General features: G+C 69.5%; 53 protein-coding genes and 2 pseudogenes (1 of these 55 cut by a window edge). 21 read left to right on the forward strand and 34 right to left on the reverse strand.

The features are described from left to right. Positions 1-314 precede the first annotated feature (314 nt). Positions 315-1,085 (forward strand): zinc ribbon domain-containing protein, encoded by a 771-nt coding sequence (locus KCH48_RS32455; protein ID WP_246886246.1) that lies wholly within the window; start codon positions 315-317, stop codon positions 1,083-1,085. Positions 1,086-1,087: 2 nt separating this feature from the next. On the opposite strand, the gene KCH48_RS32460 is transcribed toward KCH48_RS32455, so the two are convergent. Together KCH48_RS32460 and KCH48_RS32465 are read right to left on the reverse strand one after the other, a co-directional pair. Further along, the gene (locus KCH48_RS32460) at positions 1,088-1,789 is read right to left on the reverse strand and encodes a DUF2637 domain-containing protein (protein ID WP_210579600.1); all 702 of its coding nucleotides are present in this window, start codon (positions 1,787-1,789) and stop codon (positions 1,088-1,090) included. 361 nt (positions 1,790-2,150) lie between these two features. Then, positions 2,151-3,794 (reverse strand): serine/threonine-protein kinase, encoded by a 1,644-nt coding sequence (locus tag KCH48_RS32465; protein ID WP_210579603.1) that lies wholly within the window; start codon positions 3,792-3,794, stop codon positions 2,151-2,153. A 213-nt stretch (positions 3,795-4,007) separates the two neighbouring features. Between KCH48_RS32465 and KCH48_RS32470 the strand changes: the two genes are divergently transcribed. After that, entirely contained in the window at positions 4,008-4,949 is a 942-nt protein-coding gene (locus KCH48_RS32470; RefSeq protein ID WP_307841008.1) for an ATP-binding cassette domain-containing protein, read from the forward strand. After that, a complete protein-coding gene (locus KCH48_RS32475) occupies positions 4,946-5,704 on the forward strand; it encodes an ABC transporter permease (protein ID WP_210579606.1) in 759 nt (252 codons plus the stop codon). Before KCH48_RS32470 ends, KCH48_RS32475 begins: the two co-directional genes overlap by 4 nt. 11 nt (positions 5,705-5,715) lie before the next feature. Here the strand turns inward: KCH48_RS32475 and KCH48_RS32480 are convergent, their stop codons facing one another. Both KCH48_RS32480 and KCH48_RS32485 read right to left on the reverse strand, forming a co-directional pair. Further along, a complete protein-coding gene (locus KCH48_RS32480; RefSeq protein WP_210579930.1) occupies positions 5,716-7,368 on the reverse strand; it encodes a transglycosylase domain-containing protein in 1,653 nt (550 codons plus the stop codon). 160 nt (positions 7,369-7,528) lie between these two features. Continuing rightward, positions 7,529-8,632, reverse strand: a complete 1,104-nt coding sequence (locus KCH48_RS32485) for a sigma factor-like helix-turn-helix DNA-binding protein (protein ID WP_210579608.1) — start codon at positions 8,630-8,632, stop codon at positions 7,529-7,531. Positions 8,633-8,733: 101 nt separating this feature from the next. On the opposite strand from KCH48_RS32485, the gene KCH48_RS32490 reads away from it, so the two are divergent. The 4 genes from KCH48_RS32490 to KCH48_RS32505 are packed head-to-tail and all read left to right on the forward strand — an operon-like array spanning position 8,734 to position 12,806. Continuing rightward, on the forward strand, positions 8,734-9,249 hold the full coding sequence (locus KCH48_RS32490) for a SigE family RNA polymerase sigma factor (RefSeq protein ID WP_210579609.1): 516 nt from the start codon (positions 8,734-8,736) through the stop codon (positions 9,247-9,249). Beyond that, a complete protein-coding gene (locus KCH48_RS32495) occupies positions 9,239-9,997 on the forward strand; it encodes a L,D-transpeptidase (protein WP_210579611.1) in 759 nt (252 codons plus the stop codon). Before KCH48_RS32490 ends, KCH48_RS32495 begins: the two co-directional genes overlap by 11 nt. A 2-nt stretch (positions 9,998-9,999) precedes the next feature. Beyond that, the gene (locus KCH48_RS32500) at positions 10,000-11,190 is read left to right on the forward strand and encodes an AAA family ATPase (RefSeq protein ID WP_210579621.1); all 1,191 of its coding nucleotides are present in this window, start codon (positions 10,000-10,002) and stop codon (positions 11,188-11,190) included. Between the two features lie 20 nt (positions 11,191-11,210). After that, positions 11,211-12,806: a VWA domain-containing protein gene (locus KCH48_RS32505; protein WP_210579623.1), complete on the forward strand. Its 1,596-nt coding sequence runs from the start codon at positions 11,211-11,213 to the stop codon at positions 12,804-12,806. A gap of 16 nt (positions 12,807-12,822) precedes the next feature. Here KCH48_RS32505 and KCH48_RS32510 read toward each other — a convergent pair whose 3' ends face one another. The 14 genes from KCH48_RS32510 to KCH48_RS32575 all read right to left on the reverse strand — a co-directional run bounded on the left by KCH48_RS32510 (position 12,823) and on the right by KCH48_RS32575 (position 28,188). Then, entirely contained in the window at positions 12,823-13,164 is a 342-nt protein-coding gene (locus KCH48_RS32510) for a MerR family transcriptional regulator (protein WP_210579625.1), read from the reverse strand. A gap of 508 nt (positions 13,165-13,672) precedes the next feature. Beyond that, positions 13,673-13,984 carry an SCO5918 family protein gene (locus KCH48_RS32515; RefSeq protein ID WP_210579627.1) on the reverse strand — a complete coding sequence of 104 codons (312 nt, stop codon included), beginning with the start codon at positions 13,982-13,984 and terminating at the stop codon, positions 13,673-13,675. A 47-nt stretch (positions 13,985-14,031) separates the two neighbouring features. Then, positions 14,032-14,310 (reverse strand): hypothetical protein, encoded by a 279-nt coding sequence (locus KCH48_RS32520; protein ID WP_210579634.1) that lies wholly within the window; start codon positions 14,308-14,310, stop codon positions 14,032-14,034. Positions 14,311-14,355: 45 nt separating this feature from the next. Beyond that, on the reverse strand, positions 14,356-15,855 hold the full coding sequence (locus KCH48_RS32525) for a DEAD/DEAH box helicase (RefSeq protein WP_210579637.1): 1,500 nt from the start codon (positions 15,853-15,855) through the stop codon (positions 14,356-14,358). 242 nt (positions 15,856-16,097) lie between these two features. Continuing rightward, positions 16,098-16,301 (reverse strand): cold-shock protein, encoded by a 204-nt coding sequence (locus tag KCH48_RS32530; RefSeq protein WP_030224351.1) that lies wholly within the window; start codon positions 16,299-16,301, stop codon positions 16,098-16,100. A gap of 372 nt (positions 16,302-16,673) precedes the next feature. Beyond that, positions 16,674-17,144: a DUF5990 family protein gene (locus KCH48_RS32535; RefSeq protein ID WP_246886218.1), complete on the reverse strand. Its 471-nt coding sequence runs from the start codon at positions 17,142-17,144 to the stop codon at positions 16,674-16,676. 67 nt (positions 17,145-17,211) lie between these two features. Further along, entirely contained in the window at positions 17,212-17,385 is a 174-nt protein-coding gene (locus tag KCH48_RS32540; RefSeq protein ID WP_210579942.1) for a hypothetical protein, read from the reverse strand. A 31-nt stretch (positions 17,386-17,416) separates the two neighbouring features. Continuing rightward, positions 17,417-17,773, reverse strand: coding sequence for a PRC-barrel domain-containing protein (locus KCH48_RS32545; protein WP_210579640.1), 357 nt, complete (start codon positions 17,771-17,773; stop codon positions 17,417-17,419). A gap of 131 nt (positions 17,774-17,904) precedes the next feature. Next, positions 17,905-20,565 (reverse strand): RICIN domain-containing protein, encoded by a 2,661-nt coding sequence (locus tag KCH48_RS32550; RefSeq protein WP_210579650.1) that lies wholly within the window; start codon positions 20,563-20,565, stop codon positions 17,905-17,907. Between the two features lie 126 nt (positions 20,566-20,691). Continuing rightward, entirely contained in the window at positions 20,692-21,729 is a 1,038-nt protein-coding gene (locus tag KCH48_RS32555) for an ABC transporter substrate-binding protein (protein WP_210579653.1), read from the reverse strand. A 92-nt stretch (positions 21,730-21,821) separates the two neighbouring features. Continuing rightward, positions 21,822-22,652, reverse strand: a complete 831-nt coding sequence (locus KCH48_RS32560) for an ABC transporter ATP-binding protein (protein WP_210579654.1) — start codon at positions 22,650-22,652, stop codon at positions 21,822-21,824. Next, positions 22,649-23,794: an iron chelate uptake ABC transporter family permease subunit gene (locus tag KCH48_RS32565; RefSeq protein ID WP_210579656.1), complete on the reverse strand. Its 1,146-nt coding sequence runs from the start codon at positions 23,792-23,794 to the stop codon at positions 22,649-22,651. The genes KCH48_RS32560 and KCH48_RS32565 overlap by 4 nt, the downstream gene beginning before the upstream one ends. Beyond that, positions 23,791-24,795, reverse strand: a complete 1,005-nt coding sequence (locus tag KCH48_RS32570) for an iron ABC transporter permease (RefSeq protein WP_210579658.1) — start codon at positions 24,793-24,795, stop codon at positions 23,791-23,793. The genes KCH48_RS32565 and KCH48_RS32570 overlap by 4 nt, the downstream gene beginning before the upstream one ends. 78 nt (positions 24,796-24,873) lie before the next feature. Beyond that, positions 24,874-28,188: a family 78 glycoside hydrolase catalytic domain gene (locus tag KCH48_RS32575; protein WP_210579660.1), complete on the reverse strand. Its 3,315-nt coding sequence runs from the start codon at positions 28,186-28,188 to the stop codon at positions 24,874-24,876. 308 nt (positions 28,189-28,496) lie between these two features. Here KCH48_RS32575 and KCH48_RS32580 point away from each other — a divergent pair, with 308 nt between their 5' ends. The 6 genes from KCH48_RS32580 to KCH48_RS42540 all read left to right on the forward strand — a co-directional run bounded on the left by KCH48_RS32580 (position 28,497) and on the right by KCH48_RS42540 (position 32,498). After that, positions 28,497-29,048 carry a DUF3455 domain-containing protein gene (locus KCH48_RS32580; protein WP_210579662.1) on the forward strand — a complete coding sequence of 184 codons (552 nt, stop codon included), beginning with the start codon at positions 28,497-28,499 and terminating at the stop codon, positions 29,046-29,048. 654 nt (positions 29,049-29,702) lie between these two features. Beyond that, complete coding sequence (locus KCH48_RS32585; protein ID WP_210579665.1) at positions 29,703-29,924, forward strand: type II toxin-antitoxin system VapB family antitoxin; 222 nt, start codon at positions 29,703-29,705, stop codon at positions 29,922-29,924. Next, positions 29,921-30,331, forward strand: coding sequence for a PIN domain-containing protein (locus tag KCH48_RS32590; protein ID WP_210579683.1), 411 nt, complete (start codon positions 29,921-29,923; stop codon positions 30,329-30,331). The genes KCH48_RS32585 and KCH48_RS32590 overlap by 4 nt, the downstream gene beginning before the upstream one ends. Before the next feature lie 308 nt (positions 30,332-30,639). Further along, positions 30,640-31,011: a hypothetical protein gene (locus tag KCH48_RS32595; protein WP_210579685.1), complete on the forward strand. Its 372-nt coding sequence runs from the start codon at positions 30,640-30,642 to the stop codon at positions 31,009-31,011. Positions 31,012-31,252: 241 nt separating this feature from the next. Continuing rightward, positions 31,253-32,122 (forward strand): transposase, encoded by an 870-nt coding sequence (locus tag KCH48_RS32600; RefSeq protein WP_246886219.1) that lies wholly within the window; start codon positions 31,253-31,255, stop codon positions 32,120-32,122. A gap of 58 nt (positions 32,123-32,180) precedes the next feature. Continuing rightward, complete coding sequence (locus KCH48_RS42540) at positions 32,181-32,498, forward strand: transposase (protein ID WP_307841017.1); 318 nt, start codon at positions 32,181-32,183, stop codon at positions 32,496-32,498. A 173-nt stretch (positions 32,499-32,671) separates the two neighbouring features. Here the strand turns inward: KCH48_RS42540 and KCH48_RS43015 are convergent, their stop codons facing one another. Next, positions 32,672-32,962: a CPCC family cysteine-rich protein gene (locus KCH48_RS43015; protein WP_210579687.1), complete on the reverse strand. Its 291-nt coding sequence runs from the start codon at positions 32,960-32,962 to the stop codon at positions 32,672-32,674. A gap of 239 nt (positions 32,963-33,201) precedes the next feature. Further along, the gene (locus KCH48_RS32610; RefSeq protein ID WP_307841010.1) at positions 33,202-33,630 is read right to left on the reverse strand and encodes a hypothetical protein; all 429 of its coding nucleotides are present in this window, start codon (positions 33,628-33,630) and stop codon (positions 33,202-33,204) included. A gap of 77 nt (positions 33,631-33,707) precedes the next feature. Between KCH48_RS32610 and KCH48_RS32615 the strand changes: the two genes are divergently transcribed. Further along, positions 33,708-34,061, forward strand: a complete 354-nt coding sequence (locus KCH48_RS32615; protein WP_210579689.1) for a hypothetical protein — start codon at positions 33,708-33,710, stop codon at positions 34,059-34,061. Beyond that, positions 34,058-34,609, forward strand: coding sequence for a hypothetical protein (locus KCH48_RS32620; RefSeq protein WP_210579690.1), 552 nt, complete (start codon positions 34,058-34,060; stop codon positions 34,607-34,609). Before KCH48_RS32615 ends, KCH48_RS32620 begins: the two co-directional genes overlap by 4 nt. A gap of 1,925 nt (positions 34,610-36,534) precedes the next feature. Here KCH48_RS32620 and KCH48_RS32625 read toward each other — a convergent pair. The 4 genes and pseudogenes from KCH48_RS32625 to KCH48_RS32640 all read right to left on the reverse strand — a co-directional run. Then, positions 36,535-36,684, reverse strand: a pseudogene (locus KCH48_RS32625) (IS5/IS1182 family transposase); the annotation flags it as partial. Between the two features lie 95 nt (positions 36,685-36,779). Next, positions 36,780-37,172: a hypothetical protein gene (locus KCH48_RS32630; protein ID WP_210579691.1), complete on the reverse strand. Its 393-nt coding sequence runs from the start codon at positions 37,170-37,172 to the stop codon at positions 36,780-36,782. A 16-nt stretch (positions 37,173-37,188) separates the two neighbouring features. After that, a pseudogene (locus tag KCH48_RS32635) lies at positions 37,189-37,278 on the reverse strand (IS5/IS1182 family transposase); the annotation flags it as partial. Positions 37,279-37,294: 16 nt separating this feature from the next. Continuing rightward, a complete protein-coding gene (locus tag KCH48_RS32640) occupies positions 37,295-37,693 on the reverse strand; it encodes a nuclear transport factor 2 family protein (RefSeq protein WP_210579693.1) in 399 nt (132 codons plus the stop codon). A 93-nt stretch (positions 37,694-37,786) separates the two neighbouring features. Between KCH48_RS32640 and KCH48_RS32645 the strand changes: the two genes are divergently transcribed. Continuing rightward, entirely contained in the window at positions 37,787-38,155 is a 369-nt protein-coding gene (locus KCH48_RS32645; RefSeq protein ID WP_210579703.1) for a helix-turn-helix domain-containing protein, read from the forward strand. A gap of 182 nt (positions 38,156-38,337) precedes the next feature. Here KCH48_RS32645 and KCH48_RS32650 read toward each other — a convergent pair whose 3' ends face one another. The 5 genes from KCH48_RS32650 to KCH48_RS32670 form a co-directional block, all read right to left on the reverse strand. Continuing rightward, positions 38,338-39,153, reverse strand: coding sequence for an oxidoreductase (locus tag KCH48_RS32650; protein WP_210579934.1), 816 nt, complete (start codon positions 39,151-39,153; stop codon positions 38,338-38,340). Positions 39,154-39,310: 157 nt separating this feature from the next. Further along, on the reverse strand, positions 39,311-39,880 hold the full coding sequence (locus KCH48_RS32655) for a TetR/AcrR family transcriptional regulator (protein ID WP_210579705.1): 570 nt from the start codon (positions 39,878-39,880) through the stop codon (positions 39,311-39,313). A 74-nt stretch (positions 39,881-39,954) separates the two neighbouring features. Next, on the reverse strand, positions 39,955-41,079 hold the full coding sequence (locus KCH48_RS32660) for a 4Fe-4S binding protein (protein ID WP_210579707.1): 1,125 nt from the start codon (positions 41,077-41,079) through the stop codon (positions 39,955-39,957). Between the two features lie 227 nt (positions 41,080-41,306). Then, positions 41,307-41,876, reverse strand: coding sequence for a TetR/AcrR family transcriptional regulator (locus tag KCH48_RS32665; RefSeq protein ID WP_210579709.1), 570 nt, complete (start codon positions 41,874-41,876; stop codon positions 41,307-41,309). Positions 41,877-41,976: 100 nt separating this feature from the next. After that, positions 41,977-43,476, reverse strand: a complete 1,500-nt coding sequence (locus KCH48_RS32670) for an MFS transporter (protein WP_210579711.1) — start codon at positions 43,474-43,476, stop codon at positions 41,977-41,979. 312 nt (positions 43,477-43,788) lie between these two features. Here KCH48_RS32670 and KCH48_RS32675 point away from each other — a divergent pair, with 312 nt between their 5' ends. The 3 genes from KCH48_RS32675 to KCH48_RS32685 all read left to right on the forward strand — a co-directional run bounded on the left by KCH48_RS32675 (position 43,789) and on the right by KCH48_RS32685 (position 46,761). Continuing rightward, entirely contained in the window at positions 43,789-44,667 is an 879-nt protein-coding gene (locus KCH48_RS32675; RefSeq protein ID WP_210579713.1) for an alpha/beta fold hydrolase, read from the forward strand. Positions 44,668-44,911: 244 nt separating this feature from the next. Then, a complete protein-coding gene (locus KCH48_RS32680; protein ID WP_210579715.1) occupies positions 44,912-46,168 on the forward strand; it encodes a hypothetical protein in 1,257 nt (418 codons plus the stop codon). Next, positions 46,165-46,761 (forward strand): hypothetical protein, encoded by a 597-nt coding sequence (locus KCH48_RS32685; protein WP_210579717.1) that lies wholly within the window; start codon positions 46,165-46,167, stop codon positions 46,759-46,761. Before KCH48_RS32680 ends, KCH48_RS32685 begins: the two co-directional genes overlap by 4 nt. 28 nt (positions 46,762-46,789) lie before the next feature. Here the strand turns inward: KCH48_RS32685 and KCH48_RS32690 are convergent, their stop codons facing one another. Next, positions 46,790-49,240: a tetratricopeptide repeat protein gene (locus tag KCH48_RS32690; protein WP_210579719.1), complete on the reverse strand. Its 2,451-nt coding sequence runs from the start codon at positions 49,238-49,240 to the stop codon at positions 46,790-46,792. 477 nt (positions 49,241-49,717) lie between these two features. On the opposite strand from KCH48_RS32690, the gene KCH48_RS32695 reads away from it, so the two are divergent. Beyond that, complete coding sequence (locus tag KCH48_RS32695) at positions 49,718-52,483, forward strand: tetratricopeptide repeat protein (protein WP_307841011.1); 2,766 nt, start codon at positions 49,718-49,720, stop codon at positions 52,481-52,483. A gap of 433 nt (positions 52,484-52,916) precedes the next feature. Continuing rightward, on the forward strand, positions 52,917-53,321 hold the full coding sequence (locus KCH48_RS32700; RefSeq protein WP_210579731.1) for a hypothetical protein: 405 nt from the start codon (positions 52,917-52,919) through the stop codon (positions 53,319-53,321). A gap of 287 nt (positions 53,322-53,608) precedes the next feature. Here KCH48_RS32700 and KCH48_RS32705 read toward each other — a convergent pair whose 3' ends face one another. The 4 genes in view from KCH48_RS32705 to KCH48_RS32720 are tightly spaced (each overlapping or abutting the next) and all read right to left on the reverse strand, a layout consistent with a single transcriptional unit that may run on beyond the window. Continuing rightward, positions 53,609-54,184, reverse strand: a complete 576-nt coding sequence (locus KCH48_RS32705) for a hypothetical protein (RefSeq protein WP_210579732.1) — start codon at positions 54,182-54,184, stop codon at positions 53,609-53,611. Then, complete coding sequence (locus KCH48_RS32710; RefSeq protein WP_210579734.1) at positions 54,181-55,569, reverse strand: hypothetical protein; 1,389 nt, start codon at positions 55,567-55,569, stop codon at positions 54,181-54,183. Before KCH48_RS32710 ends, KCH48_RS32705 begins: the two co-directional genes overlap by 4 nt. Then, on the reverse strand, positions 55,566-56,399 hold the full coding sequence (locus tag KCH48_RS32715) for an ABC transporter ATP-binding protein (protein WP_210579737.1): 834 nt from the start codon (positions 56,397-56,399) through the stop codon (positions 55,566-55,568). The genes KCH48_RS32710 and KCH48_RS32715 overlap by 4 nt, the downstream gene beginning before the upstream one ends. Beyond that, on the reverse strand, positions 56,396-56,794 hold the end of the coding sequence (locus KCH48_RS32720) for a zf-HC2 domain-containing protein (protein ID WP_210579739.1). The gene runs 498 nt beyond the window's last position; only the last 399 of its 897 coding nucleotides appear in the window; its start codon lies off the right edge, out of view; it ends in the stop codon at positions 56,396-56,398. Before KCH48_RS32720 ends, KCH48_RS32715 begins: the two co-directional genes overlap by 4 nt.

The following is a 56,794-nucleotide window of genomic DNA, read 5'->3' on the forward strand; positions in this document are numbered from 1 at the left end:
CCCCCCCCCCCCCCCCCCCCCCCCCCCCCCCCCCCCCCCCCCCCCCCCCCCCCCCCCCCCCCCCCCCCCCCCCCCCCCCCCCCCCCCCCCCCCCCCCCCCCCCCCCCCCCCCCCCCCCCCCCCCCCCCCCCCCCCCCCCCCCCCCGCCCCCCCCCCCCCCGAGGCCAACGGCGCCCCGCGCCCCCTCACCCCCCACCACCCCACCCGTTCCTCCAACAGCACCCGTTCCCCCAACAGCCCCGGCTCCCCCCGCCCAGAGCATCCCCCGCCCCCGTACCCCCGCCGCCTCCGAGTCATCGGACCCGGACGCCATCGTGCCCGTGCGCCCCGCGAAGCCGGTGGCCGCGCGTCCTGTCGTACGGCCCGTGGCCGTGCCGGACGAAGGGGCGGGTGTGCCCTGTCCGGCGTGTGGGACGCCGAATCTGCCGGAGCGCCGGTTCTGCCGGCGTTGTGCGGCCGAGTTGAGGCCCACGGCGAAGCCCGCGCCGCTGCCGTGGTGGCGGACGGTGTGGCCGTTCCGGCGCCGGGTGCGGGCGAGTTCGGGCGGGCTGACGCGGTTCCTGGTGATCCTGCTCGTCGTGCTGGCGCTGTGCGCCGGCGGCTTCCTGCTGATGCCGGCCGGCCGTGCCCTGATCGAGGACACCCGGGACAAGCTGGGCAAGGCCAAGCCCGTGACGCCGGCGAGCACCGAGGCGAGCGCGTCGGTGCCGGGGCACCCGGCGAAGAACACCACGGACGGGCTGAGCAACCGCTACTGGGGCGCGCCCGCGACGGGCGCCTCGGTGACGTACACCTTCCGCAAGCCGTTCCGGCTGGTCGACGTGATCATCACCAACGGCGCGTCCAAGGAGCCGCAGAAGTACGCCCTCCAGGCACGCGCGCTCCAGGTGGACCTGGAGGTGACGGCGGAGGACGGCACCACGCACAAGAAGGAACTCACCCTCAGCGACAAGCCGGGTGACCAGACGATCGCGACCGGGTACAGCGATGTGCGGAAGGTACGGCTGGTGCTGCGGTCCGCCGTCGGACTCGCCCAGGGTCGTCATCTGGCCCTGGCGGAGGTGGAGTTCTTCCAGCGAGGCTGACGCTACGGCCGTGTCTGCTTGGGCCCCTTCAGCGTGTCCGCGGCGTGCTTGGGTCCCCGGGACGAGAACTGGCCGACGAGTTCACGGAAACAGACCAGCGCGGTGATCGGCGGAATCCCGACGATGACCATCGCGAGCAGAGAATGCGGGGACTGGCCGATGCACAGGGCGACCGCCGTGCCGGAGGAGATCAGCATCACCACCCATGACCGCCGGGCGGTGCGATGCTGAACGGATGCCCGCAAGATCGATAAACCGGCCACCAGCCACGGCCCGTACACGGTGAGCGGCCACCATTGCGCCAAATTCTCGGACACCACCAGCAGGGCGATGGTGCGCAGTTGGTCATATGAATAGGAGATCGACCAGTACAGCATCGTCACCGCGCACATGGTGATTATGGCCACCAAGATCGCAACGGTGATCACCCGCGGATTTCCGGTGAAGAGCTGAATCCCCGGACGCGGCCGGCGTCGATTCACCGGGCGGCGTGGGCGCCGGTGGCTGTCCAGCGGGGGAGGGACGGGATCCACGCTGGGCGTCGTACTGAGCATCTGCGCCAGCTCCTGGTCCAGATCCCAGCCGTCCGACGGGATCCCGGGGTCGGAGAGCTGCCACAGGTGCTGGGCCTCGAGCGGCTGAGTGTCCTCAGGCTTCTGGGTCGTCACCGCATAGAGCAGGTTCTCGTCCTGAATCCTGTCCATTGATCCACTCCTTCCTCCGGCTCAGGACGTTTCGTTCAGATCATCCGGAGTGTGAGCCTCGGGCTGGAGCGGGGACCGTGGTGGCGGTGTCAAGCCCGTCCAGCGTAGCCCGCAGATATTCACTTTTGATGCTGCTGATCGCTTCAAGGAAGTCCTCGAACAGGTCCGAGCAGTGCGGGTGAGCCTCTTCTGCATGCCTTTCCTCCCAAGTCACGTCCACCTAACGAGCGCCCCAGGGCGCTAGGCATCGGGCATTCGGGGGAATATTGGCCAGCGGCGATTATTTATGGATCGGACTAAGAATCAGAGTTACTGAAATTCTGAAGATCCGTGCGTGGCAGTTCGAGACCGCAGTTCGAGATCATTCCCGGAACCCGTCCCGCACGGCGTTGAAGACGGGGCGGTACGTGTCCCATCGGGCGTCCGGGGCCGAGAGGTAGATGTCGTACTCCCGGCCGCCCGCCGCGCCGTAGCCGAGGTCGATGGCGCGGAAGGCGCGGGCGCGGCCCTGGAAGGTGAACTCCCATACCGCGGCCGGCTGGTCGCGGAACGTCGTCTTCTGCATGCGCAGCCTGCGGTACGACGTCGGGTAGTTGACCTTGGTGTTCGCCTCGATGTCCTTGAAGTGCTCCACGGGGTGCGAGCCCGCGGGGTCCACCACACCGACGGTGACGCCGGCCAGACCGGTCGGGTCGGCGTAGGTGACCTCGCCGCCCGCCGCCTTCTTCCGCTTCCAGTCGTCCGGCACGGGGAAGGAGACGCCGAGTTGCCTGTCGTGGACGAGGCGGTAGCCGTCGGGGACGGGCGAGGGCGCGGCAGACGGCGCGCCGGCCGTGGCGCCGGTCTGCCGGGCGTCCGGCGTGCCTCCGTCGTCCGACGTGACGTAGAGGGCGCCGCCCACCGCGGCCACGGCCAGGACGGCCGCCACCGGCACGAGGACGCGCGAGACCCGTTTGCGGCCCCGAGCGCTGTCTTCCGGCGGTGAGGGCGGCGCGGGCGGAGGCGGCGCGGTCGCGGACGTAGAGGGAGCCGGGGATGTCGCGGACGTACGGGGACCCGGGGATGTCGGAGACGTCCGTGCCGTGTCCGGGGCGCCGACCCGGACCTCCTGGGCGACGGCGGTGGACACCGTGGCCGTCGGCCCGCCGGACCAGGTGGCCCGCAGGGCTCGTTCCGTCTGCTCCGCCGTGGGCCGGTCCTCGGGGTTCCGGGACAGCAGGATCTCGATGAGCGGTTCCAGCGGACCGGCCTGCCGCATCGGCGTGAAGGGCTCGACGGCGATGGCGTACGCGGTCTCCATGGGGGTGTCGCGGCGGTACGGCGGACGTCCCTCGACCGCCTGGTACAGCGTCGCGCCCAGCGACCACAGGTCGGAGGAAGGGCCGGGTTTCTGGCCGCGGATCCGCTCCGGGGCCATGAAGTCGATGGAGCCGACCATCTCCCCGGTCTGCGTGAGCGTCGACGTCCCGGCGGTCTGCGCGATGCCGAAGTCGGTCAGGACGATCCGGCCTCCGGCGCCGAGCAGGACGTTGCCGGGCTTGATGTCGCGGTGCAGGACACCGGCGGCGTGCGCGGCCCGTACGGCGGCGATCATGCCGAGGCCGATCCGCGCCGCCTCCTCGGGCGGCAGGGTCCGGCCACCCTTGAGGAAATCGCCGAGGGTGGGCGCGGGGACGTACTCCATGACGATGCAGGGCCGGCCGTCGTCCTCGACGACGTCGTGCACGACGACCACGTTGGGGTGGACGACCCGGGCGGCGCTGCGCGCCTCGCGGCGGGTGCGCTCGTACAGCGTGGCGACCTCGGCGTCGGACAGATGCGGCTGCGTGTGGAGCTGCTTGAGCGCGATCTGCCGGGCGAGCACCTCGTCCTCGGCCCGCCACACCGTGCCCATGCCGCCGCGGCCGACGCGCTCGACGAGCCGGTACCGCCCGGCGACGAGCCGCCCCTCGTCCGACACAGCCTTCTCCTCCGCCTTGCTCAGCCCCCCTCGCCACTTCGCCATGCACACTAACCGACTATGTCAACATCTCTGCCGCTGTGATCACCGAGGCGGCGAGCGCCTCCCCGCCCCGCGGCGCGCGAGGTCAGCGGTAAGCGCGCAGGAACGCGTCGACCCCGTCGGCGACAACACGGCCCACCCTTACGCCACATTGAAACCGCACTCAGTAGTTTACTTTTTGGAAGGCGCACACGTGACTGCTGAAAGGGGGCGCACGTGCCTGCTGAAGAGGAACGGTCGGCGTCCAGGTCGATCCGGGCGGACGGCCTGACCAAGCGATACGGCAGCAAGATCGCGGTGAGCGAGCTGTCCTTCACCGCGGAGCCCGGCGTGGTCACCGGATTCGTCGGGCCGAACGGAGCCGGCAAGAGCACGACCCTGCGGATGCTGCTGGGGCTGACCCGGCCCACGCAGGGCACCATCACGATCGGCGGCCGCCACATCACCGACCTCACCGACCCGGCCCGCACGGTCGGCGCGCTCCTGGACGCCCGCGCGGTCCATCCGCGGCGCACCGCGTCCGACCACCTCCTCGCCCTCGCCCGGACGGCGGGCCTGGGCGGGAAACGGGTCGACGAGGTGCTGGACCTCGTAGGACTGACGGACGCGGCCACGCGCCGCGCGGGCGAGTTCTCCCTGGGGATGCAGCAGCGCCTGGGCATCGCGGCGGCCCTGCTCGGCGATCCCGGGGTGCTGGTGTTCGACGAGCCGCTCAACGGCCTGGACCCCGAGGGCATCCGGTGGCTGCGCACCCTGATGCGCGATCTGGCCGCCGAGGGGCGCACCGTCCTGTTCTCCAGCCATCTGATGTCCGAGATGGAGCTGACCGCGGACAGCCTCATCGTCGTAGGACAAGGCAGGCTCATCGCCGAGTCGACGCTCGAGGACTTCGTGGCGGCGCGTACGACGCGGACGGTCGTGGTCCGGGCGGCGGCACTCCACGAACTGGCGCGGGCCCTGAGCCGGGCGGGCATCGCATACGACCACGCAGCAGGCCCTCGTCTCCTCGTCACCGGCGTCGACTCGTCCACGGTCGGCAAGATCGCCGCCGTCGAGGGGATCGCCCTCAACGAGCTGACGCAGGTCCGCGAATCCCTGGAGGACGTCTTCCTCCGGCTCACCCATGACGTCACCGAGTACGAAAGCCACGCGGCATGAACATCCTCCGCTCCGAATGGACCAAGCTCCGCAGCGTCCGCGGCACCTGGATCGCGGCCCTGAGCACCGTCGCCGCCGGTACGGCCCTGAGCATGCTCGGAGCGTCCGACATCCTCGGTACGTCTCCCGCCGACCTGCCCGCCGACTGGGATCCGACCGCGACCGCCTTCAAGGGCTTCCTCTTCGCACAGCTCGTCATCGGGATGCTCGGCGCGCTGGGCGTCACGTCCGAGTACGCCACCGGAACGATCGGCACCAGCCTCACCGTCGTACCGTCGCGGTCCCGGCTGCTCGCCGCGAAGACCGCCGTCGTGGCGGCCGTCGCGCTCGCCACCGGTCTCGTCACGACGCTCGTCAGCTTCACGGCCGTACAGGTGATGGTGAGCGGCGCCGGTCTCCCCGCCGCGGGCGTCGGCGATCCCGGTGTCCTGGGCGCGATGGTCGGCGGCACGGTCTATCTGGCGCTCATCGCCCTCATCGGGGTGGCCGTCGGCGTGCTGACGCGGTCCACCGCCGGGAGTCTCGGCGTGCTCGTCGGCGCGACTCTCCTCGTCCCCGCCATCGCTCCGGGCCTGCCGGGCGCGATCGGCGACTGGTTCGCCCGGTACTGGCCCGTCACCGCAGGCCAGGCCGCCTACACCGTGATCCCGGCCGACGGGACGGTCGCCCCCGGGCTAGGGCTGGGCGTCCTGGCCATGGCCGCGGCGGGTGTCGTCATCGCGGGCCACACCGCCCTTTGCGTCCGCGACATCTGATGAACGTGGCCCTAGCGCACCCCCGTTGTGGCCAGCCGCCAGATCTGCGTCGCGGTCTGCTCCGCGGACTCGGTCGGCGGCGGATCGTTCGGGAGCTGGGCGGGGACGGTCGTGTTCTTCTTCTCACCGGGTCGGTCGGCGAAGAGGGCGAGCGTCAGGGTGAGCCGGGAGTCCAGCGCGGTGGACCACACGGTCCGGCGGGTGATCCCGCCGCCCGCTCCGGCCGTGAAGAAGACCGGCGACGTCTTCCGGGCGGCGGGATCGAAGGGGGGCACCATCCCGTGGGACACCGCTGCCTCTCGGGGAATCTTCGTGCTCCCGTACATCTGGGCCTTCACCATGAACGCGTCCCCTTCGTCCAGCGCTCGCTGTGGGTCGGGCCGTGCGGTGTAGACGTCCCGCCCGTCCCGGGTGATCTTCGAGACCGTGTACGGAGCCGCGTACACCCCGTCCGCCGCCACGGTCGCGTACGCCGAGGCCAGCTTCAGCGGGGTGGGCGCCGGGGTCTTCGGCAGCGTGACCAGCGGTGTGCCGAACAGGACCTTGCCGAAGGGCTCCAGCGCCGCCCCCGCCTCCACCGCGCCGCCCACCGCGTCGTTGAACGGCTGCCGGGCGTAGTCCGACCCCCCGTACAGCAGCCGCACCGCCCCGTCGCCGGGTTCGATCGCCACGACGGCGGTGTGCAGCCGGGTGCCCTTTCGGCCCTTGAGGTCCTTCACCAACTCGGTGGTGGCGTCCTGGAGAGCCAGGTCGAAGGTGGTGTGCACGGTGTATCCGCCGCGCGCCAGCTGGTCCTCGGTGATGCCGAGCCGGTCGGCGGCCTCCTCCGCGGCCACGTCGATCATGTACTGCCGCTGCCCCTCGGTCGTCCCCGGCGGATAGAAGCGGAACGCCGGAAAGGCGGCCTCGGCGCGCTGCTTCGCCGTGATGTCGCCGCTCGCCGCCATCGCGTCGAGCACCCACTCCCAGCGGTCCCTGAGCTTCGCGGTCACCTTGGGATCCGAGCCCGCCTTCTCGTAGTACGAGGGGATGTTGACGATCGATGCCAGGGCGGCGGCCTGCGAGACCGTCAGGTCCCGGGTGTCGACATCGAAGTAGTTGCGTGCGGCGGCCTGGATGCCGGCGGCGCCCCGGCCGAAGTACACGGTGTTGAGATAGCCCTCCAGGATCTCGTCCTTGGTGCGGGTGCGGTCGAGCTTGATCGCGATCAGCGCCTCGCGTGCCTTGCGTGACAGCGTCTGCTCCGGGCTCAGCAGCGCGTTCTTCACGTACTGCTGGGTGATGGTGGAGCCGCCCTGCGGCGCCCCGCCGGTCAGCGAGGCCACCACCGCGCGGGCGACGGCGCGCGGCGAGACGCCGTTGTCCGTACGGAACGAGCGGTTCTCGGCCGCGATCACCGCGTCCTGGACGTACCGCGGGACCTGTGACAGAGGCACCTCCTGGCGGTCGACGGGACCGCGCCGGCCCAGATAGGAGCCCTTGTCGTCGATGAACACCGTGCTCTGAGTGACGGTCTCCGGATGCGGCTCGGGAATCTCCGTCAGCTGGTACGCGACCACCGCGGCCGTGCACAGCGCCGCGGTCAGCGCCACGAAGACGACGCTCAGCCGGCGCAGCAGCCGGCCTCGCGTGCGGCGGAGGCGGAGGCGGAGCGGGATGCGCAGGTTGAGGCGGTGCGAGCCGGCCGGGCGTTTCCCCCACCGCCGAGTCCGGCCACTCGCACCGGTCCGGTCCTCCGGTGGGGCGGGCGTTTCCTGAGCGGCAGGTGGTTCGTGCACGGGTGGCCTTTCAGAAGTGAGGGGCGATTCCTGGACATCGGGCGCTTCACTCGTCGCCGCCGGACCGCGCGACGACCTGGCCGGCCGCGTCGTACACCGTGACCATCGGACCTCCCTCGACATAGCTCGCCTTCAGCTCGGCCGTCGGCAGCGGTGTGCGCGCGTACCAGACGCCCCAGCCGGGGTTGCCCGCCAACGTGAGGACGCTGCCGGTGACTTCACGGCCGTCGACGGTCACCGCGACACGAGCCGGGTCGGCGGACAAGCCGTAGTAGAGGCCCGACAGGAAGTACGCCCCCTTCACCGGCTCCGGCCGCACCGACACACCCGGCTGCCGGCTCTCGGAGCCGGCCTCGGGAAGACGCCGGAACTGGTTGGGCCCCTGCGCCGTCGACCAGTGCCGCCCGTCGGCGGTCAGCCAGACCTGCACGCCCGGCACGGCCTCCACCCGCTCGCCGGGCGCGACGATCCTTATGGGACTCGACGCCATGCCGACAGCCTGGGCGCCCGACCCGGATGCGCTGCCGGCGCCCCCGATCCGGTCGGTCGCGAACAGGGCGGCCGGGACGAGCAGCAGCACGCAGACGGCCGCGATCACGCCGACACGGCGGCGGCGCAGGACCCGGCCACGCTGCTCGATGGCACCGAGCTGCACGGCGAACGGGGCGAGACCGTCGGCGACTTCGGCGGCTTCCGCGAAGAGACCCCGCAGCCGCTCGGCATCTCCCCCAAGGGCCGCCAGCCCGCGCCGGGCATGGCTCCTGACCGCCCCGGCCGAACACCCCAGCGTCTGGGCGACCTCCGTCTCGCCCAGGCCCTCCCAGTGCAGCATCACCAGCACGGCCCGCTGCCGCGCGGTCAGCGCCCCCAACCCCTCCAGGCCCGGGGCCTTGCGGCGGCGTCGCACCCGGCGCAGATACTCCCGGACGAGGGAGCGCCGTACATAGAAGTCCACGTCGTCCCGCGGTATCCGGCGCCACCGCGCACACACCCCCACCAGCGTGTTCCGCACCAGCTCCGCCGCTTCGCGGGGATCGCCGCAGAGCAGCAGCGCGGTGCCGACCAGCCGGGACCGGCCCGCACGCGCGTACGCGGCGAAGCCGATGCGGGGGCCGTGAGCGGGCCAGTGGATCCGGAGACTCGAGTTCATCGTCTTTCCTGTGGGGCGTGTTCCGATGTACGCGACCTATGGGACCTGTACGCACCACTGGGGCGGCCAGGTTGCATGGAATCCAAAACTCCGGTGGGGGTATGACGGACGAAGAGTTCGACGCTTTCTACGCGGCCACGTTTCCCCGGCTGACCGGCCAGCTCGCCGCGTTCACCGGGGATCGCGAGGAGGCGCAGGAAGTGGTCCAGGAGGCGTTCGTACGGGCCTGGAGCCGGCGCAACAGCTTCCTCGCGGACGAGGCACCCGAGGCGTGGATACGCACGGTGGCCATGCGGCTGGCGGTCAGCCGTTGGCGCCGGGCCAAGCGCTGGCTGGAACTGGTGCGCCGTACGCCGCCGCCCGAGTTCACGCCGGGACCCGGCCCCGACCGCACGGCGCTCGTGGCGGCGTTGCGCCAATTGCCCAAGGTGCAGCGGATGGCGATCGTCCTGCACCATCTGTGTGACCTGAGTGTCGAGCAGGTAGCCTCCGAGACGGGTGCGCCCGTGGGGACGGTCAAGGCCAGACTGGCCAGGGGGAGGGCGGCGCTGGCGAAGCATTTGGCCGTGGACGAGGCTGCCGAACCGGTTCGGAAGGAGAGCGGCCGTGTCGGATGAACGCTTTACCCAGTCGTCCGCCGAACTCTCCACCGCGCTCCACGAGTTCGCCGAGGAACGCGAGACCCCTCCGGCTCTCTCCGGCGCCGAGGTCCGCGGTCGTGCCGTCCGCCGGGTGCGCCGCCGCAGGGCAGGCACGCTGGCCGCGGGTACGGCCGCCCTCGCCCTGGTGGCCTTCGCACTGACCCTGGACCGCGCGGGGGAGGAGAACCACCGCCAGGTCCCGGCCGCCACGCCGGCCGTCCCGTCACCGCCCCCTGCCACCTCCCGTGAGGCGACCTCTGTCATGCCCACCGTCGGCAAGGTCGACCTCGACCGGAGCACCCTGGCCGTCGGGGACCGGGTCATGACGATTACGTCGAGCGTCGCCGGCAGCCCGAAGCCGGTGGGACCGCTGACCGTGTACAGGAAGCTCGACAACACGGTTCTGCCCGTCACCAACCCGACCGACGGAACCCGCTACAACACGGACGTCTCGCTCGCCGTCGAACTCCGCGATGCCGACGACCAGCCGTTCTACGTAGGCGCGATCCTCGCCTACGAGACGAAGGGCATCGGCAAGTACGACACCACCAGCGGCTGGATCAGTCTGGACGCGGCCGACGCCAAGTGGTTCTTCACCAGCGTGAAGACCGGCAGCTCCTTCTCGGTCACCGGCTCGGCGTCCGCAGGCAGGCCGGCCGCCACACCGAAACTCCCGCGCACCGTTCCCGCCCGGCCCAACAGGGCAGAACAGGAAGGGAGTTGAACATGGACGCGCAGCACACGGCCAAGCTCCTGCGGGCGATCAGCGACGAGCTGTCCGACCGTTTCTACGAGCGGGCCGACGTGGTGCGGACCCTGGTGGTGACCCTGCTGGCCGGACAGCACTCCCTGGTGCTGGGCCCGCCCGGAACGGCGAAGTCGGAGATGGCCCGGGAGCTGACCGGCCGGGTCGAGGGGGCGTCGTACTGGGAGATCCTGCTGTCGAAGTTCACCGCGCCGACAAGGATGTTCGGCCCCATCGACGTCGCCGCGCTGGCCCGGGGTGAGTACCGCCAGGTCTACGACGGCCGCGCCACCACCGCGCACATCGCGTTCATCGACGAGATCTTCAAGTGCTCCACGGCGGCGCTGAACGAGACGCTGGGTTACCTCAACGAGCGGATCTACCACCCCGAGAGCGGCGGCGAGCCGATCCGCTGCCCGCTGATCGGAGCCATCACGGCCAGCAACGAACTGCCCAGCGCGGAGGATTCCGCCGCGATCTACGACCGTCTGCTGGTCCGCATCGAGGTCGGCTACCTGGAGGACCCCTCCAACTTCGCCGCGCTGGTCCGCTCCGCCGTCAGCCGCCCCGCTCCACCGACCCGGACCACCGTCGAACTGGCCGCGTTGCAGCACGCCGTGACCGAGGCCGTCCCCGCCGTGGACGTCTCCGACGCGATCGTGGACACCGTATGCACGCTGCGGGCTTCCCTGCGCCGCAAGGAACTCGTCGTCTCCGACCGCCGCTGGCGGCAGGCGGTGGGCCTGCTCCAGGCGTCCGCGTACCTCGACGGGCGCCCGGCGGTCGCCGAGAACGACCTGTCGGTGCTGACCCATGTGCTGTGGGACTCCCCCGCGCAGCGCCCCACCGTCGAGCGCGAGGTGCTGCACCTGGTCAACCCGGACGCCAAGGAGGCGCTCGACCTGGCCGATGTCGTCGACGAGTTGGAGGCCCAGCTCGACGCCATGGCCGGGCAGTCCCGCGAGGCGCTGAGCGAGTGGGTCATCAAGAAGGCCCACAACCAACTCGCCACCGCGGGCAAGCGACTGGAGAAACTGCGCGAGGAGGCGGTGACCGCCGGCCGCTCCACCACCGCCATCGACCGGGTCACCGCCCGCCAACGCGCCGTCCGCGCCCGCGTCCTCACCGAGGCCCTAGGCGTGGACGCGAGCATGGTGCAGGCCCAGATCTGAGCGCCGGGGGAATCAGGACCATGGCCAACACACCCCGCACACTCGACGAGTTGGCGAGCCGAGCCGGGAACTGGCTGGACGGCCTGCCCACCACCTCTCCCGAGCGGCACACCGCGGCCGTGGTCGCGGACCGCTTCGACCGCTTCACCTGGCGCGACACCTACGACCAGTCGGCCGGACTGCGCGACCTGGCCGACGAACTGATCCAGCGCTACGACGACACCGCCACAGACCTCCTGACCGACGTGTTCCTGGCCGCGTACAAGGTTGGGCCGCGCGTGCGCGAACGCACGGAGATGGACCCCTCCCGGCTGGTCAACCACCAGGTCGTCACCGCACTGATGGAGTCACCGGAGTTCGCGGAACTGCACCGGGAGACGGCCGGCGACCCCTACGCCGCCGCCATGGCCGTACTCGCCCAGGCCGCCGCGCTGCGCGGGATGCTGGACCGCTCCCGCGACGCCCGGGAACGGGCCGAGCAGGCGAAGAAGGCCCAGCGGGCCGCCATGGACGAGGCGCTCCAGCAGGCCGCGGACGGGGCCGACGAGGACGGCACGGTGTCACGCTCGGACGCCGACGCCGTACAACGGGCGACAGAGGCCGCGGAAGCCGCCGCGCGGGAGGCGGCGCCGGCGCAGGCCCTCGGGGCGGCGGCGGTCCCCGGCATCCGTGCCGTCGCGCGGAACGCCGCGGCGCAGGCCGTCGAGGCGGTGCGGGGAGAGGCGACGCTGATGCGGGCGTGGGGTGTCGGTGCCGGTGAGCTGGAGCGGATGCCGTTCGAGCAGCGCGCCCGGCTCGCCGAGCGGCTGCGCACCGGCCGTCTCGCCCAGTGGGCCGAACTGATCGGCCGTTTCCGGCAGATGGCGAGCGGCGAGCGCGCCCGCAAGGTGGAGAACACCGCCGGTGAACTGATCGGCGTCACGCTCGGCGACGACCTCTCCCGCGTCATCCCCTCCGAGCTGGCGAGCCTCGGCCTGCCCGAACTGCGTGCGGTGTTCGCCGCGCGCTACGCCGCCGGGGAGCTGATGCTCTACGACAGCCAGGGCGAGCAGACCACCGGCCAGGGCGCCGTCATCGCGTGCGTGGACACCTCCCACTCCATGTACGAGGCGGGGCCCGGCGGAATCACCCGGGAGGCGTGGGCCAAGGCCTGCGCCCTGGCCCTGCTGGACCAGGCCCGCCAGGCGGGGCGCGACTTCGTCGGCATCCTGTTCTCCGCCGCCGACAAGCTCCAGATCTTCCGCTTCCCGGCCGACCAACCCGCCGACATCACCCGGACCCTCGACTTCGCGGAGACCTTCCTGGGCGGCGGCACCAGCTACCAGCGCCCCCTGACAGCCGCCTCGGAACTCCTGCGGGACGAGTTCAACGACGCCACCCGCACACGCGGCGACATCGTGATCCTCACCGACGACGACTGCGGCGTCACCGAGCAGTGGACGCGCGACTGGAACGACGCCAAGCACCTCCTGGACTTCCGCCTCTTCGGCATCGCCGTCGGCACCCCACGCGTCGCCGCCTCCGACTCCGTCCTCCACGCCCTCTGCGACAACCTCCGCTCCATCAACGACCTCACCGACGTCCACGCCGCCGCGGATCTCTTCCGCGTGATCTGACCCGGCTGCGACACGTTCAGCCGGTACTGCCGTGCGCCTCGTGCCCGGCGCGGCGGCGGTACTCGGCGTTGATGCGTTGGGCTTCCTCGAGTTGGTCCTCAAGGATGACGATGCGGCAGGCGGCCTCGATCGGGGTGCCTTTGTCGACGAGTTCGCGGGCGCGCGCGGCGACCCGCAGCTGGTAGCGGGAGTACCGGCGGTGTCCGCCCTCCGAGCGCAGCGGAGTGATCAGACGAGCCTCGCCGATGGCTCGTAGGAAGGCCGGGGTGGTGCCGAGCATCTCGGCGGCCCGGCCCATCGTGTAGGCGGGGTAGTCGTCGTCGTCCAGACGACCACTGAGAGGGGTATCTGCTGTCATGTCACCTCGTAGTACAACGCGTCGAGGGGCCCTGGTGCCGTACGGCACCAGGGCCCCGAAGGAAATTGAACACCATCTGTCGGCCCTCATGCTCTGCCGACCTTCTGTTTCCGCTACCAGCCCTGCAGAAGGGAGTGCGGGGATCGCGGCTGCGTGACCGGGGACCACCTTCCAATCCGGAGTCTTGCGGTACCCGGACCGGTGCTGCTCGGCCGGGCGATCCTGATGGCGTCTGCTCCTCCGTCCTTCCTCTGATCACTCTGAACCAACTACCACTTGCTTCCCGGCAGTTCGTGTCTGCCGGGACTCACTTGACCGTGTCTACGAGAAGAAGGCTAACCGCGACGGAGCCCAATGTCTACTCTGACAAGAGTAGATTTCAGCTGTCCGGGGGATCAGATCTCCAGGGGAACGGACGGCAGGACGACGGCAGGACAACGATGAGGGCCCTGCCGACGCGCGTCGGCAGGGCCCTCATCGGGATCTGATGGCGGTTTCCCGCCCGTTCTCATACGTCCAGGGATGCGGAGCCGAGCAGTGCCGACGCGGTCTGGACCGCGGTGGGGACCGGCACGGGCTCGGCCTCCAGACGGGCGTGGCAGGTGAAGCCGAGGCCGGTCATGGCCCGGACGACTTCGCCGCCGGTGAAGTCGCGGGGGTCCTGTCGGGTGAGCACCTGGCCCACCTGCTTGACGGGGTAGCGACGGCGGCCGATGGTCACGGACTCACCCGTGATGAGCTCGGGCGTGACGCCCTTCATGGAGGCCAGCACTCCGCTCTTGGTCAGGTCGAACGGGTACCGGGCGATGACACAGCGCATGATGCCCCTCAGGGGAGAAGGAGAACGGACTGACCGAGGCGGGTCGATCAGCGGGAGAGGGTGAGGACGTCCTGTAGACGGATCCGGTCCGTGTACGTGGAACTGCCGCGGTGAGCGACGAGTTCGGCCCGGGTGACCGAGCCCGTGTACTGGTCGTCCCCGTCGCACAGGACGAGGAACTCCACACGAGCACCGGCCATGAGGGACAGGGCGACCTCGACGGTCATGTCGTCCCCGACCCGGGGTCCGGACGCGTCCATGCCTTCGACCGCGGAGGCGATGGGGGAGCGGTCCGTCCGCAGTTGCTGTGCCTGAACCGGTGTCAAATGCTGCCTCCGTCGGAGAAGGGTGAATGTTCGAGGTCGCGGCGACTACGCCGCCGGGCCGAAGGCGGACGGCTGCTGCGTCCTGCGCCGCCCCGCTTCACCAGCGGAGCGCCCCCGGGCGGGACGGCCGCGGCGGCTGCGGGACGAGGGAGCGCCGGAAGAGCCGGCGCGGGCGGGACGTGCCGCGGGCGGTGCTGTGATGACGACCGGGACACCGGAAGGGGCCTGGGCGCCGGTGATGCGGCTCAGTTCCGCTTCACCCGAACGTACCGAGGTGATCTGCGGGGTGATGGCGGCCGAAGCCATCAGCCGGCTCATGCCGCGACGCTGGCTGGGTGTCACGAGGGTGACGACGCTGCCGGACTCGCCGGCGCGGGCGGTACGGCCGCCGCGGTGCAGGTAGTCCTTGTGGTCGCTCGGCGGATCCACGTTGACGACCAGGTCGAGGTTGTCGACATGGATGCCCCGGGCCGCGACGTTGGTCGCCACCAGGACCGTCACATGTCCGGTCTTGAACTGGGCGAGGGTCCGGGTGCGCTGGGGCTGGGACTTGCCCCCGTGCAGAGCCGCGGCGCGGACGCCGCTGCTGAGCAGGTGCTTCGTCAGCCGGTCCACGGCGTGCTTGGTGTCCAGGAACATGATCACCCGGCCGTCCCGCGCCGCGATCTCGGTGGTCGTCTGGTACTTGTCCGCTTCGTTCACGTGGAGCAGGTGGTGCTCCATCGTGGTGACCGCGCCCGCCGACGGGTCGACGGAGTGGACCACCGGGTCGGACAGGTAGCGGCGGACCAGCCGGTCGACGTTGCGGTCCAGGGTGGCGGAGAAGAGCATCCGCTGCCCTTCGGGGCGCACCTGGTCGAGCAGGGCGGTGACCTGGGGCATGAAGCCCATGTCGGCCATCTGGTCGGCCTCGTCGAGGACGGTGATGGTGACGGCGTCCAGTCGGCAGTCGCCCCGGTCGATGAGGTCCTTGAGCCGCCCCGGCGTCGCGACGACGACCTCGGCTCCGGCCCGCAGCGCACCGGCCTGCCTGCCGATGGACATCCCGCCGACCACCGTCGCCAGCCGCAGCTGCACGGAGCGGGCGTACGGGGTGAGCGCGTCGGTCACCTGCTGGGCCAGCTCGCGGGTGGGGACGAGGACCAGGGCGAGCGGCTGTCGCGGCTGCGCACGCCGGCCCGCGGTACGGGCCAGCAGAGCGAGGCCGAAGGCCAGGGTCTTGCCCGAGCCGGTACGGCCGCGGCCGAGCACGTCACGTCCGGCGAGGGAGTTCGGCAGGGTCGCGCCCTGGATCGGGAACGGTATGGTCACGCCCTCCTGACCGAGCGCGGCCAGCAGCGGCGCCGGCATGGCGAGGTCGGCGAACGACTCGACGGCGGGCAGCGCGGGCGTGATCGTCACCGGCAGGGCGAACTCGCCCTGGAGTGCGGGCTGTCGGCGGTCGTAGCCGGTGGAACGCCGCGACGACGTTCCCGAGCGCGTGGGGGCGGAACCCCTGGAGCGGTCGTAGGTACGGGTCGTGCGGGTGGTGCGTGCGCGGTTCAAGCGGAACCTTCCTCGATGTGAGCACGTAGGCACGTAGCAAGGAAATTCCGCAGCAAAATGAACGGCGCAGAGAATCACGAGAACGGGCCGGTGATGATGGGCGCCGAATCGGATCGACGGGGGATGCATCACCGTTCGGTGATGTGGTGGAGCCTTCCCGTCGTGCGCCCTGAAAAGCAGCGAGCCGAGGCCCGCACCCCTAGGTGCGGGCCCCAGCTGCGAAGTATGCGTTGCTGCGGGTGTCAGGCGGGAACGATGTTCTCGGCCGTCGGGCCCTTCTGGCCCTGCGCGATGTCGAAGGACACCTTCTGGCCTTCCTGCAGCTCGCGGAAGCCCTGGGCGGCGATGTTCGAGTAGTGGGCGAAGACGTCAGCGCCGCCGCCGTCCTGCTCGATGAAGCCGAAGCCCTTTTCCGCGTTGAACCACTTCACGGTGCCAGTAGCCATGTCAATTCTCCTTCGGAGACGAAGTCCGGAATCCGCACTGTGCGAATTCCGCGTCGCCGTGCTGATTACCCCGTCGGAAAATGAACCCTCTGGCAACCACACCTGCAACTGAGATCGACATTAGCATGGTGCGACCGGCCCTGTGGGGTCGACAATTTCCACTGTGGTCGGCGCCCGAGGAATAATCGCGGTGCACCGCACCTATTTCTTACTTCGCGGCTACAGATATTGCTCCGCGCGGATGCAGTGTTCCTGCCGGGGACGGTCGGCCGCACCGCTGTGACCTCGGACGATGAGCCTTGGGGCGCTGCCGTCGGCATCGACGCGGGGGGCCGCGGTGAACACGCCGCGACCCCACTATCGCAATAAAGGTCACATCGGCCGGTTGCCGGCGGTCCAGGTGATGTTCGGGGGCTCCACGCGTGCGCACAGGGGACCGCCCTGCGCGTCGGTGAGGCCGAGGCGTCCGACCAGCAGCCCGTCGCGTGCGGCGGCGGTGAGGACGTCGGCGGGGATGACGTCGAGCATGAGCTTGGCGCGGCGGAACATCGTAAAAGTGCCCGACTCGTCGACCGTGCCCCAGGAGAGGTAGATGAACCGCCTGCCCAGACGGTCCTGCACGTAGGGGCCCTTGACCACGGTGCCGGTCGGCGAGGCGCTCGTGGTGCACTCCAGAGTCCATGTCGCGGACGGCGCGTCGCCCGGCTGCGGCTCCAGCAGCTCGGCGGGACGGTCGCGGCGTTGCACGGCGACGTGGATGTTGCCGTACGCGGGGACTGTGCCGTCGACGGACGCGGGGCGGGTGAGGCCGGGCAGGTCGACGGCGTCGATGCGGACGTGCATGGCGGCCATCATCCCGCCATCGTCCCCGCAGAGCTCAGCCGGCCTCGAGCCGGGGTGGGTCGGGGCATCAGCGGATGGGGCGCCGCCTGGCACGCCGGAACGCTCGTACCGAGAAGAAGGCCACATCGGCCACGAAGAGCACGATGCCGATGGCCAGCAGATAGCCCAGGCCGTCCGCTGCCGCGCCGATGATGCCCAGGGCGACGGCCACGAGGACGAGCAGCAGGAACAGCACCATCACCCGAACGCCTCCTTCTGCCGCGTGTGGGTGGTCAACGGCGCGCGAGTCGGCGTTCGCCGGTGGCGCCCGGTCGGTACGTCATGTCGTAGTGCCGGAAGATCTCTTCCTCCTGTTCGGCGGGGAGTACGTCGTCCGTCCCGATCGCGGGAGCCTGGCGTACCTGCGTCTTGGCGTACGGAACCTGGACGTAGCCCGGCCCGAGGACGGCCTCGTCGACGGGGACGAAGACCAGGCGCTGGCGGCCGAGCAGCCCGGTCCGGACCGTGGCCATGGCCGGTTCGTCCGTGGCGGTGTCCACATAGATCGCTTCGAGCATGCCGATCTTGCGCCGCTTCAGGTCGACCACGTCCTGGTTGCGCCACTCGCGGATGTCGGCTGAACGGATCATGCTGCTCCCTGTCTGCGCGCGCCGCCCTTGTCATCGTAGGACCGCAGCACTTTTCCGACAGTGGGGATTCTTCGGGCAGTCACAGCGGGGCCGCAGGCTGGTGTGCCTGCGGCCCCGCTCGGGCGTGTGGGTCAGGACGGGTCGCCGTACTGGAGGCCGCGGCCGTTGGTGCCGACGTAGACGCGGCCGTAGGTGTCGGGGTCGCCGGTGATGACGCCGGTGCCGCCGATGCTGCCCCACTGGTGGGCGTCGTCGTTGACGCGGAGCCAGGTGGCGCCCTTGTCGGTGGAGCGGAAGACTCCGGTGACGTCCTTGACGGTGCCGATCAGGTAGAGGGCCTGATAGGAGGCGCCGGGCGCGGCCTTGCCGAAGCCGAGGGCGGAGGCGGACTTCACCGTGCCGAGCGCGGTGAAGGTGCGGCCGCCGTCGGTGGAGTGCAGCAGCCCCTTGCCACCGTCGGCGATCCACAGGTCCCCTGCGATGCCGGGGACGGCCGTGAGCTTGCCGCTGGGCAGGTTGCCGGCGCGGGCGGTGAAGGTCGCGCCGCCGTCGGTGCTGGCGTGGAGCGTGCCGCCGGACAGTGAGTAGAAGGTCTTGGCCGAGGAGCGGTCGGCGACGACCACGGCGCCGTTGCCCAGGCCGCCGACCTTCGACCAGCTCGCCCCCTTGTCGGTCGAGCGGTACGGGGCCTGGCCCTCCTCGGTCCAGACGATGGCGGAGCCGTCCGCCGCGAGCGCGACCTGGCCGCTGTCGGCGCTGCCCACCGGCTCCGACTTGAAGCCGGTCCAGCTGCTGCCGCCGTCGGTGGAGTAGGCGCCGTCCTGATCGCCGCCACGGCCGACGCGGACCATCAATGACGGGTTGGACTGGGCGAAGTCGATGTCCGTGCTGGTGATCATCATCGGGTTCTTCAGCCGCCCGGCGGGCGTCTTGGTCAGGGCGCCGGTGGAGCCGTAGTGGAAACCGCCGAGGTCACCCATGGAGGAGATGACCGTGGCACCGCCGGGCGGGGCGACCGCGTCCAGCACCGCGGTCTCCTCAAGACCTCGGGCCCCCACGGTCCAGTGACTGGTGCCGCCGCTGTCGGTGGCGTTCGCGTCCTTGCTGCGCCAGATGCCGCTGCCGGTGCCGTACAGCACATGCCCGGAGTCGAAGGGGTCGATGGCGAGGGCGGTCATCCAGTGCCCGGTGCCGGTACCGACGTAGGGAGCGGCGGAGGCGTCCCGCTCCGACTTGTCGGCCAGCGCCTTCCAGGTCGTACCGCCGTCGGTGGTCCGGTAGATCTCGTCCTCGGGCCACCAGCGGTCGAGGGTGGTCACCATCACCGTGGAGGGCTTGCGCGGGTCGACGGCCAGACCGGAGAACCCGTAACTGCCCTGGGACGGCGAGATGTTCTTCCACGCGCCGCCGGCCGGCGTGTACTTCCACACCGAGCCCGCGGTCACGCCGTTGGGCCCGACGACGTTGGTGTACGTCAGATACAGCGAACCGTCACCGGAGAGCACACCGTGCTGCGGCATCTGGCCGGTGGGCTGCCCGGAGACGGCCTGCCAGGTGCTGCCGCCGTCGGTGGAGCGGTACAGGGAGGTGGACTTGTCGGCGACGCCGACGTAGACCGTCTTGCTGTCCTTCGGGTCGTACGTCACGAAGGAGATGCCCGCGCCGCTGCTCGCCCCGTCCTTGACGGGGAACGAGGAGACCTGGCTCCATGTCGCGCCGTGATCCGTGCTGCGCCACAGGCCGTTCTTACGGGTTCCCAGCAACAGGGTGCCGTTGTCCGCGGGGTTGACCACCAGCCGCTCGCCCGCCCCACGGCCGTCCTCGTTGGCGCCCAACTTGAAGGGCAGAGCGGTGCGTTTGAAGGTGCGGCCCCGGTCCGTGGAGCGCAGGATCTCGCCGTTGCCCGCCCAGCTGTTGGTGTAGGTGCCCGCCCCGAGGTAGAGCCGGTCGGGGTCGACGGGGTCGGTGGCCACCGAGTCGATGCCGAGCAGGTTCCAGTCCTTCTCGCCGGCCCAGTCGGTCAGCGGGATCCACTGCTCGGCCGCGGTGTCCCAGCGGTAGGCGCCGCCCATGTCGGTACGCGCGTACAGCAGGCCTTTCTCGCGCTGGTTGAACACCAGCCCGGTGACGTAACCACCGCCCACCACCTGGGCGTTCTTCCAGGCATACGGTCCGGGCGCGGCCGTGGTCTGCGCGGTACCCGTCCCGGCCGCCGGGGTCTCGGCCGTCTTCACCAGCTTCCACTGCTGGTTGGTGCTGCCCTTGCCGGGATACTGGATGACCGCCCCGCCCTCGGCCTTGGAGCCTCCGGAGACGTCCAGGACCTGTCCGCTCCTGCGGGACGTGAAGGTGACGGCGTCGGCATCGCTCACCTCGTCGATCCGCCACTCTTGCGAAGTGGCGGAGCTGTCGGTCTGCTGCTCGGCGGCGGCCGCCCGGTCGGTCGAATTGCCCGCTATGCCCAGCACTTTGCCGCTGTTGCGGTTCACCAGCTCGTAGTAGCCGTCCCCGGTGGGTCTCAGCTTCCACTGCTGGTTGGCGGTGCTCTGGTCGGTCCACTGCTGGATGCGGGTGCCGTCGGCGGTGGAGAAGGCGTTGACGTCCAGCACCTTGCCGCTGCGTACGGAAACCAGCCGGTAGTAGGCATTGCTGTCGACCGTGGTGGCCTGCGAGTCCTCCTGCGCGAACAGCAGATACGGCACGACGATGGCCGGCACGCCGAGCAGCAGTCCGGTCGCGGTCCAGCGACGGCGGTGCCGCCCGCGGCGCCCGTCGTTCGTGGGGTTCTTCATGGGGAAGTGCTCTCCTTGCATGCCGTTCACCGGAGGAAGGCGCATCCGGCCACCGATCGGCCGGATCCGCCTCCTTGTGGTCACAGGCCATGCAAAGGGTTGCCTCGAGCTGGGACTTTCTTCGGCCTACTTGGTGAGGTGCTTCTCCAGGTCGGCGAGGACCTCGTCGGCGGCCATCACGCCGAGGCCGAGGTACCAGGTCTCGTCCGGAACGTCGTAGGCGTGCCCGGCCTTGACGGCGTCGAGGTTCTTCCACAGCGGGTTGCCCTGTGCTGTGGACTTGTCCGTGGCGTTCGGTTCGCCGTAGACGCCGGTGAAGATGTAGTCGGCGTCGGCCTGGTCGATGTTCTCGGCGCTGATCTCGGCGGCGAGGTCCTCGATGTCCTGGTTCTTCGGGCGGGGGATCTCGAGGTCCTTGAGGATCGTGCCGATGAACGAGGCGTTCGCGTAGAGGCGGATCACGCCGTCGGGGAGGTAACGGACCATCGAGACGGTCGGCTTGTCGGCGCCGAGCTTCGTCTTCAGCGCCGCCACCTTCTTGTCGTACTCCGCGAGGTGGGTCTTCGCTTCGGCGGTCTTGTCCAGGGCGGCCGCGTTGAGGAGGTAGTTCTCCTTCCACGTGAAGCCGGGGCGCAGGGAGAAGACGGTCGGGGCGATCTGCGCCAGCTCGTCGTACTTGTCGGCGGCGCGCAGCTGGCTGCCGAGGATCAGGTCGGGCTTGAGCGCGGCGATGGCCTCGAGGTTGAGGTTGTTGATCGTGCCGATGTCCGCCGGGCTGCCCGCGTCCTTCTTCAGGTACGACGGCAGCTCGGGGGAGCCCTCGGTGGGGGCGAGACCGACCGGCTTGATGCCGAGCGACACCACGTTGTCGAGCTCGCCGACGTCCAGGACGACGACACGCTTGGGCTGCGCCTTGATCTCGGTCTCGCCCATGGCGTGCTCGACGGTCCGCGGCCACTCACCCGCCTTGGCGTCGGTGCCCATCGCCGCGGTCTGCTCCGCCGCCTTCGAGAAGTCCTCGCCGCCCTGGGCGACCGCCTTCTTGTCGCCGGATCCCGTGGACGACTTCTCGCCGCTTCCGGAGGAGCCGCCGCAGGCCGTCAGCGAGAGCGCGGCGGCGAGGGCGAGGGCTGCGGCGGCGGTACCGCGGCGGCTGGCAGACATGGGGAAGGCTCCCGTCGTACGAATGAAACTTAGGCGAGCCTTACTTTATGAGAAGCCTGTGCATCCGGAGCATCCGGAGCATGTGGCTCCAATCACGTTTTCGGTACGGCCTGCTCAGGCACGGTCGGACGCGCCGAACGCGGCGGCCCCGGCACCACCAGCGGATCGCCCGTCACCGGATCCGGTACGACGACCGACGCGAGTCCGAAGACCTCCTGCACCAGCTCCGCGGTGACGACATCGGCCGGCACGCCCTGCGCCACGATCCGGCCCGCCTTCATGGCGACGATGTGGTCGGCGTAGCGGGCCGCCTGGTTCAGGTCGTGCAGCACGGCGACCACGGTCCGGCCCCGCTCCTGGTTCAACTGCCGTACCAAGTCCAGGACTTCCACCTGGTGGGCGATGTCGAGATAGGTCGTCGGCTCGTCGAGCAGCAGGACGTCGGTTTCCTGGGCGAGGGCCATCGCGATCCACACGCGCTGGCGCTGACCACCCGACAGCTCGTCGACCGGCCGTTCGGCGAGCTCGGCGGTCCCGGTGCGCTCCATCGCCCGGGCGACGGCCGTCTCGTCCGCCTCCGACCACTGCTGCCACCACTTCTGGTGCGGCTGCCGGCCGCGCGAGACCAGGTCGGCGACGGTGATGCCCTCCGGTGGCACGGGCGTCTGCGGCAGCAGGCCGACCGCCTGGGCGATCCGCCGGGTCGGGATGCGGGACAGCTCGGTGCCGTCGAGCAGCACCGCGCCCCGCTTCGGCTTCAGCAGCCGGCCCAGGGCGCGCAACAGGGTGGACTTTCCACAGGCGTTGGGCCCGACGATGACGGTGACCTTCCCGTCCGGGACCTGAAGGTCCAGGCCGTCGACGACCGTGCGGTCCTCGTAGGCGAGGGTGAGCCCCTGGGCGGTGAGACGGTTGCCGGTCACGCGGTTCCTCCGGAACGGCCGCTACGGGAGCTGACGATCAGCCACATCAGATACGGGGCACCCACCACGGCGGTGAACACGCCGACCGGCAGCTCGGTCGGCGAGAAGACCCGGCGGGCCAGCAGATCGGCGACGGTCACGATCAGCGCGCCCATCAGCGCCGAGCACAGCAGGGGGCTGTGCGGGGTGCGGGTGAGTCTGCGGGCGATCTGCGGGGCGAGCAGCGCCACGAAGTCCACCGGTCCGGCGGCGCCGGTCGCCACGGACGCCAGCACCACACCGAGCGCGCCGAGTCCGAGCCGGTCCCGGTCGAGCCGGGTGCCGAGGGCGGTCGCGGTGTCGTCGTCGAGGCCCGCGCCACGCTGGGCGCGGGCCGCCCACAGCAGGAACGGCACCAGCAGCAGGAGTACGGTCGCGAGCGGTGCGGCCTGGTCGTAGCCACGGCCGTTGAGGGAGCCGGTGAGCCAGACCTTGGCCTGCTGGGCGACCAGGTAGTCGCCCTTGGTCACGAACAGCCGGGTCAGGGAGCCGAGAGCCACCGAGATGCCGATGCCGATGAGGACGAACCGGGTGGCGTGCAGCCCGCGCCGCCACGCGAGCAGATAGACGAGCAGCGCCGCCGCGAGACCGCCGGCGACGGAGACGTAGGGGAGTACGGCGTACGAAGTGACGCCGTACGTCATCGCCGCGACCGTCGCCGCGCCCGCTCCGTGCGTCACGCCGATGACATCGGGGCTGGCCAGCGCATTGCGGGCGACGGTCTGGATCAGCGCGCCGGAGATCCCGAACGCGGCACCCACCAGCAGCCCGGTCACCAGGCGCGGCAACCTCAGCGTGCCGACGACCAACTGGTCGGGGCTGGGCAGACCCAGCAGCACGCGGACGACCTCGCCCGGCGCGACGAACGACTCCCCGACGCACAGGGACGCGACGACGGTCGCAGCGAGCAGCGCGGTGAGGACGGCGGCGACGAGGAGGCTTCTGCGGTGGAGCAGGAAGCTGCTCTTCCTGGCGCGCAGGACGGCATGTCCCGGAGGACGGAGGGTGTCCGGGGTCTTCCGGGGACTGTCCTGGGTTTTGCGGAGACTGTCCTCGGTCTTCCGGAGACTGTCCTGGATCTTCCCGGGAGTGTCCTGGGTCATGCCGCCACCAGCTTCCGCCGCCGTACCAGCACCACCAGGAACGGCACCCCGGCCAACGCGGTCATCACAGCCACCGGCACCTCCGAGGGCCGTACGACGACCCGCCCGAGGACATCCGCGAGGAGCAGCATCACCGGCCCCAGCACGGCGGCCATGGGCAGCAGCCAGCGGTGCCCGGGCCCGACGAGCGCCCGGGCGATGTGCGGGACGGCGAGCCCGGTGAAGGCGATCGGTCCGGCCGCGGCGACCGCGACCCCGGTCAGCACGGTCGCGCCGAGGGCCCCGGTCGCGCGCAGCAGCGCCACGTTGCGGCCCAGCCCCCGTGCGATGTCCTCGCCGAGCGCGAGCGCGTCCAGCCCGCGGGCCATGGCCAGCACCAGCAGCAGCCCCGCGACCAGGAAGGGCCAGGTCTGCCCGACGATCGAGGCGTCCCGGCCGGCGATCGAGCCGACGTCCCAGAACCGGAACTCGTCCAGGGCACGGGCGTCGGTGGTGAGGATGCCGGTGACGACGGAGGCGAGAAAGGCGTTCATGGCGGCGCCGGCGAGCGCGAGCTTGACCGGCGAGGCGCCCCCGCGTCCGCTGCCGGCGACGACGTAGATGCACACCGCCGCGACGGCCGCGCCCGCGAAGGCGTACCAGACGTATCCGTTCAGCGTGTGCACCCCGAAGAAGGTGATGGCGCAGACGACGCCGAGCGAGGCGCCCTGGCTGATGCCGAGGATGCCGGGCTCGGCGATGGGGTTGCGGGTGATGCCCTGCAGAACCGTTCCGGCAACGCCGAGGGCGACCCCGACCAGCACACCGACGACCGTCCGCGGCACCCGCAGCGCCCGTACGACCTGAGCGTCGTCGCTCGTGCCGCCGTACAGCAGCGCGTCCCAGACCGCTGAGGGGGCGATCGTGCGGCTGCCGACCGCGAGGCTCAGTACCACGGCCAGGAGCAAGAGAAGGAGGGCGACGGCCATCCAGCCGACACGTCGGCTCGCGACTCCTGACATGCGCCCTTCCCGTATCCACTGTCCGCTGGCTAAGGATTGCCTAAGCGTACGGGGTGAGAAGAGCGCGTCCGCCAGGCGTCACGCTGGGCCGGTGAAGGCCCACTCCCCGTGTCCGACACGGAAGACGACGAACGCGGGGTCGCTGCGCAGGAACTCCGCGCCCTTGGGTGCGGCCACCCGGTCGCGCGACGCTCCCGGCACATGCACCTCGGCCGTCGAGCCCACCGGTACCCGCACCGACAGCCGCAGCTCCCGGTCGAGCCGCGACCAGGCCACAGCGGCCTCACCGCGCACCGTACGGATCGACGTACGCGCCCAGTTCACTCCCGTACGGGCGTCGGGCCGCACTGAGAAGGTGCGGTAGCCGGCGTCACCGGGGCGCAGCCCGGCCACGTTCTCGTACAGCCATTGCGCGACCGTGCCCAGGAAGTAGTGGTCGCGGGAGCGGGAGTCCAGCGGCCACATCTCCCACATGGTGTCGGCGCCGTTTTCGTGCCAGTACCCCCAGCTCGGATACGTGCGCTGGGTGGCGACGGCGTGTGCCACGTCCGGGCGGCCGTGGGCGCACAGCACGTTCAGCAGCACACTCGTGCCCAGGCAGCCGGTGTTCAGATGGTTGCCGCGCGCCTCGATGTCGGCCACCAGGCTGTCCATCACGGAGGTGCGCGCGCCGGGCGGCACCAGGCCGAAGGCCAGCGGAATCGCGTTGGACGTCTGCCGGTAGCCGGGGTCCTTCGCCGTGCGGTAGTGGCCCTCCGGGCTCAGGAACGCCTCGTTGAACGCGGTCTTCAGCTTCTCGGCCGCCTCCCGGTACCGCTTCACGACCTCGCCGTCACCCAGCAGTTCGCCCAGTTCGGCGGTGTGCAGCAGCGCCCGGTGGAGGTACGCGGTCGCGGTCAGCCGGGTGTCCTCCGGGGGAATCTCGTAGCCGGGCGCCACCCAGTCGCCGAGCGCCGTGACCGCCAGCCCGTCCCGCAGCCGGGACAGCTCCCAGTCCAGATACCGGGTCAGCGTCGCCCAGTGCTCGCGGGCGGCGCGCTCGTCCCCGTACACCCGGTACAACTCCCGGACGACGAACGGGTAGACGGTCGTCCACTCGGGAGAGGGGGCCAGCTCCTGGTAGCCCCAGCCGCCGCTCGGCACGATCACCGGCAGCTGCCCCTCGCCGTTCTGGCTGTCCGCCAGATCGCCCAGCCACTTGGACAGGAAGCGCTGCACCCCGAAGGCGTACGTCATCACCGGGGTGCCGACGTGGGCGTCGCCGGTCCAGCCGTTCTTCTCGTACATGGGGGTGTCGGTCGGAATGCCGTGCAGGTTGTTGAGAACCGTGCGGCGCATGGCACCGTCCAGCCACTCGTAGAACGGCTCCGAGCACGCGAACGAGCTGACCTTCTCGACCCGGGTGTGCACCAGCCTCCCCAGCACCTGCTCGGGGGACGGTCGTGCGGGCAGCCCGTGGACCTCCACGTAACGGAAGCCCTTGTACGAGAACTTCGGCTCCCAGACCTCGTCCGCGCCGCCGCCCGCGCAGACGTATTCGTCGGTCTGGAAGCGGCCCGGAACATGGCCGGTCTCGGCGTGCACGCTTCCGTCGGGCTTCAGCTTCTCGCCGTGGACGAGACGGACGACGGTGCCCGCGTCGGCGCCGTGGACGGTGAGGCGGGTCCAGCCAGCCATGGTGCGGCCCATGTCGACCACGAACACCCCGGGCCTGAGCTCGGTGATCTCCGTGGGCCGTACCGTCTCGGCGATCTCGATCGGGTCGTGCGGCTGCGCCTTGAGCGCACCCCGCGGTGCCTGCCGCACACCCGCCGCCCGCCAGCCGCTGTCGTCGAAACCGGGGCGGGTCCAGCCGCGCGGGGCCCGGCGAGCGTCGTAAGTCTCGCCCGCATAGAGGGAGTTGGACAGGATCGGCCCCTCGGTGATCCGCCACTCGCCGTCCGAGGCGACGGTGGTGCGAGAGCCGTCCGGGTGGTCGATCTCCAACTGGGCCAGCAGCCGGGGCTCACCGTGCCACGGCGGGCGGTGCCAGTTCCAGACGTTGGGAGTGGTCATGCCGAAGAAGCCGCGGCCGAGGGTGACGCCGATGGCGTTCTCGCCACGTCTGACCAGCTCGGTGACGTCGTGGACGGCGTACAGCACGGTCTCGTCGTAGTCCGTGAAGCCGGGGTCGAGCACCTGCCGACCGACCCTGCGGCCGTTGATCTCGGCCTCGTAGTAGGCGAGTCCGCTGATGTAGAGGCGGGCCCGGGAGATCCGCCGCCGCACGGTGAAGGCGCGGCGCAGCAGCGGCGCGGGCTGCTCCGGCACGGCGACGCTCACGCCGCTGCCCCAGGGCCCCTGCCCGTACGGAGCGAGTACGGCGGCCTCGACCCAGTCCGTGTCGTCGAACTCCGGCCGCTGCCAGCCTTCCTGGGGTTCGGTGGCGGTGACGCGCCAGCCGGGGCCGCTGACCAGTTCGTACGTGCTCTCGTCCGGGCCGCCGTCCGCCGTCTCGACGATCAGCCGGACCAGCAGGCCGGCGGGGTTCACGGAAGGGCCGGAGCGGTTGGTGGCACGGACGGCGAGCACCACCGGACGGCCGGCGACGCGGGCCGCCTCGACGACCTCGGTGACATCGACCGCACGGCCGGTGCGCCAGCCGTCCTGCTGCTCCGGCGCGTGCAGCACCTGCCGGCCGTCCAGATGGAGGGTGAAGTCGTCGTCGGCGGTGGCGACCACGGTGGCCCGCCGCACCCGCGTGCCGTCGTCCGGAAGCCGCAGTACCGCCCGGAACCAACAGGGCCCCACAGGAGCGTCGGAGGACGTGGCGCCCGGCGACCAGATCCACGAGGCGCCGGAGGGGGAGGGCGGCTCCGGCGGCGCGTCGGCGCCGATCCAGCGGGCCTGCCAGTCGGCGTCCGACAACGTTGTCTCCCACCAGCCGGGCTCGCTCCAGCGGGAGGGTCGCCCGGCACCGTCCCAGGCCCGTACCCGCCAGTGGTAGCGGGTACGGGGGCGCAGTGCGGGCCCTTCGTAGGGGACGCCCACGCTGCGGTCGGACGTCACCTTCCCCGAGTCCCAGACCAGCCCGGCCGTCAGCGCCTTGGGGTTGGGGCTGGGGCTGGGGCTGAGGGCCACCTGCACCTGGTACGCGCTCTGCCGGGCGCCGTGCCCCGGAGCGGACAACTCCCAGCTGAGGCGGGGGTGTTCGACGTCCGTACCGAGGACTCGCTCGGCGTACTCGACGGTGGTGCGGTCGATGCGGAGGGGTCCGGTGCGGTCGTCGCCCTCCGGGCCTCGCGCCGGTGTGCCGGCGGCCGCCGCCGGACCGGCGGACAACGCGGTGATTCCGGCACCCGCTCCTGCCGTCGTGCCTCTCAGGAAGAGTCTCCGGTTCCATGGTCTGCCCATGCGCGTTCCTCGCTCACTGTGTCGCCGCGGACAACGAAGCTGTGCTGTGGCGCTTTGGAATGTGCTTTGAATTGCGTCTTGAAACGATTCAGATCTCCCTTGCGGTGAAATGGTAGGGACGCGAGTGGCGCTCAACAAGGTGTGTGACAGCGGAGGTTGGCGTGAGCGGTGGCGCTCCCGTGGAACCAAGACGGCCTCCGAGCACTCTGTCAATGCACCCGACCGCGATCTCCCCCCTCGATCTGGCGGGGCGACGCGAAGGGCTACGCCGCGAAGCTTGTTCAGAAACCTCTCTGGAGACCCACCTGATGAAGCTCACCAAGCGTCTCGTTCTCACCACCACAGCTCTCGCCGCCGTGACCGCCGGCACGCTCATGGGCGCGACGGCCGGCCAGGCCGCGACTCCGCAGCCCGCCCGCCCCGGCGTCGACGCTCCCCCCGCCCTGAAGGTCCCCGACGGCAACCGGCTCACCGGCGTCTTCTCCGCCGAGGGCGTCCAGACCTACACCTGCACCGACGGCACCTGGAAGCTGCTGGAGCCCGCCGCCACCCTCTGGGCCAAGAACGACCGCTCCCGTCGCACTGTCGCCCTCCACTCCCGCGGCCCTGTCTGGGTGTCCACGGTGGACGGCAGCGCCGTCAACGCCGCGGCCGTCGCCAGCTCCCCCAAGGACGGCACCATCCCCGAACTCCTCCTGCAGTCCACCGCCACGCGCGGCTCCGGCATATTCGCCGACGTCTCCTATATCCAGCGCCTCGACACGCGTGGCGGCGTCGCCCCCACGACCGCCTGCACCGGCACGGATCAGACCAGCGTCCGGTACTCCGCCACCTACACCTTCTACAAGCCCGCCAAGTGATCAAGTGATGGAGTGAGGAAAACGGCAGGGGCCTCTGGGTGATGCCGAGGGGCCCCTGCCCTGCTGGATAGAGCTGGATACAGCGCCGAGATCATCAGTCGGGGGATTCATCTCGCCGCTATGGCGAACCGCGTGGCTGCCCTCACGGGGTCGGCTGAGCACCGGAGAAGGGCCCGCGCCTTGTTCTCGGAGATGGGCTGGGAGGTACGGGACGCTCAAGAGGATGAGTACCCGGACGTTCACACTTCGAGCGGAGCCCTTCCGGGAGAGGTGGTCCGGAAGTCGGTCTTCGTGCTCGGAATCCCTGCCGGGTGTGCTTCCGGTCGTCGAAATGTTTGGCCAACAAGTAGGCCCCAGGCGGCTGACCTGGGGCTCTGAGGAGAGCGGGTGACGAGAATCGAACTCGCGCTCTCGGCTTGGAAAGCGATGGCGCTTGGGCGCTGCGGGGCCGCTGACCTGGGCGGGTTCGTTGTGCGCCACCGGCGGTCGAGTCATACGTGCGCGCGGAGCTTCGCACCGACCAGCCAGCATCGTCCGCAGGGCTGATCTGGAATGTCCGTTGCGACTGCAGATCCGACGTTCAGATGCGGCATCGTCAATGTTGGTGACATACTCTTCTATGTACATCACCAACATTGCTGCGGGAGGTGCCACATGTCTGTGACTCAGATCGACATCGACGACGACGCACTGGAACGCGCCATGGCTCTGGCCAAGGTCAGGACCAAGAAGGAGGCGGTCAATCTCGCTCTGCACTTCTACGCCGAGCAGCAGGATCGCGCGGCGCGCATCAGCCGTCATTTCGAGCGTGCGCGTGAGTGGGGTGCCGTCGAGGACGCCGAGCGCCTGCACCGGGCGGAGAAGCACAGCCGGTGATCTACCTGCTCGACACGTCCGGCCTGGTCCGGCTGCTCCGCGATCCAAAACTGCAGTCGGCCTGGTACGACGCGATCGACGCCGGGGCCATCACATCCTGCTACGTGCAGCGCACCAAGTTTCTCCACAGCGCCCGGAACGGACGCGAGTACGACGAGATCACGGAGATGTTCACTGATCTCTACCCGGACGTGTCGGTGCCGAAGAACGCGGGGCGCTGGATCGGCGCGGTGCAACACCGTATGGCCCAGGCCGGGGAACACCGCAGCGCCTCGGCGGTGGACCTCGTCATCGCCGCCACCGCGGCCCATCACGGTCTCGCTGTCCTCCACGACGATGCCGACTACCGTGCGATTGCCCGGCACGCATCCGACCTGAGCGAGCACAACGTCCACGATGTCGCCTGAGGGCTCCGGCCTTCCCGACAGGTTGTGACGCGAAGTCTTCCGAACAGGTGGTCCGTGTCCCGCTCAGCCCGCACCGCTGCTGTCCGCTCGGAACGGAACCCGCCCGCACTCTCCTCGTCATCGCCTCGGCTTCACGATGCACACCGCTCATTGGTCGGAGGCCCTTTCCAGATGCGCGTGGCGACTCCTCACGCCCAGCGGCCGTCCTCTGCCGCGCCGTGAGCCAGATGTCGGAAGGACGTCACTCGGGACCCGCATCATCCGTCCACGACCTGCCGAGCAGAACGACCAGCGGGCAAGATGGCCTCATGACAAAGCTGTCCGTACGGTCGGTCCGTCGTGCCCCTTCTGGTTCGGTGCTGTCGTTGTGGTCACAGGACTCCGTGTTGTCGATCGGCTCAGTGGGATCGGTGCTGTCCGTGGGTTCCGTCGGCTCGGCCTTGTCGGTCGGCTCGATCGGAAGTGCCCTGTCGGTCGGCTCGATCGGTTCCTCCCTGTCACTGATCTCGACCGGGTCGTGGCTGAGTACGGGATCGTTGTTCTCCGCCCAGTCGCGGTGGTCGGTGCTGTCCTGGCGCTCCTCTCGTAGCTTCCTGGCGGCGGGAGCGGTAGGGGCGGCGACCGGAGGCGTCCTGCTGTTGGCCCAGATGATGCACAAGGGCGAGACCGGCACCGAATAGCCCTCGTAATGCCGTGCCGGGCGACGGTGATGCATGAACAACCACCCCCGGGTCAATGACCTGGGGGTTTCACCTGATTCTTGCGAGGATGCCCCGGCGTTCACGCTGGGGAGGACTCGCATCTCGAACCGGTGACGCGGAGCGTCACCGCGTCCCATGGCCGGGCACGGAGTGCCCGCACGGCTGTCCAGCGGAGCGGCGAATTCGCACGCGCGTCCTGGATGGTCGCGAGGGTGGGTGAATGCGTGCGAAGTTCGCCCGGGTGTGCGAGGTGCTGCCTAGGTTTGGGGCTGTGAAGCTGGTGGTGCAGGTGAAGCTGTTGCCGTCGCCGGAGCAGGCGGCGGCGCTGGAGGCGACCCTGCGTGCCTGCAACCGGGCCGCCGACCACGTCTCCCGGACCGCCTTCCAATCGGGCATCAAGGACCGCAACGGGCTGCAGAAACTGGTCTACGCGGACATCAAGGCCGCCTTCGGGCTGTCGGCGCAGCCCGCGGTGCGGGTGGTGAAGAAGGTCGTGGACGCCTACGGCGCGCTCGCGGCGAGCCTGCAAGCCGGGCGGCTGGGCGGACCCGAGTCGAAGCGGTACCGCAAGGCGGTCGGCTCGCCGGTCACTTTCCGGCCCGAGGCGGCGCAGCCGTTCGACGACCGGTGCCTGTCCTGGCAGACGGACGCGCGGACGGTGTCGATCTGGACGGTGGATGGGCGGATGCGCGGCATCCGCTACACCGGCTCGCCGGACCAGCTCAAGACGCTGGCCGAGTACCGCAAGGGCGAGTCCGATCTGGTCCAGCGGGGCGGGAAGTGGTTTTTGATCGCGACCTGCGACATTCCCGATCCCGACGTGTATGAGCCGGCCGACTGGATCGGTGTCGACCGCGGCATCGTCAACCTCGCCACCACCAGCGACGGCACCAACTACCAGGGCCGTCGGCTGAACCGCTACCGGCGCTGGCAGGCCCGTAAACGCGCCGAACTCCAGGCAATGCAAAGCCGTTCGGCCACCCGCCGCCTGGCCCGTCGGGCGAAGAAGGAGCAGCGCCATGCCACCCATGTGAACCACCGGATCTCGAAGGAGATCGTGTCCGTCGCGATGGGGGCACCTCCCGCGTGAGCGAAGCCGAGCGTGGGGGAGCACCGGTCGCGGGATTGCCGTCGAGGAGCTCGACGGGATCCGGGACCGGGTACGGCTTCGCCGCGACCAGCGGGGCACCTTGTCTTCCTGGCCGTTCCACCAGCTCGGGCAGCACCTGGCCTACAAGGCCCGCCGGGCCGGGGTGCCGTTTGTGGAGGTGGATGCGGCCTATACCTCGCAGCGCTGCCCGCGCTGCGGGCACACCGAGCGGGCCAACCGGCCCGACCGGGACCGTTTCTCCTGTCGTCGGTGCGGCCTCGCTGGGCCTGCCGATCACGTCGCCGGGGTCAACGTGCGCGACCGCGCGCGCTCGGCGTGGGTGTTCGTCACCGCACCCGTCCTCGCATCGGCCTGAACAGGCCGGATTGTGGGGAGATGCGACCCGTGACCGTCCTGTCGTAGGGGGCAGTCGGGAGCGCGGCAAGGTGTGAACGACCGAGTACACAAGCTCGGCCGTTCACGGCCGAGAAGGTGACATGGAGCGGGTGACGAGTATCGAACTCGCGCTCTCAGCTCGGGAAGTTGCGCTCATTTGGAGCTGTCCGGGCGCTCCACAGGCAGCGGAGCGCGTACAAACCGTCTGCAGTACTCGTTGCACGCACCGATCGCCTCGAAGTTCTGGCGTGCCTGACGCAGGCTGAGATCGTGGTTGGGACCGCCGCGCACCACGTGTGCGTCGTGCTCGTCCTGGCCGTCGTCCTCCCAGTAACAGACATCGCAGATCTCGAATGCCCCGCGTTCGGTCAGCGTGATGAAGCCGCAGCACGGGCAGCGGTAGGGCCCGCCTTCAGCGCCACCGAAAACGTTCACGAAGGTCACGTCTGCATTCTGCTCGGCAGGCACTGGGCGGGCCACGGCTTTGTCGCGTTGGCATGCGCGCTTTCCAACTGTGGTGGTGTCGCTGTGTTCTGCGTGCAGGGGCGTTCACCTGGGCTCATGGATGGCTGGCCATCGGTGCTGGGACGGCTCCGGGTCTTGCCTGAACGGCCGCGAACGGGGCTGAATGAGACGGAAACTGAGACGGCCGATGAGTGGCCCGCTCCTGCTGCCCTTTGAAGTCACGAAGTGACGTCAGGAGTGGGTGTGCCGTTCAGATGCGTCCGCATCGCGATTCTCAGGGCTTCGAGTTCGGTTCGGGGAAACGGTCGGCCCCACTGATCCTCGTAGGTCTCCTCGCCCAGTTCGTGAACGATTCGGTCGAATGCGCGCACAGCCGACCGCGCCAATGCCGTGATCGTGTGACGGCCTGACCAGAGAAGGGCTCCCGAACTGCCCGGCATCCGGTCGTCGTCGGCCCTGATCAAGCGGATTTCGACTTCGGGTGCGTCGCGATGGAAGAACCATCGATAGACCTGAGGTTCCCCTTCGAACTCGGCGCGTGTGTCTTCGTCACCCAGTACCAGCCGGGCAACGGCATACAGGAACTGCTCGGCTCCATCAGTGACATACGAAGCGATGACCGCTGCCTCGCCTTGATCGTCAGCCACTTTGACGTGGGCCCAACCACGGCTGTGCAGCGTCCATTGCCTTAGCCAGCGCGGGCGGTACAGCCGTGGTATCGGCCATGGCGACAGACGGGTGGGAGACGTTTCGATCGGGGATCGTGACGCTGTGGCGACGGTTCCGCCCCGACTCCGCTGTCGAGCTGGAACGAGACCTCGAGACGGCTCGTTCGGCCCTGCTCGCTGCTTCGGACACCGACATCGAACTGATCCGCCAGGCGCTTCAGTCGGCCTGGCAGGGGCGCATGCTGACGCTGTTCCTCGACGACCGGGCCGCTGCGGCTGAGTTCGAGGCTCTGCTGTCCAAGCTCATCGACGCTGGTTCGCCCCAAACGAACATTACGTTTCATGCCGAGGCTCGTGATCACGGCCGCGTGTATCAGGCCGGCGGGAACCAGTTCATCAGCGAGCGATGAGCGCAGGGCGCTGGGACGACGAGGACGAGGCGGCTTGGCACATGCGCGCCCGTGCCGAGGACGAGGGGCGCGTCTATCAAGCGGGTGGTGACCAGCACATCACGGAGTATCACTTTCATGGCTCGGCGCCTGAGATAGACGACGATGACGACGAGGATGCAGATGACGACTGGTACTACGAGGAGGCGGGCAGTTCCTGGGACGGGGTGTGGGAATCCCTCCTGAGTTTTTTCCTCGCCCTGGCCCCACTGCTCCCACTCGCGATTGCCGGTGCCAGCATCCATTCTGTGTGGACCGCCGAGTCCGCCCGGTCCTTTTGGTCGGTCCTCTATTCGTTGGGCGCCGTCGTCGTCGGTGCCACAGCCTTCATGATGCTTCGCGAGCGGCTGTCCCACAGATCGGACCTGATCGACACGCTCTCCTGGCTGTACTGGCCCATGAACATCGGCATCTTCGTTTACTACGTCATGGGCGACCCAGCCAAGCTCGACTTCAACTTCGTCGGAGATCTTGGCCTGCAGCTCGCCCGGAAGCTCGGCCCTCTGTGATCCGCTTGTAGCGGATACGTGGCGCCGAACTTCAGCTGGGAAGCCTGGGTCCTCAACGGGCGATTGTTGGACGACCTGTGGCGGAGTGATGTTGGAGTGCTGGCTATACCTGTGGTCAGTCTCCGTTGTTCCCCGTGAGTCCCCGCAGGATCTGGCACGCGAGTGGCACGATCCCTCCTCCGAGCTGCCGGGGATGAAGCTCGACCTGGGAACGTGCTGGCACTGTCCATGTGTATTCCGCAGTCCGGCAAGAGTTGCAGGCATCGGATACCACAGAGAGCGGTGCGTTTGAGCCCCGCGGGGCAGTGGAGTGTGATGGTCAGGGTCGGGTGATGAGGCGTCGGGCCCAGGCTGGGGAAGGCCGTCGCGCGACGGCTGGCGATCGGTCCAGCACGATTATTGGATCTTCCCGAGGGGCAGGCTATGCGTAAAGCAGGGGGTGGGGAAGATCGCGAATCAGAGGCAGGGGCAGGATTGGGCACGACCTGGAAATCTTGGCTATGGAGGGGCATCGGACGCCGCTACGTTTGTCGCTGCTCCTCTTCTCGCCGGAGCGGCAATAGCTCTCATTGGTGTAGTCTCTTCTGATCGTGAAAAATTCCGGTGGCCGGATCAGTCTGCATTTGTGTTAACGATAGCGTCACTCGTTCTCGTGCTATGCATACAACAGAGTTTCTCGGCGCGGCAGTTCCTTTATTCGGCTGCCGACGCAAGGGACTGGTGGGACAGCGACTTGGATGGGGTAGAAGCCCACATTCAGAGGCAGCAGCGTGAGGCTTTGCGAGTCTGGAATCGGAGATCTTGGCGAATTGGGATCTCCTACAATTTTGGTGTTGCATTTCTGTCTCTAGGTATAGCCCTGGTCTTGGCTCCACCCGAAATCCTCACCACTGGTGCACCCGTTCAAGAGGGTTGGCGCTGGGCTGCTTCATGTATTGCTTTTGTCGGTTTCGTCGTTGATGTCATTTGGACAATTGCACAACGAGTGCCGGAGTTCATGATCTATAGAGCCCGGCGGCGTTTGCTTCGACGGGCCCGGTCAGCAGGGGGATCGTAATGCCACCAGGACAGCCGCCAGATTCTCGCACCTGCCCTGCGTGCGGTGCATCACGATGGTCATACGTCACAGGGCGATCAGACGACGACGAGCACTATGGTGCGTGCCAATTTCAGGACATTCGTTTGGAATATGTCGCTGGATGCTCGCTCGGCGAGGCTGAGGCGATAGCGCGAGTAGTGCGTAGGGACCGAGAGAGCACCACAGGCGATCCGTAAGGGGCACTTGCTGTCATGACGGCTAGTGCACTCCGGATCTAGTTGCCCCTTGGCGTGATCATGTTCTCTTCGTGGAGGAAATACTCTCAGAACGGTGCATGAGCGGCTTCCTGCTGGGTCGTCCTTGGGTCGCCTACTGATGGAGTCACGGTTCCGTGCTGCCGGGCTATCTGTCGCCCTAACACACACCGGCAGTTCGTGTGTGGGGCCGGCGGAATCTCAATGTGCGTCTCAGGTTGCCATGCCGTGGAAGGCTTTAAACGGCAGTGAACGGGACGGAAGACGAGGCGCCACACCATGAGTCGAGCCGCCTCATCGAGCGCAACCTTCTGATCCGTAGCTCTATGTGGATCGGTCACTCGCGGTCATTCCGGTTGGCTGACGGTCTCAGGAAGGCACTGCCGGGTGAGGGCGGCTGCTCCGGGTGCTGTACTTCGCTGCTGTACAGCACAACTGATCAACGGCGGCCTTGAGCTGCGGCCGTCCTGTCGATCAACGTCCTGACCTGCTGCTGAGCTGTCAGTACTTGTCGACGTTGGTCATCGTGGAGCGTCCTTCCACGGCCCGGAGACGGCCCATGGGAGGGCGCTCGGAATGGTGAGGTGACGCCCTCATCGCCAACGCAGAGAACAAGTCAGCCTTTTGCAGCCTCAGGTTGAGGCGTGATGAAGGACGAGAACGGTCTTCACGATGTCGGTGATCCGGTTGGTGCTGCAGCGGAGCTTTCGCAGGAGGCGCCAGCCGTTGAAGGTGGCCATGGCCTGTTCGCCGATGCATCGGATCTTGGCGTGGCCGCTGTGACGCGGAGGCGTACTGGCCGACGGCCGCGCCCGCGCGGAGACGACGAGGCCGTTCCCGGTGACATGCACCGGGGACGGGCCCCTCGCCCGTTCGTTCAGGAAGCCCGGATCGCCCGGTCGATCTCGGCGCCGGTGCGGGCCAGGACGACGGGCCACTCGTCCCTGAGGGAGGCGGGCAGAAGCTCTCGGTGTTCGTCCCGCTGGATCATGGTCGGCCCGCCCGGGACGATGAGCACGGCATCCAGCCGTTGCAGTAGGACGGCCAGGAGGTCCATGATCCCGTCCCCTCCGAAGCGGTTGAAGGTGATGCCGGTCGGGTTGTTGAAGTAGACACCCGCCTCCTCCCCCTCCGCTGTACTCACCAGCAGGAAGTCCGTCTCGGGGTCCCGCATCACCGCATGGGGGCCGAGGACCTCGTGCGCGGCACTCATGTCCAGCGGTGCCGGCTCACCGTTCTCGAACCGGCACACGAAGATGTCAAAGCTCATGGAGTCCTTTCTAACCTCAGGTTGAGGCGTGGCGAAGGACGACGACAGCCTTCACGATGCTTGTGATCCGGTTGGTGCTGCAGCGGAGTTTTCGCAGATGGCGCCAGTGTGCCGCCCGGTGTTCAGCCGGCACCCCAGAAGGCGTCCTCGGCCTGCTGGTCGGCGGAGAAGAGCCACACTTCAGCGATCTTGTCGCCCTCGACCCTCAGGACGTCGACCCCGTCCATCGACATCTCATTGCCGGCGCGCTTGGCTGAGAAGTGGATGGGGATCGCGACCAGTGCGCCGTTGACCATGGGGTCGCCGGTCAGCTGGAGTTCGAAGGTTCCCTCGGTGGCGGTCATCTGGGTGGCCAGCATCTCGCCCACCGCGGCCCCGCCGCTGTGGGTACCGGAGACCGCGTTGTCGCCGGGCTGGTGCCACACGATGCCGTCGGCGAACAGGCCCGCGACCGCGGCGAAGTCCTTGGCGGACACGGCGTCGACGTAGCGGCGGGCGACAGTGAGGGTGTTGGACTCCATGGTTCTCTCCTTGATCGGATTCTTGCTGCTGGAGCCCTATACTCACCATCGGTAACCAGTCACCTCAACGTAACCAATGGACCGGTGTGACGCATGACACAGCACCCGGATTTCGACCTGATGACCGCGACCTGCCCTTCCCGCACGTCGCTGGCCCGCATCGCCAACAAGTGGACCGCCATGGTCGTCATCGCCCTCAGTGGCGGCAGGATGCGCTTCCGCGACCTGCGTACCACCGTCGACGGCATCAGCGCCAAGGTCCTCACGGACACCCTGCGGGACCTGGAACGTGACGGCATCGTCACCCGCCACGTCTACGCCGAGGTGCCGCCGAGGGTCGAGTACGAGCTGACCGCGCTGGGACGCACGCTGCACACGCCCCTGGAAGCACTGGGCCGCTGGGCTGAGCAGTACATCGAAGAGGTGCTCGCGGCGCGCGACGAGTACGACACCCGTCGCTGACCTCTCAAGGAAGGGACCGGAAGGGGAGGCCGGCCCCAGCAGACCAGTAGTCGTTGATGGCTGGCGCTCTCCGCTTGGGAGGCGCGAAGCGAGTCAGCCTCTACGACCAGGCCCTCGGGCTGTGGCGGGGCCCGCTGCTCGCCGACGGAGTCGGTGGGCCCCTCGCTGTCCGGAGGCCTGCGTCAGCCGGCCAGCTGGTTCATCTTGCGGATCTGCTTGTCGAAGACCCCGGCGGGAGCGAGGCGGCGCAGTACGCGTGCGCGTCCGGCCAGGGGGCCGGCGGTGTAGCGCGGCTTCGGCCTCGTGTCGGTCGCTGCCGCCACGATCGCCTTGGCGACGACGGCGGGGGCGTCGCCGCTCCTGACGGCCTCCGCCATGACGCGGTCGACGGTCTGCCGCTGCTTCGCGTACGCGTGCAGGGGGGTGTCGGGCTTCGCGCTGTTGGCCTCGAACCCGGTCCTGGTGTAGGCGGGTTCGACGATGAGCGCCCGGACGCCGTGGTCACGGATCTCGTGATCCAGGGACTCGGTGTAGCCCTCGATCGCGTGCTTGGAGGCGGCGTAGGCGGCCATGTAGGGCTGAGGCAGGAACCCGAGCACGGACGAGATGTTGATGATGCGCCCGCGTCGCTGAGCACGCATGTGCGGCAGGACCTCGTTCACCATGCGCATGACCCCGAAGACGTTGGTGTCGAAGACGGACCGGGCCTGCTCGACGGAGGTTTCCTCCGCCGCGCCCATCGAGCCGACGCCGGCGTTGTTGACCAGGACGTCGATCCGCCCGAACCGCTCGCTCACCCTCTGGACCGCGGCGGCGACCGACGCGTCACCGGCCACGTCGAGGTCGAGGAAGGTCACACCGTCGAGCGGGGTGACGCGCGAGGTGTCACGGCTTGTGCCTACGACGTCGAATCCGGCTGCGACCAGGGCGAGCGCGGTTTCCTTCCCGATGCCGGATGACGCACCCGTCACGAGTGCCACCGGCCGATCTTTCGTCATCATGGATTCCCGCACTCTCTCGAAACCGATCGGTTTTCTCTACGGTAAACCGATCGGTTTCAAGGTGCAAGTGCAAGCAGGGAGGATCCAGTGTGAGGGTGTCGTCCTCGCGGCCTTGCGGCGCTCGCCGAGTTCGCGGGCGCGGGACGGTGACGCGTCAGCGCACGCCCGCCGCGTCGAGCAGCGTGGTCACCGTGGGCGCGACGAGCCCCGGGAGTTTGTCGGCTCCGATTCCCGCGCGGGCGCTCGCGCCGTCGAAGACCAGGCTGAGCTGCCGGGCCAGCAGATCGGGATCGCTTGCCCCGCCCTGTTCAGCCTCGGCGCGGAAGAAGGCGGTCAGGTTCGCCTTGACCTCATGGGCGACCCGGCTCGCGGGGTGGCTCTGGTCCTTGAGTTCGATCTGCACGGCCAGGTACCGGCAGCCTCGGAACTCGGGTGCCCCTGCCTGCGATTCCACCTGCTCGAAAACGTGCAGGATCCGCTCGCGGGGTGACCGGCCGTCGTCCGCCGCGGGCAGGAGGGTCGCCACGTAGGCGGAGGTGCGCTCCTTCAGGCTTACGGCCAGGAGTTCGTCCTTGCTCTCGAACAGCTGGTACATGGAGCGCTTCGACACTCCGGCCGCCTTGCACAGCGCCTCGACGCCGATGCTGACGCCGTCGCGGTAGGTGAGCGTGGCCGCCGCCTCCAGCAGCCGCTCCCTGGGGCTCAGTTTCACTTCGGTGGTCATACCGCGAGGTTAACCCGAAGCGGACAAAAAGAAAACCGATCGGTTTCCGGGGTCGTGGGAGCGGTGACTGCCGCTCATGAGGTACGCGTCTCTCGGTCGGCGGACGCGGAGCGCCTCGCCGGAGGATGCCAGCCGCCGGTGACTTCCTTGGCGGGCTTGTGGGGGAAGCGGCGTTGGGCGTACTCCTGCGCGGGGGAGCCCGGCAGGACGTACAGCGTTTCCTTCTTGTCCTGGAGCGGTCGTAGCACGGTGTCCATGAACGTCTTGCGATCGTCCAGGTAGGGGCCCAGTACGTCCTCGCCGGCAGGGCAGACGGCGAGGCAGTAGCCGGACTTGTAGCCGGGGGGTGAGGACAGGCTCTGCCACATGGAGGCGTTCTCGGAGTCGCTGACCCGGGAGCGGTAGTCGGCGGCGTCCTCGCTGTCTGCCACGGTCTGCGCCCAGTCGGTGAACCCGCTCATGAACTCGCGGTAGTTGTGCGTGGTGCAGGCCAGCGCGTCGAAGGCACCGTCCTTGGCGATGGCGCCGACCGGGCAGGCGGCGACGCACAACTTGCAGTCGATGCACGGGTTGTAGTCCAGCGCCTGCCCGTACTCGCTCACCTCCGCGTCCACCAGGACGGTCACGAGCAGGATGAAGCTGCCGAACTTCGGGTGGATGACGTTGCGGTGCAGGCCCATCACGCCGAGCCCGGCGGCCACCGCGACCGTCTTGTGCGCCACCACCCAGATCCGCTCGCTGGGGAAGCGGTCCATCTCCTGGGGGAAGCCGACGGACGGATTGAGCGCGCGGTATCCGGCGTCCTGGAGGGCCTGGGTGACGCTGCGGGCCGCATGGTTGGCCTGCTCGTCGGCCTGGTGGAACTCCTGGTTGGCCACGCTGCGGGCGGGGGAGCGGCAGTTGTCGCGGTTCATCCGGACCGCCATCGCGATCAGGGTGCGGGTGCCGGGCAGCGCGGACTGTACGTGCTCGCGCTCACCGGCCAGGTCGGGGTGGTCCAGGCTGACCGCGGCGACGTCGTCCGCCCCGGCCGTCAGGCACAGTTCGCGCAGCCAGGCCGCGTCGATCACCGCCGACGGGCGCGCTACGTCACCGGCCGCGCGCCGGGCGAGTACGGCCTGAACCGACGGGTGTGCGGCCAGCTTCGCCGGAAGCCGGGGAGGAGTGGGTTGCCCCTCGGTGTCGCGCGCGGTAGTCATCCGTGCTCCTGGGGGTGCGGGTACGAGACTCGCCACCACGGGCGAGAAACCGATCAGTTTCACCACCGTAAACCGATCGGTTTTCGCGCGCAAGCCCACCCGCAAGCCCAAGCGCCGAGCTCTACCTCCCCAGCCTGGAGGGCGTGGGAGTTGCTCGGTCGCCGGGGGGCGGCTGCGACCGACCCACCGAGCGCATCGCTCGCCGCAGCTGCTCGTCACGCGATGCGTCAGCGCATGTCCGCCGCATCGAGCAGGGTGGCCACGGTGGGGGCGATGAGCCCGGCCTGCGTGTCGGCTTTGATTCCCGCACGGGCGCTGGCGCCGTCGAAGACCAGGATCAGCTGCCGGGCCAGCAGGTCCGGGTCGCTCGCCCCGCCCTGTTCGGCCTCGGCGCGGAAAAAGGCCGTCAGGTTCTCCTTGACCCGACGGGCCACCTGGCTCGCGGGGTGGCTCGGATCCTTGAGCTCGATCTGCACGACGAGGTACCGGCAGCCCTGGAAGTCGGGTGCACCCGCCTGCGCCTCCGCCTGTTCGAAGACGTGCAGGATCCGCTCGCGGGGTGGACGGTTGTCGTCCGCCGCGGGAAGGAGTGCCGTCACATAGGCGGAGGCGCGTTCCTCCAGGCTCGCCGCCAGAAGGTCGCCTTTGCTCTCGAACAGCTTGTACATGGAGCGCTTGGACACCCCCGCCGCCCTGCACAGCGCGTCGACGCCGATGTTGACGCCGTCGCGGTAGGTGAGCGTGGCCGCTGCCTCCAGCAGTCGCTCTCGGGAGCTCGGCATTGCTTCGGTGGTCATATGGCGAGGTTAACTCGGTTCCGGCCCATTGGAAACCGATCGGTTTACGATGGATGCTGCGAGGGAGCGCAGGGCATGTCGCGCCACGGTGGATTCAGACTCAGTGGGCGATCACAGGCTCACCCTCCGACGGCGCCAGGGCTGAGTTCGGCATCAGGAACGCCGTGAGCACCGCACCGACCACGAAGATCCCGGCGCCCCACGCCAGGGTGGCCGTGTAGCTCTCGACCCCGGCCTGCGCCACGGTCAGCGCGCCGGGCTTGTGCGAGGACAGGTAGTCGGTCGCGGCCGATGAGGCGACGGTGGTCAGCAGTGCCGTACTGATCGAACCGCCCACCTGCTGGCTGGTGTTGATCAGAGCCGAGGCGACGCCCGCGTCCTCGTGGTGCACGCCCGCGGTCGCACCCTGGAACGCGGTGGTCATCACCGCACCGATACCGAGACCCAGCAGGATCATGCCCGGCATGATGTCGGCGACGTAGCCGCTGTCCAGCGTGAGCCGGGTCAGCAGGGCCATGCCGGATGCGGAGACCAGGAAGCCGGCGCTGACCACGGCCTTCGGGCCGACCCTGGGCAGCAGCAGCGACGGCACCGTGGTCGACGCGGCGACGATGCCCCCGACCATCGGCAGGAAGGACAAGCCGGCCTCGATCGGCGAGTAGCCGATGCTGGCCTCCAGGTAGTAGGTCAGGAACAGGAAGATCGAGAACATCCCCATCCCCAGGACGAACACGGCCAGGAACGAACCACCCCGGGTCCGGTCCAGCACGACTCGCAGCGGCAGCAGCGGATGCGCGACCCTGAGCTCCAGCCAGGCGAACACCGCGAGCAGCACCACGCCGCTGATCATGGAGCCGAGGGCGACCAGGTCGGTCCAGCTGGTGGATTCGACGTGCGCGAACCCGTAGACGATGCCGAACAGCGCGGCGCTCACCACGACGGCGCCAGGAATGTCGATCTTGGGTCGCTCGGTGACCACGGGCTTGGCCAGCAACAGCAGCGCACCGACCAGCGCGACGCCCGCGAAGATGACGTTCACGTACATCACCCAGCGCCACGACGCCCATTCGGTGAGCATGCCGCCGAGCAGGAGTCCGACCGCGGCGCCCGCACCGGACAACGCACTGAAGATGCCGAAGGCTTTCGGCCTTTCGGCCGGGTCGGTGAAGGTCACGCTGAGCAGGGAGAGCGCCGCGGGCGCGAGCAGTGCGGCGAAGAGGCCCTGGGCCACGCGTGCCGCGACGAGTGTCTCGAAGCTGCCGGCCGCGCCGCCGACGACGGATGCGACCGCGAAACCGATCAGACCGGTCACGAAGGTCGTACGTCGGCCGAACAGGTCACCGAGTCGGCCCCCGAGCAGCAGCAGGCTGCCGAACGCCAGGGCGTACCCCGTGATGACCCACTGCCGGCTGCCGTCGCTGAAACCGAGGTCGTGCTGCGCTTCGGGCAGCGCGATGTTCACGACGGTCGCATCGAGCGTGACCATGAGCTGCGCGACGCCCAGCACGACGAGCACCCACCAGCGCACGGCATGTGAGCCGCGGCGGCCCGAGTCAGTTTTCCCGGAGGCGGGCGCCCCGCGGTCGAAGGTGGTACTCACTTTTCCCCTTAGTCGCTGGAGTCGCTGGTCATGGACCGACGATCGGCTGGAAACCGATCTGTTTCCACTTAGGGAAACAGATCGGTTTCCTGGATGCAAGTGAGCGAGTCGCTTGCTCGGCGTCGCGGCGCGGCTGATCTGTCGCCGGGGCTGCGGAACGCCCCGGTGGATCCGGGGCCCTGCCGGGCTTGCGGCTTGAAACTGATCGGTTTACTGTGGTGGAAACCGATCGGTTTCCCGCTCGCCGGCGACCTGGCGGCGCTGTACGCCCAGTTGGCGAAGTAACCCCTTCACACCCAAGGAGTCGGCGAGATGCCCAGCCACGAGTCACGTCCCACGATTCACATTCCGGGGACCACCAGCCACACCATCGCCCCGCGTGCGGGATCGGGCGGCCGCGAGGGAACGCTGCGTTACCTCAAGGCGGGCACCGGCGCCCCCCTGGTCCTGCTGCACACCGTGCGCACCCAGGCCGAGCACTTCCGTCACCTCATCCCGCTGATCGCGGACCGGTACACCGTGTACGCCCTCGACCTGCCGGGGATGGGCTACTCCGAGATCGTGCCCGGCGCGTCGTACGACGAGCCGGCCATGCGCGCGGGCGTCGAACGGCTCCTCACCGAACTCGACCTCGACGACGTGACGTTGGCCGGGGAGTCCATGGGGGCGGTGCTCGCCCTGACCACCGCGGCTGAGTTGCCGGAGCGGGTACGGCGTGTCGTCGCGGTGAACACGTACGACTTCCGCGGCGGCATCGCCCGGTCGAGCCTTCTCGCTCGTGTGGTGGTCAGCGGTGTCCTCGCGCCCGGCGTGGGCCCCGTGATCGCCGGGGTGGAGCCCAAGCCCGCCCTGCGCAAGATCCTGCAGGGCGGGCTCGGCGACAAGAGCGCACTGCGGGAGGACTACGTGGACGAGCTTCTCCAAGTGGGCAGCTGCCCCGGCTACCCGACCGTCGCCCGGGCCGTGTACCAGAGCCTGCCCAGCCTCATCGCCGCCCGGTCGCGTTACCGCGAGGTCAAGGCGCCCGTCCACCTCGTCTACGGGGAGAAGGACTGGTCCCGGCCCTCGGACCGGGAAGCCAACAAGCCGTTGCTCCCGGCCGCCGACTTCACCCAGGTCCCCGACGCAGGCCACTTCATCGCCCTGGAACGGCCCGACGTCCTGGCCGACCTGTTGAACGCGGTGGCCTGACCCCGGGACCTCTACGAAGCCGCCGGAACTGAAGGACATCGCGCCGATGATCGCTGCCCGGCGCGGTTCCGCATGTGGCTCTCTCCGTGATCGCTCAACTCGCCCGAACTCCCGGACCGCCCGCCCGCCAACCACTCCGTGCTGTGCGCTACACGTCGGCGCAAGGGTGTTGCAAGGAGCGTGCAAGGAAAGCGCCGCAGGCGCCGGGAACCCCTCTGCCGTCCGTTGTACGCAAAGACGAGCGATGGGGGATCGCGTGTCTGTCCGAACGACGAAACCTGCACTGATCGAGCAGGGGCACTGGCTGACGGTACGAGACTGCAAGCGGGTCCTGGTGGTCGTACACACAGTGACCTTCGCCCAACGACTGCGCGAGGTCTTCGAACTGCTGGAGACCGACCTGCGCATCCAACTGGTCTTCACGGTCGCGCCGCATGCCTTCGGCAACGGAACCACCGAGTTCCTGCAGAGCCTGGGCATCGCCACGGTGCCCTGGGAAGAGGCGATACGGGGCGAGTTCGATCTCGCTCTGGCGGCGGGGTCCCGCGGAGTACATGAGCTGAGGGCTCCGCTCGTACGCATCTCGCACGGAGCAGGACAGATCAAACTGCTCACCGACGTCACCGCGCTGGCTCCGGGAGAGCAGAGGGCACCCGGGATGCTGAGCCGCCAACACCTGCTGCACGAGGGGCGGCCGGTCCCGGCGGCGATCGTCTACGCCCACGACCGGGATCTGGAGGAGCTTGCCCGGTCCTGCCCGGAGGCGCTCCCGGTGGCTCATGTGATGGGCGATCCGTGCGTCGACCGGATCACGGCCGGCAGGCCGAGGCGCGCGGACTACCGCCGTGCGCTGGGGATTGAGGCCGGACAGCGGCTCGTGGTCGTCACGTCCACCTGGGGGCCGGTTTCGACGTTCGGGCGGCTCGACACCCTTCTGCCCCAGCTGCTGAGCCAGCTGCCGGGTGCCCGCTACCGCGTCGCGATGCTGGTCCATCCCAATGTGTTCGCGGGGCACGGCATCCGGCAGGTGCACGGCTGGCTGTCCTGTTGCCAGGGCCGCGGCATCGCGGTCGTCCCTCCGGAAGCCGACTGGCAGGCGCCGCTGATCGCGGCGGACTGGATCATCGGCGACCACGGATCACTGACCGCGTACGGCACGCTCACGGACGCGACGATGCTGCTGACCGCCGGATCCCGACGTGAGGTGTCGGCCTCCTCTCCAGCGGCTCTGCTGTCCGCCGTCGCACCGGTGGTCTCCCCGATGTACCCGCTCGCGGAGCAACTGGAGTACGCGGCACAGCTGCACCGCCCGGGACAGTACGACCATGTCGCCGCGTCGCTGTCGTCCGCGCCCGGCCAGTTCCACCGGCGGATGCGGTCGGTCGTCTACCGCATGCTCGGACTGGGAGAACCCGCCCGTCCGCCGTTCGTCGCGCCACCCCCGCTTCCGCCGTCACTGACGCGGTGGCAGATCTCCGCCGGCAGCGGGGTGGCACGATGAGCGACCGGCACGCGGGTGCGGGGCCGGATGCCGCCTGGGCCACGGTGTGTTTCCGGGCGGCACGGTCCGGCGGGGCGATCCGTGGCGACGGCTCGGACGACCGGGCGACCGCCGTGGTCTGGAGGTCGGGTCCGGCGCACGGCCCGGCTCTCGTCCGATGCGACCGGCTGCCCCCGCCCGCGGGGCGCCACGCGTATCCGTATCCGTCCCTCTGCCGGCACGCGCCCGGCCCGCTGCCCTGCGACGTGCACCTGTGGGTGGACGCCGACAGCCCGGAACGGACAGAGCTCGTGGAGCACGCCGATGCGCTCGTGAGCCGTGTGCCGCTGCCGCCCGAGCGGGCTCACCGGCGACTGCGCGAGATGCTGGCGGACCACCCTGGATGCCTTGCCGCCGCCGTACCCGATACGACCATGATGTGCGTCGTCGGGATGCGGGGCCGCACGGGTGCCGTGTCGTTCGTACGGCCGGACCGGGGCGGATCCGACACTCCGCTCCCACCGCACGAGGTCGTGTCGGTCGTCCACGCCTGGGTGGTGTCCGGGGGATCGCCCCAGGCGCTGTGTTCCATCGCCCCGATGCCACGTCGCTGACGGGCGGGACGGTCGGCTGCGGCGGCGGTCACTGCTGCCGCAGCCGACCGTCGAGACGCTCTGCGTCCTCGGGGTTCAGGTGTCGGAAGAGATCCCGGGCGGCCTCGTAGAGGCGTATCGATTCCGCATGATCGCCACGCGTCTCGGCGGCCTGGCCGAGCCATTCCAGGCATCGTGCCTCCCAGTGCTCGGACCGGGCGTCACCCGCTCGGAAGCGCGCGAGAGCCTCCCGCAAGCGTGCGGCACCTTCGTCGTGGTCTCCGCTGCAGTCCAGGACATGGCCGAGCAGAGCCAGGACGCGGGTCGCCTCGTACGTCTCTCCCAGCGACTCGAGTTCGGCGGCGGCCCGGCGCAGCTGCTCGGCGGCCGTGGCCAGGTCACCGCCGGCCAGAGCGGTCTCGCCGAGGCGCCGCCGGGAGAGGGCGGCCCCGCGCCGGTAGCCGATCGACTCCCTCAGTCGCAGGGTGTGCTCGAAGTGGGCGCGTGCCTCGTCGAGCCGGTGGGTCAGGAGGCTGACGTGGCCCAAGCCGCTCAACGCCTGCGCCTGTTGGCGTACGTCGTCGTCGGCCGTGGCCAGCTCCAGTGCCTGCCGGTACCAGTCCGCCGCCTCCGGATACCGGCCGGCGTTGCGCAAGCCGATGGCGCCGGAGGTGAGCATGCGGCCCTCCCCCTGCCTCGATCCGCTCCGACGCGCCGCTTCGAGACCGAGCCGGTGTGCCTCGGTCCACATCTCGGACGGACGTAACCGGAGAAAAAGGGGCCACATGAGGTCCGTCAGACGCCAGCAGGACGAGTGCCAGCCGACCCGGGCAGAGTGTCGTACCGCGCCCATCAGGCTGTTGCGGTGCGCGTCCAGCCAGGCGAGCGCCTCCTCGGGGCCGTCGAGCGGGGTCGCGGGCACCGTTCCCGCGGGGACGTCGTGCCCCGGCAGCCGGTGGCTGGGGGTGAGGATGCTCTCCGCCGAAGCCGCGGTGGACAGACACCAGTCGACGAAGCGGCGCAGCGCCTGCTCGCGCCGGCCGGCGTCCTCCCGCTCTTCGCCGAGCCGACGGGCATGCGGCTGGACGAGGTCGTGGAATCGGTAGATCCCCGGACCCGTCTCCTCCAGGAGATTCGCCTCCACGAGCGCGTTTACGGCGATGTCGGCGGCGTGCCCGGCGTCATTCGGGTCCTTTCCGCCGCCCGCGAGGGCGGTCAGCAACGCGTGGTCGTAGCGATCCGCGGGCAGCAGTCCCATCCTGCGGTACAGCGCACGGCTGTCGTCCGGGAGAATGTCGTACGACAGGTCGAGCGCCGTACGCATCACGGACTCCCCGTCGACGCGCAGCGTGTCGACGGCCCCTTGACCACGGGACAGACTGTCGGCCAGGGCGGACACGGAACGGTGGGGGCGCAGGGCGAGCTGGGCCGAGGCAAGGGCCACTGCCAGGGGCAGGCGGCCGCACAGTCTGACCACTTCCCGCGCGGCGGCGGGCTCCCGCGCCACGCGTGTCCCGCCACCGACGGTGAGGAGCTCGACGGCCGACTCGGCAGGAAGCCCGGTCAGTTGGTGTATGCACGCCCCGTCGACGCGCAGTCCGGTCAGGTTGCTTCTACTGGTCACCATGGTGAGGCCGGTCGGCGTTCCGAGCAGGAGCGGGCGCACTTGAGCGGCGGTGAACGCGTTGTCCAGGAGGACTGCCAGCCGTAGTCCCGAGGTCATCGAACGCCACAGCGCGCTGCGCTGGGCGATCCCGGTCGGCACCGAGGACGCGCCGAGCGCGACCAGGAAGGCTTCCAGGACGACCACCGGGGAGGTGGGACCGTTCTCTCCGTCGGGGGTCTGTCCGCCCAGGTCGGCGTAGAGCTGGCCGTCGGGAAAGGTGCCGGCGTGCTCGTGCAGCCAGTGGGCGGCGAAGGTGGTCTTCCCGACGCCCGCGAGCCCGCTGACCACCAGGACCTGCGGCGCGTTCGCCGAACGCCGGGCGCGCAGGGCGTTCAGGGCACTTCGGTCGGCCTCCCGGTCGATGAACCGTGCGGTCACCGGCGGCAGTTGACGGGGCACGGGAAGGCCGGGGCGGGGTGGTGGGGAAGGCGGGTGGAAGTGGATGCCCCCGTGGATGTCCCGGGCCTGAACGCTGGGGCCGTGGAGCACGGAATCGCCGCTGATGACGTTGGTGGTGGCCGCGGCCGGGGGGCGGGGTGGCGTATGGGTGGAACCAGGATGGTGGCGCACCCACTCGGTCAGGGCGTGCAGCGTGGCCGCGTCCCGCGAAGCCAACGCGTGGAGTTCCTGGGCCAGTTCCTGCCGGGATGCTGCCGCGGCCGGCCCTCCACCCGTGGCGCGCGGGGGCCAGAGCCGGGTCACCGAGGGGTCCGCGCGGGCCGCGGTGGCCACTACCTGGGCCAGATCGCGCCACGCGGGGGATTCCGGGTCGGCGTCGCAGGCGGCCATGGCCGACAGCAAAGCCTCCAGCCCGTCCGAGGAGAAAGCACGCACGTCCGCAACTCCTTTCGATTCCCGGGAGTCCCTCCCCGCTCCGGACGAGACATGAACTAATGCGGCTGTATATCGGTCAACTTTGAGCGTATTGCGTCCACTTATGGTCGCCTCTGCCAGTCCATGACACTCTCGAATGCTCGGCAAACACAGGCCCTACCGGCGGGGAGGACGCTGGTGGAGTTCGAGATCAGGCTTTCGGGATCAGTAGAGATTCGTGCAGCGGGCCGCCGTAGTGATCTCGGATCGACAAAGACGTGTGTCGCGCTCGCCGCCCTCGCCTGGGACGCAGGCCGTACGGTGAGCGTGGACACGCTGGTCCACCGCATCTGGGACGAGCATCCGCCCGGCAAGGCCAGGGAAGCGCTGCACACTCACATCTCACGGATCCGGGGTTCGCTGCGGATCGCCGGGGCCGACGCACCCGCGATCGTCAGCCGGACGAACTCGTACTCCCTGGAGGTCGATCCGGACCGGGTGGACCTGCGCTGTTACACCAGCTGCGTCGAGCGAGCCCGTGTCCTCAGGGACGGCGAGGACGAGCAAGCCGCCCTGCGCCTGCTGGACCGGGCGGACGGTCTCTGGCGTGGTGAACCGCTGGCCGGGATCGCCGGATCCTGGGCCGAGCATCTGCGCGCCGCTGTCGGTGAGACCAGTCTTGTGGCCGCGATGACGAGAGCCGAGATCCTTCTCGACGGAGGGAAGTTCACCGACGCCGTTCCCCTGCTCCTCCCCCTGGCCGAGGCACACCCTGTCGACGAGGCCCTGGCCGAACGACTGGCCGTCGCGCTGTACGGCAGCAACCGGACGGCCGAGGCGACCAGACTGCTCCAGCGGACTCGGCAGCGCGTCGTTCGTGACATCGGTCTCGACGCCGGCCACGGACTGCGCCGAGTCCACCAGGGAATCCTGGCGGGGACTCCCGCGGCGGCCCTGCTCCCTCGCGCCGGAGCCGAGAAGAAGGCACCCGTGAGGCCGGCGCGTCAGGTTCCGGACAATCTGCCGCGTGATGTTCCGTGGGCCGGACGGCGCGATGAACTGCGGCGGCTCACCTCGGCGCTCTGTGAGGGGCAGGGAGCCTCGGACGTCGTCACCGTCGAGGCGATCGACGGAATGGGGGGTGTCGGGAAGACGGCCCTGGCCGTCCACCTGGCACATCGGCTGCGTGACCGCTTTCCGGACGGCCGCGTCTTTCTTCATCTGGGCGGGTCCGCCGACCGGACACCGCCGACCCCGGCCCGGGCACTCACCGAGCTGCTGCGGCTGCTCGGCATGGCCACCAAAGAACTACCGCGTGAGCTGGACGAGTTGGTCGCCCTGTGGCGCTCGGTGGCGCGTGACCGCCGCATGCTCGTGATTCTGGACGACGCGATGTCCTCCGCACAGATCCGTCCGCTGCTTCCGGGCGCCTCCCCGACCGCGGTCGTCGTGACCAGCCGCCGACGGCTGCCCGGGCTGCCCGGTGTTCGGCCGGTCTCCCTTGATGTACTGCCGCCGAAGGACGCGGCCGCACTCTTCTCGCAGCGGCTGGGGAGAGAGCGTCACACCGATTCGTCGGACGTGGCAGAGATTGTCCGCATCTGCGGGTACCTCCCTCTGGCCATCGAGATCGCCGCGAGCCGACTGCTCGCCCGTGCCTCATGGACCACGTCCGATCTGTTGCGCCAACTGGGCGGCGGTGGTGGCCGTCTCGCTCAACTGCACGACATGGAAAGGGCGTTGAGTCATGTCTTCGAGGTCTCGTACCGCGCGCTGAATGCCGACCAGCAGCTGGTCTTCCGCCGTATCGGCTTGCACCGTGGGGTGGAGTTCGGGCCTGGTGCGATCGCCGCACTCACGGGATTCTCCGAGGAAACGGCCGAACGCGTACTTGAGGAACTGCTGATCCATCACCTGGTGTCCGAGTCCGTTCCACACCGTTTCACCATGCATGATCTCCTGCGCGACTACTCGAGATCGCTGGTCGAGTCCGGTGACACCGATTCCGAGGACGATGTCCGACGGGCCGTACAACGTCTCGTGCAGCACTACGTCAATGCCGCGGACCGGGCGGACCGGCTGGCCTATCCCTTCCGTTCTCGCACGGATCTCGAGGTCGATGCTCCCGTCCCTCCGCCGTGTCCGGAAATCGCCGACGCGCAGTCGGCAGAACGGTGGCTGATCACCGAATCGGCCAATCTCCTGGACACACTGAACTGGCTTGTACACCATGGCACGGAAAGTCAACTAGCCATCTCTGTTCATGTGTTGGCGGGATTCCTGGACATGGAGGGACACCTCAACGCGGCCGAGCCGTTGCTGCGCCGCGCCGCCTCCCATTGGAACGCCGCAGGTGACAGCGTGGCCAGGGCGCGATCCCTGCTCGACCTCTGCGCCGTGTACACCCACGGTTCCCGCTACGACGAGGCGATCTCGGCGGCGCGTGAGGCGCTTGACCTCGCGCGGGCTCTGGGGGACCAGGAACTGGCGAGCGAATGCATTCACCAACTCTCGATCTCCTTGTGGCAGACAGGTCAGTACGCACTGGCCCGATCGCTCCAGAAAGACTCCCTCAATTCCCTGACGCAAACAAGAAATCTGCTCCGGGTCGCGCGCTGTCGAAACTTGCTCGGAATAACTCACCTTCACTTGGGAGAGAACGAAGAGGCATTGGCGTGCTTCGCCTCGGCACTTGCTGAATTCACGGCAATAGGGGATGAGCGAGGAAGGTACAGCGCGCTTAACAACACGGCGGAACTCTACAAGCGGACGGGACGCTCAGACGCCGCCGAATCCGCTTACCGGCAGGCGATGGTCGTGGCGGAGCGTATGGGGAATCCCAGAGACAAGGCAACGCTCCAAATGAATTTGGCGTCCGTCATGGACGACCTCGGCAGGACCGATGAGGCCCTCGCGTTGTACGGCATGGCGCTGCAGGTACTGCGGGACGTCGGAGACCGGCGGGCGGAAGCCATCGCGCTCACGAGAACGGGCAGGGCGTACCGGGTGGTCGGCCGCACAGAGGAGGCTCTTCGGCAGCACGTCGCCGCGCTCGGGGTGGCACGTGCCATTCGTGCGGCGGGTGAAGAGGCCGACGTGTTGTACGACCTGGCCCTGGCCGAACGGGATGCGGGACGCATGGCTCAAGCCGTGGCCCATCTGGAGGAGAGCCTGGCCGTCAGCAGGCGCATAGGGGCGCCCGCAGAAGAGGCCCGTGCCGCGGGGTTGCTGGCCGCACTTCGGCGGGGCGAAGTCACCACCTAGTTATCAGGGCGGCGCGGCCCGGAGTTCAAATGTTCTTCCGTTGATGCACAAGTCCGGCGGAGGGGCGGTAGTGTTCTGCCGCGTGAGGGCGATGGGGCCGTCAATCCAGGCCGGAACTCCGCCTTGCCCCCGCAATTGAACTTCGTCCAATCCTAGCCGAGAGACAGTAATGCGCAACCGTTTCGCTGATTACCTGGCCGCCGCAGTCGTTTTCACTTGCATCGCCTACGCATACGCGGAAAAAAGCGGTCTGGGTTCCTCCTACTCAATCATGTGAAAGCCCCGGTGTCCGGTCCTGACCGCCGACTCGCGGCTCGGTACCGGACACCGGCCCCCTGGATGTGGCCGACGGAGACCGCTCAGCCGAGTGTGCGGTTCTGAGACGATGACGTTCCGTTCCGTTCGACTCCGCTGCGCGACTGGGGGTACAGGCGTGGATCCGATCTCGGCGAGTCTTCTCGTGGCGGTGGCGACCGGGGCGGGCGGCGAGATGGGGCGGCAACTCTGGGTGGCGCTGCGCGGGTTGGTGCGGAGGAACCCCGCAGAGGGAGCAGCCGGATCGCCGGGCCCGGCGACCGGCGAAGTCGAACTGGCCTCCTTGTCCGAGGCTCCCCACGATATGGACCGAGCGCGGGCGCTCAGCGAGGTTCTGAGCCGCCGTGCCGAGCAAGACCCCCTGTTTCGCGCGAACTTGACGCAATGGCAGCAGCAGGCGCAGCTGCTGCATACCGGGGACGGGGACACGAGCAACACCATCAACGGCGGCACACAGAACGGCCCGGTCGTACAGGGCCGTGACTTCTCCGGGATCAACTTCAATGTGCCGGGCCAGGGCTAGCACTCTGTTCCGCGAGCGGCACCAGCAACAGAGCCTTACGCGGTACCGGGCATGCTCCGCGTCGTGGCACCGGGCAGAGACGCGCGCACGGCCCGACGCGGCCCCCGTGCGCTCCTGCTACGGCTACGGGATGGCCTCGTGACGGCGGCGATCCACCCTACGAGGTCGGTCGTCGACCGGCACCCGGCCGAACCCAGGCCGGCTCGGTGACAGGGCCGGCCGCCGCCTCCACCGGCGACTTCGTCGACGTGCGCTGACCTCGCTCACCCTGGTGGACCCCGGACCGGCTACCGCCTCGGTCCCGCGAGGGCGTAGGCCGCGGTGCCGGCGCCCCAGAGGAGCAGGGCCGCCCAGGTGCCCGCCGGTGTTCCGGGCGGCAGCAGCATCCAGGTCGCCACCTGCGTCGGCGTACTCGTGGCGGGCGGGGCGAGGAGCGACAGGGAGAGCCAGGCGAACGGCAGCGTCCATGCGTACTGGCCGCCCGACAGCGCCGCGCCCAGGGCGGCCAGTCCCATCAGGCCCGCGCTGTCCCGGACGACGAACGCGGTGGTGGCCATGGACGCCCCCATCGTCTGCGCCGTCAGCAGCACGGCGGCGACGACCGCGCCGGCGAGCAGCACGTGCGCCGCTCTGCGGGTCACCCAGCGGATGGCGGCCGTCCGGTCCAGCGCGAGGTCCTGGCCGCTGAGCCCGATCGAGGCTGCCATCGTCCCCGTAGCGAGGACGAGCACGGGCAGCCGCGGATCACCGGATCCCTCGCCCCCTTCCCGGGCGAGTGCCCACGCCGCCACCGTGCTGATCACCACTGCGGCGAGCGAGGCGGGTACCTGACGCGAACGCGCGTACAGCATCAGCCATCTCACCCGGACGCACCGCCTTTCAGCGCCTCGTACACGTCGCCCTCGCAGGAGAGCGCGGCGGCGCGCATCGCGTTGATCCGCGAGAGCTGTTCGGTCCGCGGCAGCGCTTTGAGTTCCTTCCAGATCGGGCGGGCCTCGGCGTCGACCCCGCCGCCCAGACTTGCTGACGTTGTGCCGGGCAACGACCTGAGGTCCCCGAGGACCCAGCCCACCGCGACGGTCTGCGCGGCGCCGTCTCCCGCGCCGCTCCAGCCGACGGGGGTGCACCCCGGCACCATGCCCTTGGCGATCAGGGCCCAGGTCAGCTCCTCGCCCTTCGCGGCGGCGATGATGTCGTCGTCGAAGTCGAAGAGCACCTTCTTACGGGACCACTGGGGCGTGGAGCCTTCCGGGAGTACGGCGGCGTTCTCCCGTACTGAGGCCGGTGCCTGGCTGCCCAGCGCACCGTGCAGCAGGCGCAGCGCCTCCTTACCGGGGCCCGACAGGTCGGCGAGCCGTGCCTGCTGCGTCTTGGTCACGCACACCGGGCCGTCGCAGACCAGTTCCGCGGCGGCCTCGTCGACGACATAGATCCGGCGTGGGTCGGAGGGGAGGACGAGCAGGGCGAGCGCCGCGCCCGCCAGGGCGGGCGTCAGGGCGATCAGCCGGGTGCGCGGGGTCGCGGCGACCAGCAGCGCGAAGCCGGCCGCGGCCAGGCCGAGCAGCCAGATCGTCTGTCCGATGTGCACGGAGGCGGAGAGTGTGACGAGCACGTCGCGCACCTCCTGCACCGCCGGTGACAGCAGCGAGATCTGGTTCGGCTCCGTGATGGAGACCCCCTCCGCCGTGGTCGTCTCCGTCCGGCCCAGCGACATGTGCATGAGGGCCGTGAACACGAAGGCGCCCATGGCCAGCAGCGGCGGGGTGAGCACGGACGGCAGGGCGCGTCCGGCTCCCATGCCCAGCACGGCACCCGCGACGAGGGAGAGTGCCCCCACCAGCGAGATCGGCAGCCACCCGAGGTGCGTGTACCCGGTGTTGGCGAGCACCTGGACCCCGCCCACGAGGACGAGGAGCGCGAAGGCCGAGGCCAGCGTGATCGCCGTCGTGCCCGCGAGCGTGGCCGCGCGGTGCCGGGCGGGCCTCGGTGTGCTCGTCAGCAGCTCGGACATCTTCGAGCGGTGGTCGCGCATGCCCTGCAGCGCTCCGAGCCCCACGGCCAGGGGCCACAGGTAGAACAGCATGCTGCGGGTCCACAGGGCCAGCGACGTCCACTGGGCGGTCCAGGCCGTGGTGCCCCACCCGGCGCCCACCACGTACAGGAATGCCAGCGCCGTCGTCAGGACCACGGCGCCGGCCCACGGGGCGACGGAGCGCCTCAGCTCGATGCGCAGGACACGGACGTTCACCAAGTCCCCCTGGTCTGCTCGGGGTTGAGGAGCAGCGCCGAGTAGCCGCGCTCCAGCGGGCTGTCGCCCACATGCTCGGGACCGCCCGCCGCGGCCAGTTCGTCCGGAGTGCCCTGGAAGACCAGCCGGCCCTCGGCGAAGAGCACCACGTCGGTGCAGGCGGCGGCGACGTCCTCGACCAGATGGGTCGAGACGACCACGCAGGTGTCCTGGCCCAGCTCCTGCAGCAGCTCGCGGAAGCGCAGCCGCTGTGCCGGGTCCAGGCCGACCGTCGGTTCGTCAAGCAGCAGGATCGTCGGGTCGTTGACGATGGCCTGAGCGATGCCCACCCGCCGCACCATGCCGCCCGACAGCGACTTCATCCGGTCGTCGGCGCGGTCCGCCAGACCCACCCGCTCCACGGCGCGCTGCACCGCCGCCGGTATGTCCGCCTTCGGCACCTCCTTCAGCCACGCCATGTACTCGACGAACTCACGCACCGTGAAGCGCTTGTAGTAACCGAACTCCTGCGGCAGATAGCCGATCCGGCGGCGCAGCGCCCGGTGCTCGCCCATGCCGCCCGCGGACTCGCCGAGCAGCTCCAGGGTGCCCTCGGTGGGGCGCAGCACGGTGGCCAGCGCCCGGATGAGGGTGGTCTTGCCCGCCCCGTTGGGTCCGAGCAGACCGTGCACTCCGGTGCCCAGCGACAGGTCGAGCCCGTCGACGGCCATCCGTTTCCTGCCGACCCTGACCTTCAGCCCGGTGGCCTGGATCTCCCAGGCGTAGGCCGTCGGCGCGATGTCGGCCGCGCTCACCGCGGACGTCATGTGGTGTTCCTTTCCGAGGGTCATCGATGGGCTCCCAGTACGGCGTACGCCCCCCTGCGGGCGATGACGACACCGATGCCGAGCGCGAGGATCAGCCCCCACACAGGCAGAACACCCGTCTGCAGGGCGAAGGTCATACGGCTGGCGGCCAGGGTCGGCGCCACGACCACGGAGGCCCACACGCCGGCCAGCACGACGGCGGCGCGGGTCACACCGATGACACCGCCGAGCGCCAGGGTCGTCGCGGTGAAGGCCAGACAGGGCAGCAGCCACTGGGCCACCATCACCCCCGTCACCCACCCACCGGCCAGCAGCGCGGGGACCACCACGCCGAGTACGGACGCGGTGCGCCGCAGCACCAGATAGAGACCGGCCCTGGGCACCGAGGCCGTCAGCTCGTACGCCGGGTCCAGACCGCG

This window comes from Streptomyces sp. GESEQ-4, from assembly GCF_017948455.1.
Lineage (GTDB): Bacteria > Actinomycetota > Actinomycetes > Streptomycetales > Streptomycetaceae > Streptomyces.

Excerpts from the sequence above, each read along its gene's own strand:
- KCH48_RS32460 (WP_210579600.1), bottom strand. The coding sequence starts at position 1,789 with ATGGACAGGATTCAGGACGAGAACCTGCTCTATGCGGTGACGACCCAG.
- KCH48_RS32465 (WP_210579603.1), bottom strand. The coding sequence starts at position 3,794 with ATGGCGAAGTGGCGAGGGGGGCTGAGCAAGGCGGAGGAGAAGGCTGTG.
- KCH48_RS32475 (WP_210579606.1), top strand. The coding sequence starts at position 4,946 with ATGAACATCCTCCGCTCCGAATGGACCAAGCTCCGCAGCGTCCGCGGC.
- KCH48_RS32485 (WP_210579608.1), bottom strand. The coding sequence starts at position 8,632 with ATGAACTCGAGTCTCCGGATCCACTGGCCCGCTCACGGCCCCCGCATC.
- KCH48_RS32490 (WP_210579609.1), top strand. The coding sequence starts at position 8,734 with ATGACGGACGAAGAGTTCGACGCTTTCTACGCGGCCACGTTTCCCCGG.
- KCH48_RS32500 (WP_210579621.1), top strand. The coding sequence starts at position 10,000 with ATGGACGCGCAGCACACGGCCAAGCTCCTGCGGGCGATCAGCGACGAG.
- KCH48_RS32505 (WP_210579623.1), top strand. The coding sequence starts at position 11,211 with ATGGCCAACACACCCCGCACACTCGACGAGTTGGCGAGCCGAGCCGGG.
- KCH48_RS32510 (WP_210579625.1), bottom strand. The coding sequence starts at position 13,164 with ATGACAGCAGATACCCCTCTCAGTGGTCGTCTGGACGACGACGACTAC.
- KCH48_RS32515 (WP_210579627.1), bottom strand. The coding sequence starts at position 13,984 with ATGCGCTGTGTCATCGCCCGGTACCCGTTCGACCTGACCAAGAGCGGA.
- KCH48_RS32530 (WP_030224351.1), bottom strand. The coding sequence starts at position 16,301 with ATGGCTACTGGCACCGTGAAGTGGTTCAACGCGGAAAAGGGCTTCGGC.
- KCH48_RS32535 (WP_246886218.1), bottom strand. The coding sequence starts at position 17,144 with ATGCACGTCCGCATCGACGCCGTCGACCTGCCCGGCCTCACCCGCCCC.
- KCH48_RS32545 (WP_210579640.1), bottom strand. The coding sequence starts at position 17,773 with ATGATCCGTTCAGCCGACATCCGCGAGTGGCGCAACCAGGACGTGGTC.
- KCH48_RS32550 (WP_210579650.1), bottom strand. The coding sequence starts at position 20,565 with ATGAAGAACCCCACGAACGACGGGCGCCGCGGGCGGCACCGCCGTCGC.
- KCH48_RS32555 (WP_210579653.1), bottom strand. The coding sequence starts at position 21,729 with ATGTCTGCCAGCCGCCGCGGTACCGCCGCCGCAGCCCTCGCCCTCGCC.
- KCH48_RS32565 (WP_210579656.1), bottom strand. The coding sequence starts at position 23,794 with ATGACCCAGGACACTCCCGGGAAGATCCAGGACAGTCTCCGGAAGACC.
- KCH48_RS32570 (WP_210579658.1), bottom strand. The coding sequence starts at position 24,795 with ATGTCAGGAGTCGCGAGCCGACGTGTCGGCTGGATGGCCGTCGCCCTC.
- KCH48_RS32575 (WP_210579660.1), bottom strand. The coding sequence starts at position 28,188 with ATGGGCAGACCATGGAACCGGAGACTCTTCCTGAGAGGCACGACGGCA.
- KCH48_RS32580 (WP_210579662.1), top strand. The coding sequence starts at position 28,497 with ATGAAGCTCACCAAGCGTCTCGTTCTCACCACCACAGCTCTCGCCGCC.
- KCH48_RS32585 (WP_210579665.1), top strand. The coding sequence starts at position 29,703 with ATGTCTGTGACTCAGATCGACATCGACGACGACGCACTGGAACGCGCC.
- KCH48_RS32595 (WP_210579685.1), top strand. The coding sequence starts at position 30,640 with ATGACAAAGCTGTCCGTACGGTCGGTCCGTCGTGCCCCTTCTGGTTCG.
- KCH48_RS32600 (WP_246886219.1), top strand. The coding sequence starts at position 31,253 with ATGCGTGCGAAGTTCGCCCGGGTGTGCGAGGTGCTGCCTAGGTTTGGG.
- KCH48_RS32615 (WP_210579689.1), top strand. The coding sequence starts at position 33,708 with ATGGCGACAGACGGGTGGGAGACGTTTCGATCGGGGATCGTGACGCTG.
- KCH48_RS32620 (WP_210579690.1), top strand. The coding sequence starts at position 34,058 with ATGAGCGCAGGGCGCTGGGACGACGAGGACGAGGCGGCTTGGCACATG.
- KCH48_RS32630 (WP_210579691.1), bottom strand. The coding sequence starts at position 37,172 with ATGAGCTTTGACATCTTCGTGTGCCGGTTCGAGAACGGTGAGCCGGCA.
- KCH48_RS32640 (WP_210579693.1), bottom strand. The coding sequence starts at position 37,693 with ATGGAGTCCAACACCCTCACTGTCGCCCGCCGCTACGTCGACGCCGTG.
- KCH48_RS32645 (WP_210579703.1), top strand. The coding sequence starts at position 37,787 with ATGACACAGCACCCGGATTTCGACCTGATGACCGCGACCTGCCCTTCC.
- KCH48_RS32650 (WP_210579934.1), bottom strand. The coding sequence starts at position 39,153 with ATGACGAAAGATCGGCCGGTGGCACTCGTGACGGGTGCGTCATCCGGC.
- KCH48_RS32655 (WP_210579705.1), bottom strand. The coding sequence starts at position 39,880 with ATGACCACCGAAGTGAAACTGAGCCCCAGGGAGCGGCTGCTGGAGGCG.
- KCH48_RS32660 (WP_210579707.1), bottom strand. The coding sequence starts at position 41,079 with ATGACTACCGCGCGCGACACCGAGGGGCAACCCACTCCTCCCCGGCTT.
- KCH48_RS32665 (WP_210579709.1), bottom strand. The coding sequence starts at position 41,876 with ATGACCACCGAAGCAATGCCGAGCTCCCGAGAGCGACTGCTGGAGGCA.
- KCH48_RS32675 (WP_210579713.1), top strand. The coding sequence starts at position 43,789 with ATGCCCAGCCACGAGTCACGTCCCACGATTCACATTCCGGGGACCACC.
- KCH48_RS32680 (WP_210579715.1), top strand. The coding sequence starts at position 44,912 with ATGGGGGATCGCGTGTCTGTCCGAACGACGAAACCTGCACTGATCGAG.
- KCH48_RS32685 (WP_210579717.1), top strand. The coding sequence starts at position 46,165 with ATGAGCGACCGGCACGCGGGTGCGGGGCCGGATGCCGCCTGGGCCACG.
- KCH48_RS32715 (WP_210579737.1), bottom strand. The coding sequence starts at position 56,399 with ATGACCCTCGGAAAGGAACACCACATGACGTCCGCGGTGAGCGCGGCC.